The sequence below is a fragment of the Phenylobacterium sp. genome, from assembly GCF_030651185.1.
Taxonomy (GTDB): Bacteria; Pseudomonadota; Alphaproteobacteria; order Caulobacterales; family Caulobacteraceae; genus Phenylobacterium.
In genome coordinates this window covers 111,797-165,376 of record NZ_JAUSCJ010000012.1, presented here as the reverse complement: position 1 = coordinate 165,376, position 53,580 = coordinate 111,797, and the positions used below count along the sequence as shown (strand labels likewise).

The window sequence follows — 53,580 nt, the reverse complement described above, 5'->3', positions numbered from 1 at the left end:
GAACACTTCTTCACCACCAAGGATGGCGGGGTGGGCCTGGGCCTGCCGATCTCGCGCTCCATCGTCGAAGCCCATGGCGGCCGGCTCTGGGCCGGTCCGGCCTCGGCCCACGGCGCGGTGTTCCGGTTCTGCCTCCCCGTCGCGGCCTTCGCCGCCGCATGAGCGAGGCGCCGCCCACCATCATCGTCGTCGATGACGATATCTCGATCCGGGAGTCGCTGGAGGGCCTGCTGCGCTCGGTCGGCTTCCAGGTCAGGCTGTTCGGCTCGGTGGCGGAGTTCCTCGCCGGCAAGCTTCCGGAGGGGCCCTGCTGTCTGATCCTGGACGTCCGCCTGCCGGGTCAGAGCGGGCTTGATCTACAGACTGAGCTGGCGCGGGCCGACATCCGCCTGCCGATCGTCTTCATCACCGGGCACGGCGACATCCCGATGTCGGTGCGGGCCATGAAGGCCGGGGCGGTGGAGTTCCTCTCCAAGCCGTTCCGGGAACAGGACCTGCTGGACTCGCTGGCGGTCGGGGTCGCGCGGGATCGGGCGCGCCGCGAGGCCGAGGCCGCCGCCGCCGAACTGACGCGCAAGTTCGAGGCCCTGACGCCCCGCGAGCGCCAGGTTCTGGGCCTGGTGGCCACCGGACGCCTCAACAAGCAGATCGCCGGCGAGATCGGGGTCAGCGAGATCACCGTCAAGGTCCATCGCGGCCAGGTGATGCGCAAGATGGGGGCCCGCTCCGTGGCCGACCTGGTCCGTATGGCCGATCGTCTGGGCCTCGCGCCGGACGGTCCCTGACGCCGCCCGTCGGCCGCGGCCCACCTATACCATGGTATAGGCCGCCTAAGACCTGAAGAGCCCCCGCCGACCCCAGGTTCGGTTTGAAATTGGAGCCCGCCGGGTCTTCAATTGGGGCTCGCCCCTCCGGTCGGCGCCGGCCTCAGGCCCGTCGTCGCGTGTCAGTAGTCAGGAACGTCCGGATGGCGGGATCGGCCCGGTCTCTCATCGCCATCGTGGACGACGACCTCTCCTTCAGGGAGGCCCTGGCCAGCTTGATCAAGGCCTTCGGCTACCGCGTCACCGCCTTTGGATCGGCGAGCGACTTCCTCAGGTCCGACGTGACCCGTGACGTGGCCTGTCTGGTCCTCGACGTGCAGATGCCCGACCTGGGCGGTCTCGAGCTGCAGGATCGGCTCATCGCCGAGGGACGCGGTCTCCCGACCATCTTCGTCACCGCCTCTCCTGACCCCGCGTCACGCCTCCGTGCGCTTGAGGCGGGGGCCTTGGCCTATCTGGAGAAGCCCTGCGACCAGGATGTGCTGCTCAGCCATATCCGCTCGGTCCTGGCCCCGGCCTGAGGTTTACGCCGGCCGCGCAGGGCGCCGGGGACCTATACCAAGGTACAGGGGCGCCTAACCCCTTGAGAGAACGTCGTCTTCCGGAAGTTCAATTGTCGAGCTTATGGCCGGTCGACTAGCTTTTGGACTGTCTTCGCGCTCCGCGGGACCGAAGGAATACCTTGTGAGCGTCCAGCCTCTGAAGTCCGCCTCATCCGCTCGGCTGGCGCCCCTGCGCGCCCTGGTCGCCGACGACAATGAAGGAAACCGGCAGCTCCTGTGCGCGATCCTGCAATCGCAGAATCTCGAAGTGGAGGTCGCCAACTGCGGGCGCAGCGCCGTCACGGTGGCCACGGGGCGACGTTTCGACCTGATCCTTCTGGACCAGAACATGCCGCAGCTGGATGGCCTGACCGCCACCCGCCTCATTCGTGAGCACGAGACGGTCGCCCGCTGGCCGCGGGCCAGCATCTTCATCGTCACCTCGATGAACGGGCCGGCGGACGCCGGCCGCTCGCTGGCCGCCGGCGCCGACCAGCACGTGACCAAGCCGGTGGACCTCGGCGGCCTGATCGCCCTGGTGGAGCGCGCCCGGCGCACGGCCCTGACCGGCGCCCGTTGCCGCCAGTGCCTGGCGTGGGTGGGGGAGCAGCTCCAGGCGCTGCGAAGCCTCGCCTCCCGCCGGCTATAAGATGCGGCGACCTCACCCGCGTTGAGGCGCCTGCACAGCAATTCCCCTCCTGGCTCGCTTGGCTCTAAGGTCGTCCTCAACAAGAGGGGAAACGACAATGGCTGACGGTTCGGTGGGCGGCTTCACGGCTGACAAGCATTCCAAGGTGCGAGACGCCTTCCAGGCCAACCTCGCCTCCGGCGCCGACGTGGGCGCGTCCTTCTGCGCCACCTCCGAAGGCGAGACGGTGGTCGACCTCTGGGGCGGCTGGGCCGATGAGGCGAAGACCCGGCCTTGGCAGGCCGACACCATCGTCAACGTCTACTCCACCACCAAGACCATGACGGCGCTGACGGCCCTGCTGCTGGCCGACCGCGGCGAGCTCGATTTCGCGGCGCCGGTCGCCAAGTACTGGCCAGAGTTCGCGGCCAACGGGAAGGCCGACGTCAAGGTCAGCCACCTGATGAGCCATTCCGCCGGCCTCTCGGGCTGGAAGGAGCCGATCACCGTCGAGGATCTCTACGACTGGGAGAAGGCCACCTCCCTGCTGGCCGCCCAGGCGCCCTATTGGACGCCGGGATCGGCGCCCGGCTACCACGCCCTGACCCAGGGCTACCTGGTGGGCGAGGTGGTGCGCCGTATCACCGGCAAGTCGCTGGGGACTGTGTTCCGTGAGGAGATCGCCCAGCCCCTGGGCGCCGACTTCCACATCGGCCTGCCCGCCAGCGAGGACGCCCGCGTCGCCGACCTGATCCCACCCCCGGCCGGCGGCGGCATCGCCGATGGCGAGCAGTCCGAACTGGTGGCCAACATGTCCCGCAATCCCGGCATCGATCCGCTGGCGACCCGCACCAGGGCCTGGCGCGGCGCCGAGATCCCCGCCGCCGGCGGCACGGGCAATGCGCGCTCGGTGGCGCAGATCCACGTCCTGCTGGCCAATGGCGGCGTCGCCAAGGGCAAGCGCATCCTCTCCGAGGCCGGCTGCCGCAAGGCCCTGGAGCTGCAGGTGGAGGGGACCGACCTGATCCTCGGCGGCCCGGCCCGCTTTGGGATGGGCTTTGGCCTGCCCAGCGCCACCCTCCCCATGCGCAACCCCAACACCATCTATTGGGGCGGCTATGGCGGCTCGCTGATCATCATCGACATGGATGCGCGCACCACCGTCGCCTACGCCATGAACAAGATGGCGCCGACCACCACCGGCGACATGCGCGCCTTCGGGCTGATGATGGCGATGGGGTAGCCGAACCTCGTCATCCCGGCCGCAGCGAAGCGGAGAGCCGGGACCCAGGGGCCGCAATCAATCCCCCTGGGTCCCGGGTCTCCCCTGCGGGTCGCCCGGGATGACGCTGGATTAGGCCAGCATCCGCACCTTCGGCTCCCGGTCCCACTGGCGGCCGCGGGCGGGCGGGATGAAGGCCTCGGCGCCCGCCGCCAGGTCCACGATCGAAGCGTCCGGCTCCACATTGGCCTTGTCCAGCAGCGGCTGGGCCTCGGCGGTGAAGCCGATGGCCTTCAGGTGGACGAAGGCGTTGGAGACGAAGTCCGTCGCCGCGCTCTCCATCAAGAGCTGGTCGCAACCGGCCTCTGACAGCACCAGGGCCACGGCGTCGAACAGCACCGAGGGCGTGCCCGCCAGCTGGCCGTCGACCGGCAGCATCTTGCCGTCCTTCAGGGTCACGCCGCCGACCTTGGGGGCGACGATCTTGACGCTGGCGCCCTCGGCGAGCGCCGCCTTTTTCACCGCATTGATCACCGCCCCGTCCGCCCCGTCGGTCACCAGGATGGCGACGGCGCGACCGTTCAGGGTCTCGGGATACTTGCCCAGGATGCGCAGGGCGGGCGAGGCGTCCATGTCGGCGGGCTTGACCGCCGCGTCAGCCTTGGCCGGCAGGTCCATGGCCAGGCCGTCAGCCACCCGCTTGGCCAGGTCCGCGTCGACGTTCTGCAGGTTGGCCAGGATGCGCAGCCGCACATGCTCGAAGCTGCACTTGGACAGTTCGAACACCAGGGCGCTGGCCAGGTGGGCCTGCTCGACCGGGGTCTGCGAGGCGTAGAACAGCCGCGCGTGGCTATAGTGGTCGGCGAAGGTCTCCGCCCGCAGCCGCGCCTTGGGCCCGCTGTCGGTCGCGGCGGCCGTGCGGAACCCGCCCTTGGGGTCCTCGCGCGGGCCGCCGGGCTCTCCGGCCTCACCCAGGCTGTTGGGTTCGTAGTTGGCGCGGCCGACCGGAACCTCCATCTGCATGTGCCCGTCGCGCTGCAGGTTCTGGAAGGGGCAGCCCTTGGCGCGGTTGATGGGCAGCTGGTGGAAGTTCACCGAGCCCAGCCGCGACAGCTGGGTGTCCTGGTAGGAGAACAGCCGCCCCTGCAGCAGCGGGTCGTCCGAGACGTCGATACCCGGCGGCATGTTGGTGGGCAGGAAGGCCGCCTGCTCGGTCTCGGCGAAGAAGTTGTCGACGTTGCGGTCCAGCACCATACGCCCGATCACCTTGATGGGGACCAGCTCCTCGGGGATCAGCTTGGTGGCGTCCAGGATGTCGAAGGGCAGGGCGTCGGCCTGCGCCTGGCTGAGCAGTTGCACGCCGAACTCCCACTCAGGGAAGGCGCCCGAGTCGATGGACTCAAACAGGTCGCGGCGGTGGTAGTCCGGATCGGCGCCGGCGATCTTCACCGCCTCGTCCCAGCAGGTGGACTGGGTCCCCAGCTTCGGCCGCCAGTGGAACTTGACGAAGGTCACCTCGTCCTTGTCGTTCAACAGCCGGAAGGTGTTGACGCCGAAACCCTCCATCATCCGCAGGGAGCGAGGGATGGTGCGGTCCGACATCGCCCACATGATCATGTGGGTGCTCTCGGGCATCAGGCCGATGAAGTCCCAGAAGGTGTCGTGGGCGCTTGCCGCCTGCGGATAGCCGCGGTCGGCCTCCATCTTCACGGCATGGATCAGATCGGGGAACTTGATGGCGTCCTGGATGAAGAACACCGGGATGTTGTTGCCCACCAGGTCCCAGTTGCCCTCCTTGGTATAGAACTTCACCGCGAAGCCGCGCACGTCGCGCGGCGTGTCCACGCTGCCCGCCCCGCCGGCCACGGTGGAGAAGCGGGTGAACAGCTCGGTCTTCACCCCCACCTCGGTGAGGATCTTGGCGCGGGTGTATGTCTCCAGCGACTCCGTCAGCTCGAAATAGCCGTGCGCCGCCGAGCCGCGGGCATGGACGATCCGCTCGGGGATACGCTCATGGTCGAAGTGCTGGATCTTCTCCCGCAGGATGAAGTCCTCCAGCAGGCTGGGCCCGCGCGCCCCGGCCTTCAGAGAATTCTGGTCGTCGCTGACCGGCACGCCGAAATTGGTGGTCAGCCGCGCGTCGGGCGCGCTGGCGGTCTGGTGCAGTTCGCCGCCGGCCCCGATGTGCGAGGTCTCGGCGCCGGCGGGCGGGGTCTTGGGCTTGGTCATGTCTAGGGTCCTATCGAGGGTTGCTAGCCCAACGCGGGACCGCGCGATTGGTGACGGCGCCGAGCGGAAAAAACCTGCTCTGTCAGGGCTCCGACATAAGGCTGCGCAAGGGTTTGCGGCCGTCGGGCCCGATGGACGCGACGGAACAGGCGGACTTGTCGGATCGGGCGTTGTCTGTTCGTCCTAGGAGCAGCACACAACCCAGGAGGTTCCCATGTCCTATGTCGACGGCTTCATCCTCGCGGTCCCCAAGGACAAGATCGAGGACTACAAGGCCATGGCCCGGCTGGGCGCAGAGGTCTGGAAGGACCTGGGCGCGCTGGCCTATGTGGAATGTATCGGCGACGACGTGCCCTACGGCGAACGGACCTCGTTCCCGCGCGCCGTCCAGGCGACGGACGACGAGGTCGTGATCTTCTCCTGGATCGTCTACGAGAGCCGCGAGGCGCGCGACGCGATCAACGCCAATGTCATGGCCGATCCGCGCATGCGCCAGTACGACCAGACCAATACCCCCTTCGACGGCAAGCGGATGATCTATGGCGGCTTCCAGCCCTTCATCCAGGTCTAGAACCCGAACGGCGACCCGTCGGGGTTCTGCAGTCTCGGCTGCTGGAACGGGGCATAGGCCAGTCTGGCCGGGCGGGGCGATCCACCGCGGTAATAGGCCTTACCCTCGCCGTTTAGAGCCCCGACATATTCCCAGTCGCCCATATAGTAGCGGCCCTCGCCGCGCGCCTCGCCGCGATAGAAGACGACGGTGAACCGCGACTTGTCCCCATAGGTCCACTCCCCCGAGCCCTCGGCCAGGCCGTCCTTCCAGTTGACCGAGAACTGGTCGAAATTGGCGGCGTAATAGACCCCGCGCCCATGGCGCGCGCCGCCGCTCATGCCGCCGTCGTACTTGGCGGCGAAGCGGTTGTTGCGGGAATAGACGACGATCCCCTTGCCCTCGGCCATGCCGTTCACGCAGGGCCCGGTCCAGCGCACGGTGACCGCCGGGTCGGGGCGGGTATTGTAGACCGCGCACTTACTGAAGGGGTCCACGACCCAGTGCGGGTCCTTCACGTAGTCCACATAGCGGGCGTTCGCCGGCTTGGGCTGGGCCGGAGCCTGGGCCTGGGCGGCGCCCGCGGCGAGCAGGGCGGCGGCGGTGAGCAGGGCGCGGATCACGACTGTCCCTCCGTCCCGGTGCAGACCGGGAAACCCTTGGCGTCGCTGCGCCGGTGCAGGACCAGCCGCGGCAGCCGCTTGCTGGAGAGCGTCAGGGCCTTGTCCGACAGGACCCCGCGAAACGCCTCGCCGCCGGCGGTGGTGAAGCTCACCGCCGCGCCCGTCAGCTTGGCGGTGGTGGCGGCCTGAGGCGCCATCGGGGCCCCCTCGGCCACCTGTGTCACGATCAGCGGCCCCGACCCCGGCGCCTGGAGGAACACCCGCAGACCGCGCGCGTCGCCGGTCTCCTGCGACAGGCAGATGTTGGAGAAGGCCTGCGCCTTCCTCAGGTCCCAGGGCTTAGTGGGCGGCCCGCTCTGGGCCAGGGCCGGGCCCGCCAGCAGGCTCAGGGCCAAGGTTATGATGAAGGTCCGCCGCATGGCTGCTCCCCGATTTGAGGCTCGAACCTCGCAGGGACGCCCGCCGGGCGGGACTGGCGAAAAATGGGGGAGGGCGGAGGCCCTATACCTCCCGCGCGATTGGATAGAGCAGGTAGCGGTCGTCGTAGAAGGGCGTGCGCTTGTAAAACCAGGCCAGCCGCGCGCCGGGGCTGGCGGCGAACTTCGCGTCGGCGGCCAGCCTGGCCTCGAACTCCGCCTTCAGGGCCGGATCGGCCGCCAGCATGCGGTCGGCCAGGGGGGCGATGGCGTAGGCCTCGATATACTCCACCCGCGTCAGCACCTCGGGGATCATGCCCCAGGCGAAGAAGCTCTCGCTGGACTGCGGCTCCAGCAGCAGGACCACGACATCCCCCAGCGGCTGGTCGGTGGAGATCCGCACCGAGCCCGGCATGAAGGTCCAGTCGCGCCGCTCGGGCGTCACCTCCTTGACCGTGATGGCCACGTGGCCCTCGGCCGCCTGGGTGGCGATCTCCGGCTTGGCCAGCCGCAGCATCTCGACGCCGACGGTGGTCGGCGCCGTGACCGGCTCCAGCGTCACACCGTGCAGCTCCAGCCGCGCGATCAGGTCCGCCCGGTAGCCCGGCACCCAATACCCCTTGGGCCGCGCCAGCGTCAGGGTTGGTTCCGACAGGAAGTGGGGCAGGGACCACAGCTCGGGGTCCGGCTCCCCCAGCCAGCGGATCTCCCGGCGGCCCGAGGCCAGGCTCTCATAGGTGTCGTACTTGATGCCCTTGAAGCTGCGCGTCCGCGCCGGCGCCTTGCCGGGGACGAAGTTGGCCGGGATCTGCGCCGGCCGCAGCGCCTGGTCGGCCATGATGGCGCCCCGCAACGACGCCCCCTCGGTGGCCAGCAGCTTCAGCGACGTCTCCAGGAACACATAGGTGGCCAGCACCCGCTGGGCGTGGGGCTTGAGGCTATGGTTCTCGATCAGGATGGTGGGCACATGGGCCGCCGCGCCCCAGCCGTTGGAGAACCGCTCCCCCAGGCCGCCGTCCGACAGGCCCTTCTTCGGATCCTCGTCGTCCAGACCGAACACCAGCTCGCCGGGGATGTGCCCCTCGGCCTCCAGGCTTGCATAGATGGCCGGCTTGAAGGCGTCGTCCAGCCAGGCCGCGATGGCCGGCGACCGCGACCAGCTGGCCGCCTCGCCATTATAGCCGAAGGTCAGGTCGTACTGGTAATCCAGGCCATCGGTGACGTGGATGTCCACATAGAGGTCGGGCCGGTACCTGTTGATCAGCCGCCGCGCCGCCCGCATCTCCGGCTGGTCCAGCTTCATGTAATCGCGGTTGAGGTTCTGGTTGGCAGCCGTGTTGCGCCAGCCCTGGATGCGCGGCCCCCGCTGGTTGGGCCGCGAATAGCGCGAGGCCCGCTCGTGCCCGTCGACGCTGAGGATCGGCGCCAGGATCAGGTTGGCCCCGTCCAGCAGGCTGTCTTTCCCATAGAAGCAGATGTCGCGCAGCAGCATCATGCCGGCGTCCTTGCCGTCGATCTCGCCGGGATGGATGCCCGCCTGGGCCAGCAGCACCGGCTTGCCCGGATCGAACGCATCGCCGTCCTTGCTGGCGATCACCGCATAGATCGCCCGCCCCTCGGGCGAGGTCCCGAACACCTCGATGCGGATCCAGGGCGAGGCCGCCTCCAGCTGGTCGAACCAGGCCCGTGTGTCGGCATAGTCGGGGCTGAAGTCATGCTCCGCATCGGCCTCGAACGCCGTCACCCAGGGATCGGACCCATCCCGCAACAGCGCCTGGCTCGCCCCCTGCCAGGGCGGCGCGGGCGGCAGGAAGTCCTGGTCCCAGGGGGCGGTCGAAGGGGCGTTGGTCATCGGAGGGCTCACACCGGGCGCAAACGGACCTGATCGTCATGAGCGAGCCGACGGCGGCTGTCGAGAGCGCCGGTGGAACCTTCCGCCAAGGTGGAGGTTAGCGCTGCATGTCCATTCTCATCTTCATCGTCGTCGTCATCGTCCTTCTGGCCCTCGCCTTGTGGGCCGTCCAGAAGCTGCCGGTTCCCTCTCCGCTCAACTGGATCCTGCAGGTCCTGCTGATCGTGATCGCGATCTTCGTGATCGGGCAGCGCGCCGGCCTGTTCTAGGCTGATCTGATCGCGTGGCGCGGCGGGTTCCTGCGGGGTCCCGCCGGGCTGCGCGCTCGCGCCTGGGTCACAGCTTGCCGAACGCCACGCCGCGCCAGCCCCAGCCGCCGGCGTGCGCGGCCTTGATCAGCGGGTCTTTGATCTCAGCTGTGCTGAAGCTGTACTCGTAGATCTTGCCGAAGGAGAGGTCCTCCTCCCGGAAGGCGTAGACCGCCTCGTAGCTCTTCTCCCACTTGCGGCCGCGCGAGGCGCTGGCGCTGGCCGACAGCGTCGGTACGCCCGCGCGCCACTCCACCTCCCACTCTTCATCGACGGCCCGCACCTCGCCCTTGGCCTCGTCGAAGGTCATCCGCACCTTGAACACCCGCTTGATGCCGGCCTTGGCGAAGATCTCGATCCACTTGGCGTCGACGATCCGCCACTCGGCCACCAGGTCGCAGTGCTCCTTCTTGGTGGCCTCGCGGATCTTGAACGGGGCGGTGGCGCGGTTGACCGCCATCAGCCGCTTGCGCAGCTTGGCCACGGGTTCCCGCGCCACGCCGCTTGGGGCCGGCTTGTTGCCGGTCAGCCAGTCCAGGATACTCATGGTGCTTTCTCCGTCGCGCAGCGCGGGGCGCGACGCCTTGACACCATGGCATGATCCCTCGTCAGGTGGCCTCTATTCCTGGTCGGTGACCACCGTTCGAAGGACCGACGAGATGACCTACCTCAACCGCCTCGGACGCGCCTGCGCGATCCTCGCCTTGCTCGCGCCGCTGGCGGCCGGCGTCCCGGCCCAGGCGGCGCCCAAGTCGCCCGGCGAGATGCGCTGCGGGTGGCTGCAGAACCCGTCGCCGGGCAACTGGTGGATGTTCGACAATGCCGGCGAATGGACCATCGGCACGCAGGGCGGCTTCCAGGCCCGCGGCCTCGACGAGGTCCCCGACCTCACGGAGCGCGACTGGGTGGTCACCAACGGCTCATCCTACGGCTATGGCTGCGTCTGCATGAGGGTCCAGACCGACCCCAAGCAGCGGCGCATCACCCGCATCCACAGCGTCGCCCAAAAGCCCCTCAAGGTCTGCCGCACCGACAAGAAGCTGCCCAAGCCGTAAGGTCTTAGACCCCCTGCGCTCAGGCGCCGGGCTTGGGCGCCTTGCGAAGTTGCTCGGCGCGGTGATCGTGCACCTTCTGAATCTCCTCATCGGAGACCAGGCCTTCGAACGCCGCGGGATCGTGCAGGGGGCGCAGTTCAACCTCCCCGCTGGAGAACGGCACGCGTTTGGCCCATCCGACCGCGTCCTCGGCGTCCGGGCATTCCAGGATCCAGTAGCCCGACGCCAGTTCAGCCGTATTGGGGAAGGGTCCCTGGGTGACGACCGGTTTGCCCAGGCCTTCGAACCGGACGCGGGTCCCCGCGGCGCTGGGCTGCAGTCCGGCGCCGTCCACCAGTACGCCGGCGGCGATCATCTCTTCGTTGAACCGGCCCATGTCGGCCATCAGGCGCTCGACATCGACAGGCATTTCACCGCGTTCGGATTCCGGCGTGGCCTTCACGATCAGCAGGAAGCGCATGGTCAGTCTCCTCTCGGGCGGCAATCAGGTCGTACATCTATGACGAACACCGGACGCCCCCGCCGACAACGGGTGGTGAATTTCCAATCGATCTCCTGGCCCCCCAGGCTCACACCGGCGGCGTTTCCAGTGTTTCCCAGGACTCCAGCAGCTCGATCTGCCTGCTGATCCAGTCCGGGGACAGGGAGACCATCCCCCACTCGGGAACCCGGCTGGCATACTCCCCCATGAACCAGAGGTGGCGGAAACTGACGAACCCGGCGATGGCCGCGAAGTCTGCGGGCGGGATCTCCCGCGCCGTGCGGTAGCCCGTGATGAACGCCGCCCATGCCGCCAGGGACCTGGCCTGCGGGATGGCGCCGCCCGTCTGCTGCAGATGCGCCCAGAGATAGACCGCCAGGTCGAAGGCCAGCGGGCCGGGTCCCGCGTCGTCGAAGTCGAAGAACCCGGCGACCCGGACTCCGTCGGCGCCGCTGGCCATGAAGGTGTTACCGCCGTGGCAGTCGCCGTGGCAGGTCACCTGGCGCAGCTCGGAGGCCTGCGCCAGCCTCAGCTCCAGGCGCGTCATCAGGCCGGTCACCGACGACCGGGCGGCGTCATCCATCGTCGGCGCCGCCAGCAATCGGGCCAGACCTCCGCGGCGCAGAGCCTCCAGGGAATAGGCGTACCGGCTGGGCGGGCCGGCATAGGTCTCTGCGGCCTCGTGGATCAGGGCCAGGCCTCGCCCCATCAGCGCGACGTCGTCCAGGTTGGCGCGGGGTGGCGCGCCGTCGAGCCACCGAAACAGCATCAGCGTCCGCGCGCCCTCGGGCGCCGCGAAGTCCCGCCACAGGGCCCCCTCCGCATTGGGGATCGCCGCGCCCACAGCGACGCCCGCTGTCTGCAGGTGCGCGAGCAAGGCGCCCTCATAGGCGCTGTTGGCGGGACCCCGCGCCCGCAGACCGGCAAGCCTCGCCGCACAACGCTCCCCGCTCTCGAAGCGCACATCATAGACATCGTTGAAACCGCGCCGGATGAGCTCGCAAAAGGCGACCGCCCCGAGCGAATAGGTTTCCTGGATCACCCGCGCGATCTCCGTCGCGGCGACCGTCGAATAGACCGCCTTCAGGGCAGGGAGAGCCGCGGTCGTTTGGTCGGTCATCGAGGTGTCCTTCTCTCGAACTCGGGGTGGCGCCCTGGGCGTCAGGTCGCGGGCTGGGTTTCGAAGCAGGGGAGGGCGCGGTCAATCTGGTGCCAGGGCTGCGCCGAGCCGACCCACAGGTTGGCGCCGGGCCGGAAGACGCCGGGCTCATCCAGAGCGCCGACCCGGATGGGCATGATCTCGGGATGGCCCGCATTGATCGCCGACAGATGCGTCCCGCAGCTTACCGGATCGAAGTCCGCAATCCACCGATGACAACGACAGGCTCTGAGATCAGGTCACGTCGGCTCGGCGCCAGGAGCGGACTATAGCGCGCCTCCAGGTTTATGACATTCACGCGGTCTTCAGGCCGCACAGATGACGCGCCGGAGTTCGATGGTCACTGCATCAGTCGAAGGGATGGAGCGTAGGCGCCTCGCCATCACAGATCGGCCGCATCACGTCCCAGTGGCCTCGATGCGGCAAGCGCTCCATGCGCGAGCCATTCTGGTTGCCCAAGCGCCAAGCATGCGGCCCATGAAGTCGAGCTCGGCCTGACGCTCAAGCGACTTACGTTCCGTCGGGCATCGGCCAGTCCGGGTTCGCCCCCCGGCGTCCCCACCAAAAGGGGCGTCCCTACCGTGGGCGCGCGGCGCCCCGATGGTGCTCCGGGCGTAGGCGGCGTCCAAGGCCGCAAATCGGCGATAGTCAGGGGACGGGTCGCCGCAGGTCCGGCGGTTAGAGGTCTCTAAGCCAATCCCAAATGAGATCTGGCCGGCGATAGTCATTCAGTGGCTCGCCCCCCTCCGCGGCGTTGCGCAGCCGTCCGGGCGGCGCGCCAAAGCGGCGGCGGAAGGCCCGATTGAAGTTGGCGTCGGAGCGGAAGCCGTGCCGATAGCCGATCTCGCTGAGCGAAACTGCGCCAGCCTTGTCCTCCATGATCGTGCGGAAGGCGTTGTCCAAGCGGCGGACCTGCACGAAGGCGCTGACGCCACCAAGGGGCTTGAACAGCCGATAAAGCTTGGCGCGAGAGACCCCCAGTTCGGCGGCGACGCTTTCGGGCGTGAGGTCCGGGTCATCGAGCCGCGCGTCGATCAGGCTCCGCGCCCGAACCATGCTGACCTTGTCGGCTGGCCGCGCGTCCTCCCAGGCGACGCCGGCTTGGGCGAAGATCAACGCTTGAACCAGGGCGCTCGCCGCCGTGGCCATCGGCCGCGCCTCGGCGGCCGTCAGATGGGGGAGATTCTCCCACAACGCGTGCATGAACCCCGCCAGGAGCCGGGCGCTTGGGCTGTTCTCCGGCGCGACCAAACCATGGAGGTCGAAGCCTGCCGCAGGGCCAAGCAAAGCTCGCGGCAGCATCAGATTGAGCGTGCGGAACGCGTCGGCGCGGAACTGGAACGGCCGCGACCAGTCGATCAGGCGCAGGACGCCCATTGTGCTATTCACGAGCCGTCCGTCGTAGTCGCCCTCCCACCGATTGCCGGGAAGGTCGAGAACCACCTGCACATTGTCGCCGCCGTCCGCCAGCAGGTGAGCGGGAGACCGGTCGAACCGCTGCGCGACGCCCTCGCAGCGGGAGAATATCGCCGCCTCGATGTGAAAGCTGTCCATGCGATTGGAGAAGCTGGCGTCGGCCCCCGATAGCTCAACCGCGAAGATGCCTGCGCAGGCCCGCCGGTACTGCTCGGCGGCGTCGGCCTGCTCGCGGGCGTCGAGAACCCACAGGTCCCTCCGGACAGCCGACGACTTAGAGATGGCGATCCCCTTTGTTGCGCGCCTTGCGCCGAACGCCGCGAATGGGCGCTCCGCAGCCCAACATGCAAACGTTCGCCGCCTTCAACCCCCAGGTGATGCAAGTGCGACGCTGGGTCAAGATTCGTAGAACCCCAGGATAATGACTTCCCATCCTTCTAAACACAGACTGTCCAGGAAGTACGCTCAAACAAAGTGTAGGGGGATATTGCATGTCGAAGGCCGCGAGCACCACAACCAAGGCTGCGCAAAACGTGAAGGCGGGACCGCAAGCCAAGGCCGACGCGGCTTCGGGCGGCGAAAACCAAGTCATCACGATCGATGTCATGGCCAACGACGCCGGCGGCGGTGGCAAGGCGCTCTGGTCATTGAACCAGGCCGATCCCGGCGTCTACACCGCCCCGGACGTGGCGATGACCCTGGCCAGCGGCGCCACGGTGCGTTTTGAGGGCGGCAAGGTGGTCTACGACCCCGGCCAGGCCTTCGACCATCTGAACGAGGGCGAGGTCGGCGCCGACAGCTTCACCTATGCCATCCGCATGGGGAACGGGGTGGTCAGCTACGCCACCGTCACCGTGACCCTGAACGGAGAGAGTGATGGCCCCGTCGACGAGAACCTCGTCGGCACTGAGGGTAACGACACCATCCTTGGCAATGGTGGCCAGGACTACATCAGCGGCCTTGGCGGCCGCGACTATATCGATTTCGCCTACGGCAGCGCCGAGGGCGGCGACGGAAATGACACCATCGTCAGCAGCGGCCCAGCCGGGGGCTTCTTTACCCGCGCTTCGCTTGATGGCGGCGACGGCGATGACGTGCTCACCCTGGAAGGCGGCACGGGGGTCATTGTGTTCGGCGAGGTCTATGGCGGAGACGGCGATGATGTGATCAATTTTGGCGGTGTGGGTGACCTCAGTCCACGATTGGCCCCAGGTTCCGGCGCCGACACGATCAACCTTAGTGCGACCGCCGCCACGGGCTCGGCCTACGTCCAATTCGGCCCCGGCGAGTTTGGGGCGGGCGACGTCATCCAGGGGGTCGGTTCGGCGTCCGACTATCTCGACATCAGAACCGAAGGCGACGGTAATCTGACTGTCGCCGGCTCCACCTGGACCTTCAACGGCGTCGCGGTCAGCGTCGCCGGAATTGACCGCCTGGGTCTCTACACGGACCAAAATGGTGACTTCGCTATCAACTCCAGGTTCGACTTCTCCGCCGCCACCGGCCTCACTTCGATCGAGGTCCGGGGCGGCGGCGGCGTCGATCACTTCGTGGCGCCGACGTCCGGGGAGGTCGCGACCTTCTTCATGATCGCGGACACGAACGGCGACAGTTTCGTCGGCGGCGGGGGCTTCGACGTCCTCTCGATCCAGTCCGGAAGCGCCTCGCCGCAATCCTTGCAGATCAATGGGCCGGGCGGCGGTCTAGCCGGCGGGGTGCAGGTCGTCGGAGCCGACCGCACCGACGTTCTGATCTCCACCAGCGGTGGAGACGTGATGGCCGCTGGCGACCTGACCGGAGTCGTGGCGGTCACCTCCTACGCCTATACCGGCAGTCCGACGGTCGTGGATTTTGGAGCTGTGACCGGTTCGGCCACCCTCGACTACCGCCTCGGAAACTATGAGGCCTTCTTCTCAGCCCAAGCCATTGTAATCGGCACCCCAAACGGCGACGTCATCCAACCCGGACGCGGCGACGACATGGTCACAGGTGGCGCAGGCGACGACCTGATCTATCTGTCCGAGCGAGGGTATTTCAGAGGAGACTATGGCTCTGACACGGTGGTGGTGGGGCCGGGAAGCGGACACGATCAGCTCTACGGATTCCGACCCGGCGGGGGCCCTGGCCACGACGTGATCGATCTCTCCGCCTACGGCTTCAGCAGCCTGGCGCAGGTGCTGAACGCCGCTGCGGGCGATGATTCATACGGAATCCGCATCCAACTCGATGGCGACAACTCAATTACGGTCGCAGACATCAGTCTGAATGAATTCACCGCCGACAACTTCGTGTTCATCTGAATCAGCGGCGGCGCCGGCCACAGGTCCGGCGCCGGAGAGCCGGACACGACATCGGAGAAACGGGTAGAGGCAAGCCGAGGGCCTCGAGGCCCTGACGCGGCTGTTCGTCACGCGCCTATCGCAGGGTCATTTCGAGCGCATGATGACCCGCAGCGTCGCCGACAGCCCGCCGGACGCGGCCTTCATGCGCGATCCCCGCAATCTGGCCGACGACTCGCGGGGCTACATCACCCAGGCTTCGCCCTGCGGCATAAAGAGGACCTTCCGAAGGTCGCCCTAGAGCCCAACCTGGTCGTCGCGGCCGACCTGCTGGCCTCCTGTCCGAGAGCGGACGTTGGTGACGACGGCTACCAGCCCCCTGCGGTCATCGACCCCGACGAAATCCAACACCCGCAAAGCGTCGCGCTCGCCGTTGGCCTCCAGCCCCCGAACTTCCCAGACCCGTCCCCAAGTCCCCCCGGCGCCGAACCCCTCGGTCAGCTGAGGCCGCCCGGCCCTCGCGAAGCTCAGGCCGGCGCCTCCATCTTCGCCCCCTCCACCTTCAACCACCCTCGGAACTGATCCAGCGCCCGGTTGCTCACCCCCGGCGCGGCCAGCAGCGCAAACCCGCTCTGGGCCGGGATGAAGCCGAAGGGGGCGACCAGCCGGCCGCTCTTCACATAGTCGGCCACCAGCGGCCAGGGCATCACCGCCAGCCCCAGGCCGGCGATGGCGGCGTCGAGGGCGAAGTGCAGGTGGGCGAAGGGCTGTTCGGGGGAGGGCGGCAGCTCCAGCCCCGCCAGGGCCGCCCAGATGGCCCAGCCTTGCGGGTGGGTCTGGGAGACCAGGCGCGGCGCCCGCAGGGCGTCGGGGAACCGCTGCGCCAGGCCCGGCGCCATCACCGCCCCCAGGTGGCTGGGCATGAAGGCCGTGGCCAGGGGATCGGCCAGCCGGCTGTTGGGAACCAGCCGCACCACGGCGTCGGCGCCGCGCTGGGCGGTGGCCTGGGGCGCGAGTTCGGTCAGGTGCAGGCGCACGCCGGGATGGGCGTGCGTGAACCGCGACAGGCGCGGGATCAGCCACTTCACCGAGATGCTGGCATTGACCGCGATGTGCAGGTCCTCGGCCCCGCCACGCACCTGGCGAACGGCGCCGGCGATCTGGTCGAAGGCGCCGGTGAGCGCCGGCAGCAGGGCCGCCCCGGCCGGGGTCAGTTCCAGCCGGTGCTTGGGGCCGGTGAACAGGCGCACCCCCAGGCTCTGCTCCAGGGCCTTCACCTGCCGGCTGACCGCCGAGTGGGTGACGTGCAGCTCCTGGGCCGCCAGGGTCGCCCGTCCGGTCCGCGCCATGGCCTCGAAGGCGCGCAGGGCGTTCAGGGAGGGCAGGGGGTCTGATGTGAGGTTTTCGAACATCTCCTTCCCAATATGTCGATTTCCGTCATGGGGCAATCGGCGCATAGACTTGTCATGGCGCGAAGGCCCCCACAGACCATGATCATGCTGGCCCTGGGCCTGGGGCAGACGATCGCCTTCGCCTCCAGCTTCTATCTGATGGGCGTGCTGGGCGACGACATGGCCGCCGACCTGGCGCTGCCGCCCACCTTCGTCTTCAGCCTGATGTCGGTGGCGCTGGCCGCCAGCGCGGTGGCCGCGCCGGCCGCCGGCCGCTGGGTCGACCGGCATGGCGGCAGGGGGATGCTGCTGGTCTCCAACCTGGTGTTCGCCGCCGGCCTTGGCCTGGTGGGCCTGGCGCGGGGACCGGTGCTGCTGACCCTGGGCATGATCGTCCTCGGCCTGGCCATGGCGCTGGGCCTTTACGGCACGCCTTTCGCCATCCTGGTGTCGCTCTATGGCGGCCAGGCGCGGCGCGCGATCACCGGGGTGGCCCTGATCGGCGGCCTGGGCTCCAGCCTGGGCTTCCCCGCCACCCACTGGCTGGGCCAGCAGTTCGGCTGGCAGGGCGCCTGTTTCGCCTGGGCCGGCGCCCACCTGCTCATCTGCCTGCCGCTCGGGGCCCTGGTCATTCCGCGACACCTCGACGGTCACATGTCGGCCCATGACGGCCCGCCCGCGCCGGTGGTCTGGGACCGCCGGATGATCCAGCTATCGGTTCTATTTGCAGGGGCCTGGTTCATTTCCACCTGCATGAGCACGCACCTTCCGCGGCTCCTGGTGGCCTTTGGTCTCTCCACGACCGTCGCCATGTCCACCGCCGCCCTGGTGGGGGTCGCTGCCGTCGCCGTCCGGGCCCTGGAGTTCGCCGTCCTGCGCCGCTTCCCGCCGCTGCTGGCCACCCGGGCGGCCACCCTCATGCACCCCCTGGGCGCCGCGGCCCTGCTCACCTTCGGCAAGGCCGCCGCCCCGGCCATGGCGCTGGGGCAGGGGGCCGGGAACGGCATGCTGACCGTGGCCAAGGGGGTCCTGCCGCTGAGCATCTGGGGGCCGGAAGGCTACGCCTACCGCTCGGCGGTGCTGGGCCGTCCGGCCCAGATCGCCCAGATCGGCGGCCCGGCCCTCTACGGCCTGGCCATCGACCGCTCGCCGACCCTGGCCCTGATGGGCGGCGCCGCGCTTTGCCTGGTCATGTTCGCCATGACCTTCGGCCTCAACAAGGACCCCGCGACATGACCCTTCTCGACGCCACTCTTGCTCACCCCCGCCCCGACGCCTTATACGCGGCTCGCAAAATGGAGACTCCAATGGAGATTCGCGAAGGGCTCACCTTCGACGACGTTTTGCTCGAACCCGGCGCATCGGATGTGATGCCCGGACAGGTGGATACCTCCACCCGTTTCACGCGCGAAATCAGTCTGAACATACCGCTCGTGTCCTCGGCCATGGACACCGTCACCGAGAGCCGTCTGGCCATCGCCATGGCCCAGGCCGGCGGTCTGGGCGTGCTGCACCGGAACATGACGCCTGACGAACAGGCCGAGCAGGTCCGCGAGGTGAAGCGCTACGAAAGCGGCATGGTCATCAATCCGATGACCATCAACCCGGACACCCCGCTCAGCGAGGTGCTGGCCATCAAGTCGCGCCGCAAGATCTCCGGCTTCCCGGTGGTCGAGCCCGACACCGGCAAGCTGGTGGGCATCCTCACCAACCGCGACATGCGGTTCGAGGGCTCCAGCGAGGTCCCGGCCAAGGCGCTGATGACCAAGGAGAACCTGATCACGGTCCGCGAGGGCTGCACCCAGGCCGAGGCCCGCGCCCTGCTGCGCCAGCACAAGATCGAGCGGATCATCGTGGTGGACGAGGCCTACCGCGCCGTCGGCCTGATCACCGTCAAGGACATGGAGAAGGCCCAGGCCCACCCCATCGCCGCCAAGGACGCCCAAGGCCGCCTTCTGGTGGGCGCGGCCTCCACGGTTGGGGACGGGGGCTATGAGCGCTCCATGGCCCTGGTGGACGCCGGGGTCGACGTCGTGGTCATCGACACCGCCCACGGTCACAACGCCGACGTCGGCGCCGCGGTCGCCCGCCTGAAGCGCGAAACCAACCGCGTCCAGATCGTCGCCGGCAACGTCGCCACCTACGACGGCGCGCGCGCCCTGATCGACGCCGGCGCCGACGCGGTGAAGGTGGGCATCGGGCCCGGCTCCATCTGCACCACCCGCATCGTGGCGGGCGTGGGCGTGCCGCAATTGACCGCCATCGCCGACGCGGTCCGCGCCGCCACGGGCACCGATGTCCCGGTGATCGCCGACGGCGGCATCAAGTACTCGGGCGATCTCGCCAAGGCGCTCGCCATGGGCGCCCAGGTGGCCATGATGGGCTCGGCCTTCGCCGGCACCGACGAGGCGCCGGGCGAGGTGTTCCTCTACCAGGGCCGCTCCTACAAGGCCTATCGCGGCATGGGCTCGCTGGGCGCCATGTCGACGGCCAACGGCTCGGCCGACCGCTACTTCCAGAAGGAGGTCTCGGCCCTGAAGCTGGTGCCCGAGGGCATCGAGGGGCAGGTGGCCTACAAGGGCCCCATCGCCGCCATCCTGCACCAGATGGTGGGAGGCCTGAGGGCCGCCATGGGCTATACCGGCGCCGCCGACCTGCAGGCCTTCCGCGACAAGGCCCGGTTCATCCGGATCACCGGCGCCGGCCTGCGCGAGAGCCACGTCCACGACGTCATGATGACCCGTGAGGCCCCCAACTATACGAGCCCGGTCTGAGACCATGAACGCAGCCCCCGAACTCCTCCTGATCGGCGCGGCGATCCTTGTCGGGCTGGTCCAGCTGCTCTGGGCGGCCGGCGCGGCCCGGGCCCAGCAGGACCTGAAATGGGCGGCCGGCCCCCGCGACGAGCACATGCCGCTCACCGGCGTCGCCGCGCGCCTGGATCGCGCCTTCAAGAATTTCCAGGAGACCTTCCCGTTTTTCGTCGCCGCCGTCTTTGCCGCCTATCTGGTGGCCAAGACCGGGCCCCTGACCCTTTGGGGGGCCGTCCTCTACGTCGTGTGCCGAGCCCTCTATGTCCCCCTCTACGCCGCCGGGATCTCCGGTGTGCGCTCCCTGGTCTGGTTGGTCAGCCTGGTGGGCATCGGCATGATCGTGGCGGCGATCTTCCTTGCGTGACGGGGGGCGCCTCTCGGCGGCCATCGAGGTTCTCACCGACGTCGAGGAACGCCACCGCCCCGTGCGCCTGGCCCTCAAGTCGTGGGGCAATGACGCGCGCTACGCCGGGTCGAAGGACCGCGCCTGGGTGTCGGGCCTGGTGCTGGACGCCCTGCGCCGACGCCGCTCGATCGCCTGGAAGATGGGCGACGACAGTGTCCGCGCCACGATCCTGGGGGTCCTGAAGTACGAGTGGGCCTGGCCGGTCGATCGCATCGCCGCGGCCGTCATCGAGGAGCCGCACGGCCACGGCGCCCTCACCGAGGCCGAGATCGCCACCCTGGAGGCCCCGCGCGACCTGGCCGAGGCGCCGCCCTCGGTGCGCGGCGACTATCCGGCCTGGCTGGAGGCCAGCTTCGCCCGCGCCTTCGGTGACCGCGCGGCCGGGGAGGGGGAAGCCCTGTCGGAACGGGCGCCCATCGACCTGCGGGTCAATACGCTGAAATCCGATCCGGCCCGCGCGCTGAAGGCCACCCAGCCGCTGAACGCCGCCGCCGTGCCCGAACTGGCCACCGCCCTGCGCATTCCCGCGCCGGCCGCCACCGACCGGGCGGGCGCCGTCGAGACCATTCCCGCCTTCTCCAAGGGCTGGTTCGAGGTGCAGGATCTCGGCTCCCAGATCGCCGCGGCCTGCGCCGGCGAGGTCAAGGGCGCCCAGGTGCTGGACCTCTGCGCCGGGGGCGGGGGCAAGACCCTGGCCCTGGCGGCCGCCATGGGAAACACCGGCCAGATCTACGCCTATGACAGCGAGGCGAGGCGCCTGGCCGACACCATCCGCCGCGCCGACCGCGCCGGGGTGCGCAACCTGCAAATCCGCTCGCCGGTGGAGGAAGACCCCTTGCGGGGTCTCGCCGCCAAGATGGACGTGGTCTTCATCGACGCGCCTTGCTCCGGCTCCGGCGCCTGGCGCCGTCACCCCGACACCAAGTGGCGGCTCTCGGAGGAGACCTTCGCCCGCCGACAGGCCGACCAGGACGCCGTCCTCGACATGGGCGCGACCTTCGTAAAGCCCGGTGGCCGGCTGATCTATGTCACCTGTTCGGTCTTGCCCGAGGAGGACGAGGATCGGGTCGCCGCCTTCCTGGCCCGCACCGAAGGTTTCGCTGTGAAACCCGCCACTTCGGACGAGCACCTCACCGCCCGCCTGACCCCGGAAGGCTATCTCCGCCTGACCCCCGCCACCGCCGCCACCGACGGCTTCTTCGTCGCGGTGCTGGAGCGTACGAAACCCCTCGCCGACAAAGCCCCATGACCTCCGAGCCCACCCACGAACGCGTCCTGATCGTCGATTTCGGCAGCCAGGTGACCCAGCTGATCGCCAGGCGCCTGCGCGAGAGCGGCGTCTTCTGCGAGATCCATCCCTACGACAAGGTCGAGGCCATGCTGGCCGACTTCGCCCCCAAGGCTGTGATCCTGTCGGGCGGCCCGGCCAGCGTCCACGAGAGCGAGAGCCCCGCCGTCACCAAGCGGGTCTTTGAGCTGGGCGTTCCGGTCCTGGGCATCTGCTACGGCGAGATGACCATGTGCGCCGAGCTGGGCGGCAAGGTCGAGGGCGGCCATCACCGAGAGTTCGGACGTGCGGAAATCAAGATCGAGAAGGCCTCGCCCCTGCTGGCCGGCCTCGGAAACGTCGGCGACCTCGAAACCGTCTGGATGAGCCACGGCGACAAGATCACCGCCATCCCGGACGGGTTCGAGGTCGTGGCCTCGTCTGTGGGGTCGCCCTACGCGGTGATCGCCGACGAGGCGCGCCGCTTCTATGGCATCCAGTTCCACCCGGAGGTGGCCCACACCCCGCGCGGCGCCCAGATGCTGAGGAACTTCACCCACGGCATCGCGGGGCTGACCGGCGACTGGACCATGGCCTCCTTCCGCCAGGAGATGGTGGCGAAGATCCGCGACCAGGTCGGCGACGGCAAGGTGATCTGCGGCCTGTCGGGCGGCGTCGACTCCTCGGTGGCCGCCGTCCTGATCCACGAAGCCATCGGGACCCAGCTGACCTGCGTCTTCGTCGACACCGGCCTGCTGCGTCACAACGAGGCCGAGCAGGTCGTCACCCTGTTCCGCGACCACTACAACATCCCGCTGATCCACGTGGACGCTGGCGACCTGTTCCTGGGTGAACTGGCCGGCGTCAGCGACCCGGAGACCAAGCGCAAGACCATCGGGCGGCTGTTCATCGAGGTCTTCGACAAGGAGAGCGCCAAGATCGAGGGCGCGGCTTTCCTTGCCCAGGGCACCCTATATCCTGACGTCATCGAGAGCGTCTCGACGAGTGGCGGCCCCTCGGCGGTGATCAAGAGCCACCACAATGTCGGCGGCCTGCCCGACTACATGAAGCTGAAGCTGGTGGAGCCCCTGCGCGAGCTCTTCAAGGACGAGGTCCGGGCCCTCGGCGTCGAGCTTGGCCTGGCCCCGGCCTTCGTCGGCCGCCACCCGTTCCCAGGGCCCGGCCTCGCCATCCGCATCCCCGGCGAGATCACCCGGGAGAAGGTCGCCGTCCTGCAACAGGCCGACGCCATCTATCTCGACGAGATCCGCAAGGCCGGCCTCTACGACAAGATTTGGCAGGCTTTCGCCGTGCTGCTTCCCGTAAAAACGGTGGGTGTCATGGGGGATGCGCGCACGTACGAGGACGTGCTCGCCCTGCGCGCCGTCACCTCCACCGACGGCATGACCGCCGACTTCTTCGAGTTCCCCTGGGAGGTCCTCGGCCGCTGCGCCACCCGGATCATCAACGAGGTCCGGGGCGTCAACCGCGTGGTCTACGACGTGACCAGCAAGCCGCCGGGCACCATCGAGTGGGAGTAGCCGGCGCCGCGCCGCCGGCATGACCTCCTAGCGGGTCGCCAGGAAGGCGTAGCGGTTGAGGCTGAAGAAGAACGCGTCGCGGGCGATCAGGGCGTCCTGATCGAGACGCCAGGCGTCGATCTCATCGGGGCTCAGCCCAAAGCGGTCGCCATTGGCGCGAACGAAGTTGTGGATCGACCGCAACATGCCCCCCGCATAGCTGGCCGGCTGCCAGCGCGGCGACAGCATGGGCACGATCTCGACGCGCCGGACCTCGAATCCGGCCTGCCGCAGCAGGGGCCCGAGCTTGGCCGGCAGGTGAGGGTCGGCGAGGTGGGCGTCCCAGCACGCCAGCACGCGGTCCATGCGGGCGGGGTCCGATGAGTGCCAGACGATGCTGCGCCAGTCGGTGTCGAGGATCAGGGCGCGACCGCCAGGACGCAGGACCCGGTGAAGCTCCGTGAGCGCCTGCGGCATGTCGGGGACATATTCATAGACCTGGGTCGAGACAGCGGCGTCAAACTCAGCATCGGCGAAGTCGAGCCTGCCGGCGTCGCCTTGCAGGACCTGAGCCTGGGGGAGGTCGGAGAGGCGCTGAGTGGCGGCGGCGACCATGGCCGGTGCGTTGTCGAGGCCGACCATCCGGCCAGTGTCCCCCACCAGGCGGGCGATGTCGCGCGCCAGCAGACCGGGTCCGACCCCGACATCAAGGATGCACTCGCCCACCGTGGGGACGAGCAGGTCGAGCACCCGCGCCCGCTGGGCGACCACATCGGGCGACATATAGGTGGCCTCAAGCGATCGGACCGCCGCCTCGTCAAAGGTTAACTGGCTCATTCGGCGCCTCCCGAGTTGGCCCCGTCAGAATGGGGAAAGCGAAAATCGTTCGCAACGACGAACGATTTCACGAGGGTTTTCAAACCGCGTTGAGCGGGATCTTCAGGTAGCGGACGCCGTTGTCTTCCGGCTCCGGGAGGTGGCCGCCGCGCATATTGACCTGCACAGAGGGCAGGATCAGGCGCGGCATGTCCAGGGTGCGGTCGCGGGCCTGGCGCAGGGCGACGAAGTCCGCCTCGCTCACCCCGTCGTGGACGTGGACGTTCTCCCGGCGCTGCGCGCCGATCGTGGTTTCCCACACATAGTGCTCGCGCTCGGGCGCCTTGTAGTCGTGGCAAAGAAAGACCCGGGCCGCGTCCGGCAGGCAGAGCAGACGACGGACCGACCGGTAGAGGGTCGCCGCGTCGCCGCCCGGGAAATCGCAGCGGGCCGTGCCGTAGTCCGGCATGAACAGGGTGTCGCCCACGAACACCGCGTCGCCGATCACATAGGCCATACAGGCCGGGGTATGGCCGGGCACGTGAAGGGCGATGGCCTGCAGAGCGCCCAGGGCGAAGCGCTCCCCATCGCCGAACAGGTGGTCGAACTGGCGGCCGTCACGGGCGAAGTCGGAGCCGGCGTTGAACAGGGTTCCGAACGTCTCCTGCACCCGGGTGATCTGGTCGCCGATGGCCAGGCGGCCGCCCAGGGTCTGCTGCAGATAGGGCGCGGCCGACAGGTGATCGGCGTGGGCGTGGGTCTCCAGCTGCCAGACGACCTCCAGGCCCTCGGCGCGGACATAGTCGATCACCGCGCCGGCCGACCGTTCCGCCGTGCGTCCCGAGGCTGCGTCATAGTCCAGCACGCTGTCGATGATCGCGCAGGCGTTCGATCCGGGATCGCGCACCACATAGCTGACCGTGAAGGTGGCTTCGTCGAAGAAGGCCTTCACCTGCGGCCGGCCGGCGGGATTTTCCAGCGCCGCGCCGACAAGGGCCGTGGCGTCGGCCAGGGCGGTATCCGGGGAAGGGGTCTGTTGGCTCATGACGTGACACTCGAATTGCGCTTGCGTCAGGCAATATATATGCGAATATACGAAGATACAAGTGAGCTGATCTCAGACCGTCATGACCCTGATCACCATCCTGTCCGCTATGATGAGCGGCGCCGTCGTCGGCGCGCTCCTGGGCCTGTTCGGGGGCGGGGGGTCGGTTCTGGCCACGCCGTTGCTGCTCTATGTGGTGGGCATCCGCGATCCCCACATCGCCATCGGCACCTCGGCGGCGGCCGTGTCGGTCAATGCGGCCCTGAACCTGATCGGTCACGGCCGTGGCGGGCGGGTGAAGTGGCCCTGCGCCACGCTGTTCGCCGGCGCCGGCCTCCTGGGCTCCTTCATCGGGTCGAGCCTGGCCAAGGCGGTCGACGGCCAGAGGCTGCTGCTGTTCTTCGCCGTCGCGATGGCGACCATCGCGCTCTCCATGCTGCGGCGGCCGAAGTCGGAAGGTGATCCCGCTGTCCACATCAATGGCCGCCTGATGCTGAAGCTGGCTCCGCTGGGGGTCCTGACGGGCCTGGCGGCGGGCTTCTTCGGCATCGGCGGCGGCTTCCTGATCGTGCCGGGCCTGATGGCGGCCACGGGCATGACCCTGGCCCATGCGTCGGCTTCCTCCCTGGTTTCGGTGTCCCTGTTCGGCGCGGCGACCTCGCTGAACTATGCGGCCTCCGGCCTGGTGAACTGGCCGATCGCAGGGCTATTCATCGCGGGCGGTCTCGCGGGTGGCGTGGCGGGGGTTCGGGGGGCGGGCCTGCTGGCCGGCCGCGCCCTTCTGGCCCGGCGACTGTTCGCGGGCCTGGTTCTGGTGGTGGCGGCCTATGTGGCCTGGAGAGCGGTGAACGGATGAGTGGCGCGGACAATCTCTGGGACCGGCGCTATGCGCAGACGGACTACCTGTTCGGTGTTGAACCGAACGCCTTCCTGGCCGGTCAGGTGGGACGCCTGCGGCCCGGCCGGCGCGCCCTGGCGGTGGCGGACGGCGAGGGCCGAAATGGCGTGTGGCTGGCGCAGCAGGGACTATCGGTCCTCTCGGTCGACAGTTCGGCCGTCGCCCAGACCAAGGCCCGGTCGCTCGCTCAAGCCCGCGGCGTGGCGTTGGATTTCGAACAGGTCGACCTCAGCGCCTGGACCTGGCCGCGGGCCGAGTTCGATCTGGTGGTCGCCATCTTCATCCAGTTCGCAACGCCCGCGCTGCGGACGCAGCTGTTCGCCGACATGGCGCACGCGCTGAAGCCGGGAGGGTTGCTTCTGCTGCAAGGCTATCGACCCGAGCAGATCACCTATGGGACCGGCGGCCCCTCGGCGGCGGAGAACCTCTATACCGAACCCCTGCTGCGGGAGGCCTTCGCCGGCCTGGAGATCATCGAACTCCAGAGCCACGACACCGTGATCCACGAAGGCGCCGGCCACGACGGCCTCTCGGCCCTGATCGACCTGGTCGCCCGGCGCCCGGTCTGATCGGAAACACGCTCGGAGCCGCCTCGGTCAGGCTGTCCAGGCCTTCAGCCGGTCCACGCCGCTATTTCGCGCGATAGATATCGCAGAGCGTATCCAGCACCCGCACGGCCGCCGGATCGTCGAGCCGATAGTAGATGGTCTGGGCCTCGCGCCGGGTGCCCACCAGGCCCTCGGCGCGCATCTTCGCCAGGTGCTGCGAGGTGGTCGACTGGGCCATCTTGGCGTGGTCGGCGAGATCCCTCACCGAGGCCTCGCCCTCAATAAGCCGGCACAGCAGCAGCAGGCGCGGCTCGCTGGCCAGCAGCTTCAGAAGACGCGCCGCCGCCTGGGCGCTGTCGGCCAGCTCGGAGAGTTCGCCGAGGGCCGGGCGGGGGGCGACGGATGTGCTCATCTGCTTAATGTAGAAGATAAGCATGAACGATCAAGGCCGGCCCCCCTGGGCCAGCCTATGATGCGTCCGATTTCTTACTTGGCGGCAAGGGGGCGACCATCGTCGCGCAGGACGATGTAGATGGCGGGAATGACCAACACGGTCAGCAGGGTCGAGGAGGCCAGGCCAAACAGCAGCGAGATCGCCAGGCCCTGGAAGATCGGATCGGTGAGGATCACCGCCGCGCCGATCATGGCCGCCGCGGCGGTCAGCACGATGGGCTTGAAGCGGATGGCTCCGGCCTCGATCAGCACCTCGCGCAGCGGCCGGTCGCCCGTCTGGCTGTGCCGGATGAAGTCCACCAGCAGGATCGAGTTGCGCACGATGATGCCGGCGAGCGCGATGAAGCCGATCATCGAGGTGGCGGTGAACGGGGCGCGGAACAGGATGTGGCCGATGACGATCCCCACCAGGGTCAGGGGGATCGGCGTCAGGATCACCAGGGGCAGGCGGAAGCTTTTGAACTGGGCGACCACCAGGACATAGATCCCCAGGATCGCCACCCCGAAGGCGGCGCCCATGTCGCGGAAGGTCACCCAGGTGATCTCCCACTCGCCGTCCCAGAGCACGGTGGGCTTGCTCTCGTCGGTCGGCTGGCCGTGCATGCGGATGTCGGGTTTCGGAACGTCCTTCCAGTCGCCCTCTCGGATCGCCTTGTCGACCGCCATCATGCCGTAGATCGGCGCCTCGTAGGCGCCGGCCAGCTCGCCCATGACCATGTCGACGTCACGGCCGTCGCGGCGGAAAATGTGGGTCGAGCCGGGTTCGTTCGAGGCCGTGGCCACCTCGCCCAGCGACACCAGCCTGCCGCCAGGTCCCTGCGACACGGCCACCGGCATGGAGGACAAGCCCTGGCCCCAACTACGCGCCGATTGCGGCAGGCGCACCGAGATCTCCAGGGGGTCGCGGCCATCCCCCCGATGGGCGTAGCCGACCACCTGTCCGCCCAGGGCCGCGGCGATGGAATCATGGACGTCCCGGTCACTGACCTTGAGCGCCTCCAGGCGATCGCGGTCCGGAACCAGCCGGAGACCAGGCCGGGCCTGGCCGTAGCTGTCGTCGATGTCGACGATATAGGGCACGGCGTGGAACGCGGCCTTCACACGCTCGGCCACGAGCCTGCGGGTCTTGGCGTCGGGGCCATAGATCTCGGCCAACAGGGTCGCCATCACCGGCGGTCCCGGCGGCGCCTCGACGACCTTGATGGCCGCGCCGGCGGGCAGGTCGACCTTGGCCAGCTTCTGGCGCAGATCCAGCGCGATGGTGTGGCTCGAGCGGCGGCGCTCGCCCTTGGCGGCCAGCGTCACGGAGAGGTCGCCCATCTCGGGGCGGGTGCGCTGGTAGTAGTGGCGGACGAGGCCGTTGAAGTTGAAGGGCGAGGCGGTCCCGGCAAAGGCGTCGATGGCGGCCACTTCGGGCAGGGTCCTGGTGATGATGGCGGCGTCGGTCAGGGCGCGCTGGGTCGCCTCCAGGGAGGTCCCCTCGGGCATGTCGAGCACCACCTGCAGTTCGGATTTGTTGTCGAACGGCAGCAGCTTCACGGTCACGGTCTTGGTGGCGAACATGGCGCAGGCCACCAGGGTGGCGAGGCCGACGGCGATCAGGAAGGTCCAGGCCGACCGGCGGGTGGCGATCACCCGGCCCGCGACCTTGCGGTAGATCGCGCCGAGCTTGCCTTCGTCGTGGTGGGCGGGGCGATCGGCCAGGGTCTTGCGGGCGAAGCGCACCATCAGCCAGGGGGCGATGACCACCGCGACGAAGAATGAGAACACCATGGCCGCCGAGGCGTTGACCGGGATCGGCGCCATGTAGGGGCCCATCAGCCCCGAGACGAACAGCATCGGCAGCAGGGCGGTCACCACGGTCAGGGTGGCCACGACGGTGGGATTTCCCACCTCGGCCACGGCGTCGATCGCCGCATCGACCCGGCTTCGCCCATCGCCCATCGCCCAGTGCCGGGCGATGTTCTCGATCATGACGATGGCGTCGTCCACCAGGATGCCGATCGAGAAGATCAGGGCGAAAAGGCTGACCCGGTTGATCGTGTAGCCCAGCAGGTTGGAGGCGAAGAGGGTCAGCAGGATCGTGGTCGGAATGACCACGGCGGTGACGCCGGCCTCCCGCCAGCCGATGGCGAACCCGATCAACACCACGATGGAGACGGTCGCCAGCCCCAGGTGGAACAGCAGCTCGTTGGCCTTCTCATTGGCGGTCTCGCCATAGTCGCGGGTCACCGCCACATCGAGGCTGTCGGGCAGCAGCGTGCCCTTCAGCGCCTCGACCCGGGCCAGGGCGGCGTGCGAGACGACGACGGCGTTGGCGCCCTTGCGCTTGGCGATCGCCAGGCTGACGGCGGGGGCCTCGCTCCAGCCCTGCACGGTCCGTGCGTAGCGCCAGGCCCGCGCCTGGTCCTCGCGCGGCGCCTCGATCACCTTGGCGACGTCGCGGACATAGACACTTTCGCCCTTGGTCGAGGGCAGGGCCAGCAGGCCGATCTCGGTGGCGGTGGTCAGGGTGCGGCCGGCGGTGACCTCGACAGACTGGCCGCCATTGCGCACCTGGCCGGCGGGGAAGGCGCGATTGGCCTGGCGAATGGTGTCCATCAGGGCGCCCAGGGAGACGCCATGCTGGGCCAGTCTGGCGGGATCGGGCTCGACGCGGATCTCCTGCGGCCGGCCGCCGACCAGGAAGGTGAGGCCGACGTCGTCGACCTTGGCCACCTCTGTGCGCAGCTTTCCGGCCAGCTCGTAGAGCGCCTGGTCGGTCCATCGATCGGCGGCGCCCGGCTTGGGCGACAGGGTCAGGACCAGGCTGGGGACATCGTTGATGCCGCGGGTCTGGATCAGCGGCTCGGGAATGCCGGCGGGGATGCGGTCGTAATTGGCGCGGATCTTCTCGTGGATACGCACGGCCGCGGCGTCGGAGTCGACGCCGACCTTGAAACGGGCGGTGACCATCACCTGGTGGTCATCGGCGAAGGTGTAGACGTGCTCGACCTCCGAGACGCTCTTGACGATGGCCTCCAGCGGCTTGCCGACCAGTTCCACGGCGTCCGTCGCCCGCAGCCCCGGGGCGGCGACCATGATGTCGACCATGGGCACGCTGATCTGGGGTTCTTCCTCGCGCGGGATGGACGCCAGGGCCAGCAGGCCGACGGCGATGGCGGCCAGCAGGAACAGCGGCGTCAGGGGTGAGCCGATGGTCGCCTTGGTGAGGCGTCCGGAGATGCCGAGGTTCATTTGCCGGCCCCGGCCGGGGTCAAGACGTCGCCGGCCCGAAGCCCGGAGAGCACCTCGACGGTCTGTGGGGTTGGGCCGGCCGAGGTCTGGATCGGGGTCTCCGACAGACTTCCGTCGGCCTGGACCCGCCGCGCATAGTCCACCCCGAACCGGGTGACCACATAGGTGCGCGGGACGACCAGGGCCTGGCGCTCGCCGATCTTGATCTGCGCGCGGACCCGCTGGCCGATCAGGTCCTGCGGCAGGTTGGGCGCCGTGGCGTCAGCGGTGACCTGGCCGGCCGTGATGGAGGGATAGACCTCGGTGATCGTCCCTTGCGACGCGAGGCCCCGCAGGTCCTCGGCCGCCAGTTGGACGATGTCGCCAGCCTTCAGGGCCCGCGCCTGGCCTTCCGGCAGCTCAATGCGGACCACCATGGGGCCGGCGGTGAGACGGGCGATGGACTGACCCGGCATGACCACGGAGCCCACGGGGACATCGGCCACCAGGACGCGCCCGGCGGCCGGCGCCAGGATGGCGCCCTGGGCACCGAGTTCGGCGCTCGCGCCCCGCTGGGCGCGGGCCGCCGCCAAGTTGGCGTTCGCAGACTTGGCCTGGGCTTCCACCTGGTCGAGCCGCGCCTGGGCATAGACGCCATGAGAGAAGAGATAGCGGGTGCGCCCCAGGTCGGCCTGGGCCCGGCTGGCTTCGGCCGCCGCGGCATTGACCTGGGCGTCGAAGGCGCTGGTCTGCAAGGCCAGCCGATCATCCTTGATCCGGGCGATCACCTGGCCTTGCCGGACGATGTCGCCTTCCTTGACCGCCAGGGAGACCAGGGTCCCGGAAATCCGTGCGCGCGCCTCGGCCATGTCGCGGGTCGTCAGGGTCGCGGGCACGGGCTTGAGGTCGGCGACGGTCTGCACCTGGACCGTCAGGCGCCCAGCGGCCGGCGCGGTCCTGGGAACCGAGGCGGCGGGCTTGGTCTCACCGCAGGCGCCCAGCAGAAGCGCCGCGCCCAACGCCCCCAGCAAATATGGCCGTGCCCTCATGGTGCGCCCTCCCGGACCTTGTCGACTAGCTGCGACCGGTGACGGTCGGCAGGCCCGCGGCCTTCCAGGCCATCAGCCCGCCGGCCAGGTGCGTCTTGATGACCTGGTTGGCTTCCTGGCACTTGCCGACCGCCATGGCCGAGCGTTTGCCGCCGGCGCACTGCAGGACGATCGTCTTGCCCCCTGCGTCCGGCAGGGCGGCGGGGTCGAAGGTGGACAGCGGGACATTCTGCGCGCCGGCGATCCGCTCCTCGGCGAACTCCGCCGGCTCGCGGACGTCGATCAGCAGGATTTCCTGCGCATCAAGGGCGGCCTTCACCTGGCTCGCGGTGAGGTCGGTGGTCTTGGGGGCGCCGAACATGGACAGTCTCCTTAAGGATGGGCGCGGTCAGGGACCGTGCAGAAGAGTTGCGACAGGGTCTCGACCAGGGCGCGGGCCTGACCGCTCTGCAGGCCGTAATAGATCGTCTGGCCATCGCGCCGGGCGGCCACCACGCCATCGCGGCGCAGTAGGCCCAGGTGCTGGGAGGCCAGGGTTTCACGCACCCCCAGCAACTGGGCGAGCGCCCCAACCGACTGCTCACCATCGATTAGCGAGCAGACGATCATCAGGCGGTGCGGATTGGCCAGCGCCTTGAGGAGGGCGCAGGCGTCGTCCGCGGAAGCCTTCATGGCGGGCAGGTCGAAATTCATAGTTGCGTATATGCGACTATTCACATATTCAGTCAAGCGATCACGTTGGCATCCTAGGTCCGCCCTCGCAGCCCGGATGTGATCGAGGTCAAAGTCAATTGCTCAGCATAGGCGGACCCTGCCGCATGCCGTTGACGGCCTCTGGAGGAAACACGATATGGCCAAGCCAACCATTGTCATCCTGGGAGCCGGACTGGGCGGCGCGATCGCCGCCTTCGAGGTCAAGGCCGCCGTTGGCGACAAGGCCGAGGTGAGCGTGGTGTCGCAGGGCGACACCTTCCACTTTGTCCCGTCCAACCCCTGGGTCGCCGTTCACTGGCGCAAGCGCGACGCCATCGAGGTCAAGCTGCCGCCTGTGTTCAAGAAGAAGGGTGTCAGCTTCTCAGGCGCGGGCGCCAAGCGCGTCGATCCTTCCGCCAACCGGATCGAACTCAACGACGGGGCGGTGCTCGACTACGACTATCTGATCATCGCCACCGGTCCTGAGCTGGCCTTTGACGAAATCCCCGGTCTCGGACCCCATGGCGGCTTCACGCAGTCGGTCTGCCACGTTGACCATGCGGTGGTCGCGGGCGAAGCCTTCGACCGTTTCGTGGAGAACCCCGGCCCGATCATTGTGGGCGCGGCGCAGGGGGCTTCTTGCTTCGGCCCGGCCTACGAGTTCGCGATGATCCTCGACACCGAGCTGAAGCGCCGGAAGATCCGCGACCGGGTGCCGATGACCTTCGTCACCTCCGAACCCTATATCGGCCACCTGGGCCTCGACGGCGTGGGTGACACCAAGGGCCTACTGGAAAGCGAGATGCGCAACCGGCACATCAAGTGGGTCACCAACGCCAAGGTGACCTCGGTCGAGGCCGGCCTGATGCACGTCGAGGAGATCGCCGAGGACGGCTCGGTCAAGGCGACTCACGATCTGCCCTTCGCCTTCTCCATGATGCTTCCGGCCTTCCGGGGCGTGGCCGCCGTGCGCGGGATCGAGGGCCTGACCAACCCGCGCGGCTTCATCGTCGTCGACAAGCACCAGCGCAACCCGACCTTCCCCAATGTCTTCGCCCTGGGCGTCTGTGTCGCCATCCCCCCCACGGGCAAGACGCCGGTGCCGGTTGGGGTGCCCAAGACCGGGTTCATGATCGAGAGCATGGTCACGGCCATCGCCAGGAATCTCGGCCAGATCATCGACGGACAGGCCGCCACCAACGAAGCCACCTGGAACGCCTTCTGCCTGGCCGATTTCGGCGATGGCGGCGTGGCGTTCGTCGCCCAACCGCAAATCCCGCCGCGCAACGTCAACTGGGCGGCCGAGGGCAAGTGGGTGCACCTGGCCAAGGTCGCCTTCGAGAAATACTTCCTTCGAAAGATCAAGCGCGGCGAGAGCGAGCCCTTCTACGAGAAGCTGGCCCTCGACGTGATGGGCCTGCGCAAGATCAAGGGCTGAGCGCTGCGCCGGTTCGTCGTCGCCTGGACCCGCCAGGCCTTGGTCCAGGCGTAAGCCCGGGCCGCCATCAGGAACTCGATCATGACTATCGACCGTATGGTTTTCGTCTTCGCCGGCGCCGTGGTGCTGCTGAGCATCGCCCTGGCTCACTATGTGCATCCCTGGTGGATCGCCTTGGCCATCTTCGCCGGCCTCAACATGATCCAGGCCGCCTTCACCGGCTTCTGTCCGGCTGCGATGGTGTTCAAGAAGCTGGGCGCGAAGCCCGGCGCCGCCTTCCGCTAGTCTGGACCCGGGCGTCTTCGCCCCTGGTCTGGCCGTCGCCTTGGTCAGCCGGCGGCCTGGCTTGCCGGCTCCATCTCCGCGGCGATGGTCCGCAGGGCCTGCTCGAAGGCCGCGGCGGGCTGGCCGCCGGAGATCAGGTAGCGGTCATTGATCACCACGGCGGGAACCGCGCTGATCCCGGCCATCTGCCACTTCCGTTCCGCGGCGCGGACCTCTTCGGCGTAGCGGCCCGAGACCAGCACATCGCGCGCCTGCGCGCCGTCGAGGCCCGCGATCTCGGCGACAGTCACCAGAGTGTCGTGGTCCGCCGGGCTCTGACCGTTGGTGAAATAGGCGTCGAACAGGGCGCGCTTCAGCGCCGCCTGGCCGCCGACGATGTCGGCCCAGTGCAGCAGGCGGTGGGCGTCGAAGGTGTTGTAGATGCGGCTCTCGGGGCCGGTCTTCATCGTGAAGCCGACCTCCGCCGCCCGCGCATGGATCGCGGCGCGGTTGACCGCCGACTGCTCCGGGGTCGCTCCATATTTCTCGCCGACGTGCTCGACGATATTCTGGCCGCCGGCCGGCATGTTGGGATTGAGCTCGAAGGGCTGGAAATGGATGTCGGCGGTCACGAGATCCCCGACGTTGCGCAGCGCTTCTTCCAGGCCGCCCAGGCCCACCACGCACCAGGGACAGGAGACGTCGGAGACGAAATCGATCTTCAGGGTCTTGGTCATGCGGCGTCTGCCGTCTGCGCGGCCATCATGCCGTGGCGCGGACCGGCAGCTTCCAGCCCGGCCGCACGAAGTGGCAGGTGTAGCCGTTGGGAATCCGCTCGAGGTAGTCCTGGTGCTCCGGCTCGGCTTCCCAGAAGTCGCCCACCGGCTCGACCTCGGTCGTCACCTTGCCCGGCCACAGGCCCGAGGCCTCTACGTCGGCGATGGTGTCCAGCGCCACCTGCTTCTGGGCCTCGTCGGCATAGTAGATCGCCGAGCGGTAGCTCATGCCCATGTCGTTGCCCTGGCGGTTCTTGGTCGTCGGATCGTGGATCTGGAAGAAGAACTCCAGCAGGGCGCGATAGCTGATCGCGGCCGGATCGAAGATGATCTCGATGGCCTCGGCGTGGGTCCCGTGATTGCGATAGGTGGCGTTCTTCACGTCGCCGCCGGAATAGCCGACCCGGGTGGAGATCACGCCGTCATAGCGGCGGATCAGATCCTGCATGCCCCAGAAGCAGCCGCCGGCCAGCACCGCACGTTCCTGACTCATCGATCTTCTCCTTCAACTCTGGACGACCCTAGGCGCCCGGCCGCCTGAGGCCAAGCCCGGTTGATGGCTAGATGGGGTCCTTGCCCGCCGATCCAAGCCTCACCTTCGACCGGGCGGCCCGGACGGCGAATTTCGGCCACACCCGCGTGGTCTCTGCATCGCTCCACCGACGCGGAGTTTCCCATGCGCCCGAGCTTCCTGATCCTCGCGGCCGCCCTGGCCGCGGCCTCCACCGCCATGGCGGCGGAGGGCCGGTTCATCCACCCCGCCGATACCAACAAGGACGACCGGCTCAGCAAGGCCGAGTGGGACGCCTACAAGCTGCCGGCCGCGGAGTTCGCCAAGGCCGACAAGAACGCCGACGGCCTCATCGACGGCCCCGAATTCGGCGCCTGGTACATGGCCCGGCAGGCTTCCAAGTAGCGAACTACCTGGCCGCGGCGATCTCGTAGAGGAAGTCGACATAGCTCATGCTCGACCCCACCAGGCCCTGGACCTTCGGGTTGCTGGACTCGATCACGTAGTATTCGTTGGGTGCATGGGCGCCGCTGCCATGGCCCAGGCCGAACTGGCCGGCGGGCAGGCTGACCGGCGCGGAGGTGAAGGTCGCTCCCGGCCAAGACCCCGCCAGGCGCGGATAGATCGTGGTCGGCACGTTGTTGCGCTTGTAGGTGGCCAGCTCGGCCTTGATCACCCGGCTGTTCTCGTCGGTCTCGGTGGGGTCGTAGCCGCCGCTGACATTGACCTCGATGTCCTTGAAGCCGCGCTTGTCCAGGTGAGCCCGCAGCTTGGCCACCGAGTCCTCGGCGGTCATGTTGGGCACCAGGCGCAGGTCCATCTTGGCGACGGCGCGGCCGGGCAGCACGGTCTTGCCGCCGGGACCGGTATAGCCCGAGACCAGCCCCTCGATATTGACGGTCGGCTGTGAGGCCAGCCGCTCCAGGGTCTTCTCCCAGGGCAGGTCGTCGATGAAGTGTTCGACGCCGAGCGCCTTCTTGGCGTCGGCCTCGCTGAGCTGCCTGCCGGCCAGCGCGATCAGCTCCTTCTCGCGGGCGGTCAGCGGGCGGACCTTCTCGAAATAGTTGTCGATGGCCGGCGTATTGCCGTCCGGGGTCACCAGGGTGGTCAGCGCCTGCACCAGCCGCCAGGCCGGGCTGTCGACGCGGGCCTTCTCGCTGGAATGGATGTCGGTCTTGGGACCTCGGCCCCACTTGGCGCCGCTGGCCACCAGCTCCAGCTCGACGATGCCCTTGGCGCCCAGGTTGACCGTCACGCCGCCGTCGCTCGGGCTCTGCCAGCCGGCGGGGATGATCACCCCCTCGCACTTCTTCAGGGCGGCCAGGATGTGGGGCTTGGTGACGATCTGGCGGAAGTGCGGGCTGCCGATCTCCTCCTCGCCCTCGCAGATCAGCACCAGGTTGACCGGGGACTTCTTACCGGCCGCGCGGATGGCGTGCAGCCCGGCCAGGAAGGCCGCCTGCGGGCCCTTCTGGTTCACCGCGCCGCGGCCCACGATCACCTTGCCGAAGCCGGGCTTGTCGACGATGCGCGCCTCGAGCGGCGGGGAGGACCATTCGGCGGGATCATACTGCTTCACGTCGTACATGAAGTAGATGCCCATCCAGCGCTTGGCGCCGACGTCCAGGGTGGCGAACACGCCGGGCGCGCCGTCGGTGGGGACCTTCTCGACGTGCTGGAAGCCGGCGTCCTTGGCCAGGGCCGCCATGTAGTCGGCGCCCTTTTCCATATCGAGGTTTTCGGCGGCGATGGAGGGCAGGGCGATCCAGTCCTGGATGCGCTTCACCGAGGCGGCGTAGCCCGCCTCGGCGGCCTTGCGGATTGCGGGCAGGTCGCCGCTGGCGGCGAAGGCCAGGCTGGGCGTGAACAGGGCGGCGGCCGCGCCTCCGGCCAGCAGCGTGCGACGATCGGCGGCGAAGGCGCCACCGGTTTCCGGGTTCGACATCCCAATCCCTCCAAGCCTGAATGGCGGGAATAGGACCGTCATAATCCCGGTGCGGCAAGGGCGATCTGGCCGAGCAATGTTCGCTCAGATCCGGGCCTGCCATGCGCCCCAGCAAACACCCAACTCCGCTCATCCCCGCGGCGATCTGCACGGGAGCCTCCGGGACGCGGAATTGACGCCACGAACATCCTCCAGAAGGTGGGACGCCAATCCGATGGCCATGCGAAACAAATCTCTCCCGCCATGTCACGCCAGGCGCCGCTGTCCCGTCTCATTGGCGACACCCGTTTCAAGGACCTGAAGATGAACCCGCGTATCCGAAATCACTTCAAGCACATGCCCGACGGCCTCAAGGCCATGACCGCGCTTGAGGCCAGCATTGCCGCCAGCGGCCTGGAGCACAGCCTCATTGAACTGGTGAAGCTGCGCGCCTCCCAGATCAACGGCTGCGCCTTCTGCATCCACCTGCACGTCACCGACGCCCGCGCCCACGGCGAGAGCGAAATGCGCCTGCACATGCTGAACGCCTGGCGCGAGTCTCCGCTCTATACTGACCGGGAGCGGGCGGCGCTCGCCTGGGCCGAGGCCTTGACTCTGCTGGCGGCGACCGGCGCCCCTGATACGGATTTCGAGCTGGTGAAGGCCCAGTTCAATGAGGCCGAGCAGGTGAACCTCACCCTGGCCATCGGCGCCATCAACCTCTGGAACCGGCTGCAGGTGGGTCTGCGCGCCGCCCATCCGGTGGACGCGCCCAAGTGACCGACCCCGGCGCGATCTTCGAGGCGCATCGGTGCGCCTGAGCCGGCCCTACCGCTTCTGATCCACGTCCCGCACCGCGCCGCGCGCGGCGCTGGTGGTGAAGGCGGCGTAGGCGCGCAGGGCCATGGAGACCTTGCGCTCGCGCTTCACCTCGGGCGTCCAGGCCTCGGCGCCGCGAGCCAGCTGGGCGGCGCGGCGTTCGGCGATCACGGCGTCGCTCACGGCCAGGTGGATACTGCGCTCGGGGATGTTGATCTCGATCTGGTCGCCGTCCTGCACCAGGCCGATCAGCCCGCCCTCGGCGGCCTCGGGCGAGGCGTGGCCGATGGAGAGGCCCGAGGTGCCCCCGGAGAACCGGCCGTCGGTGATCAGGGCGCAGGCCTTCCCCAGGCCCTTCGATTTCAGGTAGCTGGTGGGATAGAGCATCTCCTGCATCCCCGGCCCTCCGCGCGGCCCCTCGTAGCGGATCACCACCACGTCGCCGGCCTTGATCTTGCCGGTCAGGATGGCGCTGACCGAGGCGTCCTGGCTCTCGAACACCCGCGCCGTGCCGGTGAACACCAGGATGCTGTCGTCCACGCCCGCCGTCTTCACGATGCAGCCGTCCAGGGCCAGGTTGCCCTTCAGCACCGCCAGGCCGCCGTCCTTGGAAAACGCGTTCTCGACATTGCGGATCACGCCGCCGGCCCGGTCCAGGTCCAGTTCCTCCCAGCGGCGGCTCTGGCTGAAGGCCGTCTGGGTCGGCACGCCGCCGGGCGCGGCCTTGAAGAAGGTGTGCACGCTCTCGCTGCTCGTGCGGGCGATGTCCCAACGGTCCAAGGCTTCGCCCAGGGTGGCGCTGTGGACGGTCGGGGTGTCGGTGTGCAGCAGGCCGCCGCGGTCCAGTTCCCCCAGCAGGGCCATGACCCCGCCCGCGCGGTGGACGTCCTCCATGTGCACGTCGGCCTTGGCCGGCGCCACCTTGGACAGGCAGGGCACCCGGCGCGACAGCCGGTCGATGTCGTCCATGGTGAAGTCCACCTCCGCCTCATGGGCGGCGGCCAGCAGGTGCAGAACGGTGTTGGTGGAGCCGCCCATGGCGATGTCCAGGCTCATGGCGTTCTCGAAGGCCCGGAAATTGGCCACCGAGCGCGGCAGGACGCTGGCGTCGTCCTGCTCGTAGAAGCGCCGGGTGATGTCCACCACCGTGTGACCGGCCTCCAGGAACAGCCGCTCGCGATCGGCGTGGGTGGCCAGCACCGAACCGTTGCCGGGCAGGGAGAGGCCCAGGGCCTCGGTCAGGCAGTTCATCGAGTTGGCGGTGAACATCCCCGAGCAGGAGCCGCAGGTGGGGCAGGCCGACCGCTCGATGGTCGCGACATCCTCGTCGGAGACGCTCTCGTCGGCGGCGGCGACCATGGCGTCCACCAGGTCCAGCGCCACTTCCTTGCCCTTCAGGATCACCTTGCCGGCCTCCATCGGCCCGCCGGAGACGAAGACCGTGGGGATGTTCAGCCGCAGGGAGGCCATCAGCATGCCCGGCGTGATCTTGTCGCAATTGGAGATGCAGACCATGGCGTCCACGCAGTGGGCGTTGGCCATGTACTCGACGCTGTCGGCGATCAGTTCGCGGGACGGCAGGCTGTAGAGCATGCCGTCGTGGCCCATGGCGATGCCGTCGTCGACGGCGATGGTGTTGAACTCCTTGGCCACCCCGCCGGCCCGCTCGATCTCGCGGGCCACCAGCTGGCCGAGATCCTTCAGGTGCACGTGGCCCGGCACGAACTGGGTGAAGGAGTTCACCACCGCGATGATCGGCTTGCCGAAGTCGGCGTCCTTCATCCCCGTCGCGCGCCACAGCCCGCGGGCGCCGGCCATGTTGCGGCCATGGGTGGAGGTGCGGGAACGATAGGCGGGCATGACGGTCTCGGGGCTTTGGGCGGAGATGTGCACATGGCGTGATCATCCCGGGATGTCCATGCTTCGGGGTGAGCTTTTGCCGCCTTGTGGGCCGAACGCAGCGCCCGCGGGTTGATCTCACCTTGGTCGTCTCATATTCAAGACGAATGGATACTATAGTGGACGATTCCGGAGTGCTGTTGGCCAACCGCCTGAGGCTGGAGCGCGACCAGCGTGGCTGGTCCCTGGCCGACCTCGCCGAACGCTCCGGCGTCTCCAAGGCCACCATCAGCAAGATCGAACGCGCGGAGGTCAGCCCGACGGCCGTCATCCTGGTCCGGCTGGCCAGCGCCTTCGACCTGACCCTGGCCGGCCTGCTGCTCCGCGCCGAGGGGAGCGGGGAGCGCCTGACCCGGGCCGCCGACCAGCCCACCTGGCGCGACCCCGCCACCGGCTATCGCCGCCGCCAGCTGTTCAGCCGTCCCGACCACCCTGTTGAGGCTGTCGAAGTCGAACTGCCCCCCGGCCAACGCGTGACCCTGCCGGCCTCATCCTACGCCCATATCCGCCAGGTGGTCTGGGTGCGGGCCGGCGACCTCGTCATCCACGAAGGAGGCGACCGCTACGAGCTCGCCGCCGGCGACTGCCTGGGGTTCGGTCCGCCCGGCGAGGTCACCATCGCCAACGAGACGGGCGAGCCCTGCACCTATGTCGTCGTCCTGGCCCGGAGTTGACCGTGATCCAGATCCTCGACACCTCGCACCGCGACGCTCTCAGCGACCTGCTCATCGAGGCGGTCACCAGCGGCGCCTCGGTCAGCTTCATGCATCCCATCAGCCGCGAGAAGGCCGATGGCTTCTGGGACAAGGCGCTGGCCGCCGCCGCTCGGGAAGACCGCATCCTGCTCGGCGCCTTCGACGGCGGGAGCCTTGTGGGGACCGTGACTCTGCTGCTGGACTGCCCCGACAATCAGCCGCACCGCGCCGAGATCGCCAAGCTGATCACCCGCGTCAGCCACCGGGGCCGGGGGATCGCCACCGCCCTGATGCGGGCGGCCGAGGATCTGGCCGTCGAACGGTCCCGCACCCTGCTGGTGCTCGACACCGCCACCGACGGCGGCGCAGCCGGCCTCTACGAACGCGTCGGCTACGTCCTGGCCGGCGTCATCCCCGACTACGCCTTCAAGCCCCATGGCGGCCTCAGCGGCACGGCGTTCTATTGGAAGCGGACTGGCGCTGTGGCCGAGCACCGCCCACCTTCACGGCGAGGCGGCGGGTTGGCCGCCTGATTCTGCAGGGAAGCGCCGGGATGGCTGAGACCACGATCTACGGCATCAAGGCCTGCGACACGATGAAGAAGGCCCGCGACTGGCTGGACGCCCACGGGGTGGCCTATCGCTTCCACGACTACAAGACCGCCGGGATCGACCGCGCCACGCTGCAGGGATGGGCGGCCAAGGTCGGCTGGGAAGTCCTGCTCAACCGCGCCGGGACCACCTTCCGCAAGCTGCCCGACGCCGACAAGGCCGGCCTCGACCAGGCCAAGGCCATCGACCTGATGCTGACCCAGCCGTCGATGATCAAACGGCCCGTGCTGGACGTCGGCGGCGACCTGCTGGTGGGGTTCAAGTCAGACGCCTACGCCGCGAAACTGGGGTAGTCTTCCGGCGCCAAGGCTGGGGAGGCGGACATGGCGCCCACACCGAACAAGACTCTGCAGGCCCCGGCCAGCGTCGAGGCCTTCATCGGGTCAGCGGCCAGCCTCCGAAGATGTGGGGGGCGGCCATCGTCAGCTGCGGCGCCTACCACCATCGCTATGACAGCGGCCGGTGCTGACTTGAGACTGAGATGATGACAAAGATTTCATGGCCGCGCTTGCATCTGTACGGCGCGGCGCGGGCCTCTTTCCTCACAGAAGCGGGCTGATACGCCCCAAATTTGGAGAGACCACATCATGGAAGCCGTCTTCATCGTCTTGATCGTTTTCAGCTCGATCGCCTCACTGTTCCTGGTGCCCAGCTACCTGAAGAGCCGGGAACGCTCGCGCCTGCACGACACGCTCAAGGCTTCCATCGAACACGGCCAGCCGATCCCGCCCGAGGTGATCGCGGCCATCACCAGCGACGTGAAGGTCAAGCCGCCGGCCTCGCCGATGCGGGACCTGCGCACCGGCATCATCTGGCTGGGGGTCGCGGTGGGCCTGGCCGCCTTCGGCTTCGCCATCAGCTTCGAGGAGCCGGACGCGCTCTATCCGCTGCTGGGCATGGCCGCCTTCCCGGGCTTCATCGGCCTGGCCTTCATCGCCATCTCATTCTTCGGGCGCGGTAAGTAAGCCGGTTCCAGGGGGAGCAAGCCCCATGTCGGGCTCACAACAACTCCGGTACGCAAGCCTCCACGACGTGGAGCTGGCGACCCTCGCGGCGACGGGAGAACGGCGCGCCTTTGGCGAGCTGGTTCGGCGGCACGGCTCGGCCGTGCGCGGACTTCTGCGCCGGATGGGAGCCGCCCCCGCCGAAGCCGACGACACGGCCCAGGACGCCTTCCTGGCCGCGTTCGAGAGCATCACCGAGTTCCGCGGCGAGGGAACCTTCGCCGGCTGGGTCAAGCGTATCGCCGCCCGTCAGTACCTGAAGCGCCTGCAGCGTGAACGGCGTCTGGCGAGCCTGGCCGTCGAAGCCGAGGAGGGCGCGGAGACCGCCCATCATCCGGACGCCGCCGGCCGTATCGATCTGGACGAAGCCATGAAGTGTTTAGGCGCGGCCGAACGGCTCTGCGTGACCATGTGCTACGGCGCGGGGCTTTCCCACGTCGAGGCCGCGGATGCCTTGAATCTGCCGCTTGGAACGGTCAAATCCCATGTCAAACGTGGTCTGGAGAAGCTCAGAACGCGACTGGCGCCTGAGGGCGCCGAGCTGGAGGGGAGGCGTGGCAATGGCTGAGATCGATTTCGAGCGCCGCCTTGAGCGACTGTTCTCCGATGCGCCGGCGTTCTCCGATGAGAGCGCCTTCGCCGCACGTGTGGAGCACCGCCTAAATCGCGGCTGGAACATGCGCCGCTGGTTCATCGGCGCCGCGGGCGTGGCCGGCGGCGTCGTGGGCGCCAGCCAGCTGATCATGTCGAATTTCGTCCAGCGGGTGGAGGACGCCTCGGCGGGGTCCTCTCGCATCCTGCAGGCCGGAATCGCTCAGGCCCGCCCGGGCATGGACCTGTTCGCCATGGTGCAGTCGGACTGGACTGTCGTATGGATCGCCAGCGGCCTGGCCGTCCTGGCCATGGGCTTCGTGCTCACCCGCGTGATCGAGGAGATCTGACACCATGTCGGCTCAACGTCAGGAGACGGTTCGGCGCCTCGCCGCACCGGATATCACCGCGCGCAAGGGTGGCGTGCCGATCGTCTGCCTCACTGCCTACACCGCGCCGATGGCCGAGTTGCTGGACGACCACTGTGACCTGCTGCTGGTCGGCGACAGCGTCGGCATGGTGGTCCATGGCCTGCCCAACACCGTGGGCGTGACCCTGGAGATGATGATCCTGCACGGCCAGGCGGTGATGCGGACCTCCAAGAAGGCCATGGTGGTGGTCGACATGCCCTTCGGGTCCTATGAGGGCGCGCCGGAAATCGCCTACCAGAACGCCGTGCGGATCATGAAGGAGACCGGCGCCTCGGCGGTGAAGGTCGAGAGCGGCTCCACGGTGGTCGACACCATCGAATACCTGGTGAAGCGCGGTGTGCCGGTCATGGGCCATGTGGGCCTGCGGCCCCAGGCGGTGCTGGTGGACGGCGGCTTCAAGGCCAAGGGCCGGGCCGGCGAGGAGCGCGCCCGTATCCTGGAGGAGGCCAAGGCCACCGCCGCGGCCGGCGCCTTCGCCGTGGTCGTCGAGGGTGTGGCCGAGGGCCTGGCCCGTGAGATCACCGAGACTATCGCCGTGCCCACCATCGGCATCGGCGCCTCGGCCGGCTGCGACGGCCAGATCCTGGTCACCGACGACATGCTGGGCCTGTTCGACTGGACGCCGAAGTTCGTGCGCCGCTATGCCGACCTGCGCGGCGAAATCTCCAAGGCCATCGCCGGCTATGCCGATGACGTGCGCCAGCGGAACTTCCCCGGCCCGGCGGAGATCTACTTCGCCAAGGCCGCCAACACCTAGGCGAAGACGACGGCGGATTCCGCGGCCGGTTCAAAGGCTTTGGCGAGCGCGATGGCTTCGGCCTCGACCGCCTTGCGGGTCTTCGCGCTGAACGTCTCAAAGGCCGTGACGGTCACCGTCGCGGTCTTCTTCTTGGCCTCCAGCTTCCAACTCCCCGCCACGAAGCCGTCCACCAGCAGCATCGGCGGCACCTGCAGGTTCTTGCTGGCGACCTTCGGCGCGTGCTCGGCGGGCAGGATGCGCGCGCGATCCTGGTGGCCTTGTGTGACCGCGTCGAAGTCCGGCACGAAGCGCGGCGGGGCCGGGACGTCTCCACCTGGACGAGGCGCGTCCCTGAGGTCGTAGAGCACCTTGTTTCGGTCATCGCGGAAGGTGACGAGCGCGTCCCCCAGCGCCTCGAACAACGGCGCGACACCCTTCAGCCCTGACCAGCCGCTGAAGTCGGCGGGCGTCGCCGGGCCCCAGGCGGCGAGGTAGCGCCTGAGCAGGTCGGCGGGGGCGGGCTGGGGTGCGACGCCCTTTCCCAGATAGGCCCCGGCCAGGACGAACTCGCCACCCGGTGCGAAGCCGTAGGGCGTGTCCGACGACGCCTGCACCAGGGGCAGCCGTTGGCGCGCCGCATAGGCCAGGATGCGAACGTCGGAATAGCCAGCCTTTTCCAGCACATCCCGCAAACCCTCAAACGGCTGCGGCGCGGCGAAGTGCTGGCGCGCCAGGGCCAGGACCGGCTCCAGTTCGGCCACCGTGGTCTTGCTTCCGCCGGGCAGGGCGATGGCCTCGCCGGTCCGCAGGCTGCCGCGGAAGGCCAGGAAGTCGGCGGCGGTCATCAGGTACAGCGTACCGCGCATGGCCGTGGCCCGGACGACCTCGCGCGCCTGGATGGCCGCCCGCAGCGCATCCGGCCTGAACGCCTCCAGCCGTGACCAGAGGCCCAGGAACGGCGTGCGCGGCAGCTGGGCCTGGATGGCCAGCAGCCGGCCGAGGGCGTCGATCGGATCGACCTTTCCGCGTTCGAGCAGCATCTGCCGGGCCAGCAGGGCGCGGTTCAGGTCGCGCGCGGTCAGGGTCTCGTCGGCCATCCGCGCAGCATCGCCGAGGCGCGGGCGCGTGGCCAGCCTTGCGCAAATCGGCGCCAGCGCTCATTTGCACCCGCACGGTCGGCCTCTTCGCCGCCGCGACGGGAGAGACGTGTGGCCAAGGGATTCAAGGAAGCTGGCGAGAAGCCCCGCCGCTTCTACAAGGCGGTGTCTGTGGAGGCCGTCGAGGGCGGCTTCGCGCTGAAACTGGACAGCCGCAGCCTGCGTACGCCCCGCGCCGCCCTGATGGTCCTGCCGACCCAGGCGCTGGCCGATCTCGTCGCCGAGGAGTGGGCGGCCCAGGGCGAGCACATCGAGATGGCGCTGATGCATGCCACCCGCCTGGCCAATACCGCCTTGGACGCCATTCCCCAGGCCCGGGACGGCACGGCGGCCCAGATCGCCGACTATGCCGGTTCCGACCTGCTCTGCTATTTCGCCGAGGATCCGGCGGACCTGTCCGAGCGCCAACAGCGCCATTGGGGTCCGGTGCTGGAGCGCGCCGAGCGGGAGTTCGAGGTGGCCTTCGTCCGCGCCGCCGGCATCGTCCACCGAACCCAGCCAGACGAGACCCTGGCCAGGGTGAAGGCCATGGCCCTGGCTCTCGACGACTTCGGCCTGGCCGGCGTCGCCTTCGGCACCGCCCTGTTTGGCTCGGCGGTTCTGGCCTTCGGTCTTGCGCGCGGCTGGATGGACGGTGTCCAGGCCCTGGAGCTGTCACGCCTGGACGAAATCTTCCAGGAAGAGAAGTGGGGCGTCGACGACGAAGCCGCCGAGCGCACCGCGCGCCATGTGGTGGAAGCCCAGATGCTGGAGCGCTGGTTCAAGGCCCTCTAGCTGACGTTCGGTGAACTTGCGCCGGCTTCCGGGCGCGACTAGGGCTTTGCTCCCAGGACAGAGCGTTAAGAGGGGCCGGCCTTGAAGCATATCATCGAGGAGCTTGAGAAGCGTCGTGGCGAAGCCCGCATGGGCGGCGGCGAGCGGCGGATCGAGAGCCAGCACGCCAAGGGCAAACTGACGGCGCGCGAGCGCCTGGATCTGCTGCTGGACGAAGGCTCCTTCGAGGAGTTCGACATGTTCGTCGAGCACCGCGCCACCGATTTCGGCATGGCCGACAATCGCATTCCCGGCGACGGCGTCGTCACCGGCTGGGGCAATATCAACGGCCGGCTGGTCTTTGTGTTCTCCAAGGATTTCACGGTCTTCGGCGGGTCTCTCTCCAACGCCCACGCCCAGAAGATCGTCAAGGTGCAGCAGCAGGCCCTTAAGGTCGGCGCCCCGATCATCGGCCTGTTCGACGCCGGCGGCGCGCGCATCCAGGAGGGCGTCGACGGCCTGGCCGGATATGCCGACATTTTCCTGCAGAACACCCTGGCCAGCGGCGTCATCCCGCAGATCAGCGTGATCATGGGACCCTGCGCGGGCGGGGACGTCTATTCGCCCGCCATCACCGACTTCATCTTCATGGTGAAGGACACCTCCTACATGTACGTCACCGGACCCGACGTGGTCCGCACGGTGACCCATGAAGAGGTCACCCACGAGGAACTGGGGGGCTACCGCGTCCACGCCATGAAGTCGGGCGTCGCCGACGGCGCCTTCGAGAACGACCTGGAGGCGCTCACCCAGGTCCGCCGTCTCGTCGATTTCCTGCCGCTCTCCAACCGCGAGAAGCCGCCGGTCCGCGAGAGCTTCGACAGCGTCGAGCGTGACGAGCCGAGCCTCGACACCCTGGTCCCGGCCAATCCCAACAAGCCCTACGACATGAAGGAGCTGATCCTGAAGGTGGTGGACGAGGCCGACTTCTTCGAGATCGCGCCGGACTTCGCCAAGAACATAATCTGCGGCTTCGCCCGCATGGATGGCCGCACCATCGGCATCGTCGCCAACCAGCCCCAGGTGCTGGCCGGGGTGCTGGACATCGACTCCAGCCGCAAGGGCGCCCGCTTCGTGCGCTTCTGCGACGCCTTCGAGATCCCCCTGGTCACCCTTGTGGATGTGCCGGGCTTCATGCCGGGGACCAAGCAGGAGCAGGGCGGCCTGATCCGCCATGGCGCCAAGCTGCTGTTCGCCTATGCCGAGGCCACGGTGCCCAAGGTGACCCTGATCACCCGCAAGGCCTATGGCGGCGCCTATGACGTGATGAGCTCCAAGCACATCCGCGGCGACGTGAACTATGCCTGGCCGACCGCCGAGATCGCCGTCATGGGCTCCAAGGGCGCGGTGGAGATCATTTTCCGCGCCGAGATCGGCGACCCCGAGGCCATCGCCGCCCGCGAGGCGGAGTATAAGACCCGCTTCGCCAACCCCTTCATCGCCGCCAGCCGCGGCTATATCGACGACGTCATCAAGCCCCACAACACCCGCAAGCGCATCGCCCGCTCGCTGAAGAACCTGAGGGGCAAGCAGCTGACCAACCCCTGGAAGAAGCACGACAACATCCCGCTGTAGGGGGCGATCGCGTCATGGAGTCGGCAGGGCCTTGTTCTGGATCAAGGCCAGGCGACTCTCGCGGGCGCAGAGTTGCTGCGCCCCATGAACGTCCTCGCAAACCAGCTTCTGATCTCGACGGCCGTCGTTACGGCGACCGTGCTTGTCCACCTGTTGGGACTGGACGTCCTGCAGGCGCTGCTCCGGTGGCATCTGGAGCGCTTCACCCGCTGGATCAACCTTGATCGGGTCCTGGTGCCGCTCGGTGTGGTCCTGGGGCTCTTCGTGTTGCACGGCCTCGAGATCTGGCTCTACGCGCTGATCTATTGGAAGATGCAGATGCTCCCGACCCTGGAGCAGGCCCTCTATTTCTCAACCAGCTCCTATTCGACGGTCGGGGAGACCGGCGCGATCCTTCCCGACCGTTGGCGGATCGTCGGAGTCCTGGAGGCCATCAACGGCATGCTGCTGATTGGCTGGTCCACCGCCTTCCTGTTCCAGATCCTGCATCACCTGATGTGGGATGACAGCGACGACCACCCGCTTCCCAAGGGCGCGATCGCCCGGGTGTCCAAACCGCCTCGCCTCCGCCCGAAATGACTGGCTGAAACCGGAACAAGCCCACCCGCCAAGGGGTTGTGGGACCAGTAGGTCCTCACAACACGGGAGAACGTCAGATGCCTGACAGAAGCAACGAGCGTGGCCGATGGGACCGAGGGCCTCGCCTGGGCCCAGGCCAGCGTCACGATTGGGACGAGGCCGCGGCCGACTATCAGGCCGGCGACGATGACCCTTCTGGTGAGGGGCGTAGCTTTGACAAGGGCCCCCGTCAGGGCGGAGGCGGCGCCTATACCGGCCGCGGCTACACCGGCGGCTACGGCCAGAACGGGACCGATCCCGGCGAACGGGTCTCGCCGTATGGCGACCGTATCTATCGCGGCGATGGCGGACGCCAGGAAAACCCGGGCGAGCACCGCGCCTATCACGATCCCGGCCATCGGGGCCTCGGGCCTCAGGGCTACAGGCGCAGCGATCAGCGTATCAGCGAGGATGTCCACGACCGCCTGACCGATGATGACCACCTCGACGCCTCGGCGATCTCCGTGGCGGTGCAGGACGGCGAGGTCACCCTGTCCGGAACGATCCGTGATCGCCGCGCCAAACACCATGCCGAGGCCATCATCGAGCACATCGGCGGCGTGCAGCACGTGCAGAACAACCTGAGGGTGAGCGTGTCAGCCGGGCGGGCGCCCGCGCCGCTCGGCGAGAACACCATCCTGCGCGACCAGGCCGAAGGCAAAAGCTAAGCCAGAAGACTCCTCACGCCGTCGGCCCTAGGCTGTCGGCGTGTCGGAGGAGACGTTCAAGGTCTGGATCGAACGTTGGGGGCTGACCCCCGACGGGGAGCCGTTCGCCAGCCTTGGCGGACAGCTCCTGCCCGTGCGCCGGGATGGCGTCGCCGCCATGCTCAAGGTTAGCCATGCGCCCGAGGAAATCGCGGGGGGAACCCTGATGGCCTGGTGGGACGGGAAGGGGGCCGCGCCGGTCCTGGCGCACGACGGCGAGGCCCTGCTGATGGTTCGCGCTCGGGGGGCGGGCTCGCTGGCGCAGATGGCGACGACCGGTCAGGATGATGAGGCCAGCCGCATCATCTGCGCGGGCCTTGACGGACTTCATGCGCCGCGCGCCGGGAAGCTTCCCTCAACCCTCAGGCCGCTGCCCGACTGGTTTGCGCAGCTCGGTCCAGCGGCGCAACGGCACGGGGGCGTACTGGCCAAGTCCTACGACATGTCGCGAAAGCTCCTGGCCGATCCGCGCCAGGTCTGTGTCCTGCACGGCGACGCCCACCACGGCAATTTCCTGGATTTCGGCGCCTTGGGCTGGCTGGCCATCGACCCCAAGGGGCTGATCGGAGACCGCGGCTATGACTACGCCAACCTGCTCTGCAATCCCGACCTCGCCACCGCCGTCAGGCCGGGCCGCATCGCGCGGCAGGTCAGGGTGGTTGCCGACGCCGCGCGGTTGGAACCCCTGCGGACCCTGCAATGGCTGCTGGCCTATGCGGGGCTATCGGCTTCCTGGACCCTCTCGGACGGAAACAATCCGGCAGGCGCCCTGCAGATCGCCGAGATCGCCGCGGCGGAACTGGGATTCTAGGCGGTGGCCAGATGCTGGGTGTCGCCCCGCGCCAGCGGATCACGCAGCGGCTGGCCGTTCTGCACGAACTCCAGGGAGATGGAGTTGATGCAGTATCGCAGCCGGGTCGGCGGCGGGCCGTCGGGGAAGACGTGGCCTTGGTGGCTGTCGCAGCGGGCGCAGCGGGTCTCGATGCGGATCATGCCGTAGCTGGTGTCCTTCACCGCCACGACGTGGGCCTCGTCGATTGGCGCGAAGAAGCTGGGCCAGCCGGTGCCGCTCTCGAACTTGGTCTTGGCCTGGAACAGCGGCAAGCCGCAGAGGCGGCAGCAATAGGCGCCGTCCTGCTTGTTATCCAGCAGTCCGCCGCAGAACGCCGCCTCGGTGCCATGGTGCAGCAGCACCTCGGCCTCTTCGCGGGTCAGGTCGGCCTCTAGGCGCTTGCGTTCCGCTGCGTCGGGAGGTGTCAGGTCGAAACCGGACGGGGAGAGGGTGGCTTCTGGCGTGCTCATGGGGTCCAATCTAAGGTCTCTCCCCCAAGTACGGAAGCGCTTCAGGGGAGGTTACGTTCATGCCCACGACCAGGGTCTGTCTCGCTCGCGCGATTTTGCGCTAAGACGTCAGCATGTTCTCAAAGATTCTGATCGCCAACCGCGGCGAAATCGCGGTCCGCATCATCAAGACCTGCCGCCGCATGGGGATCGCCACCGTGGTGGTCTATTCCGAGGCCGACGCCGACAGCATGGCCGTCGAGATGGCCGACGAGACGGTGTTCATTGGCGGCGCGCCCGCCTCCGAGAGCTATCTCGTCGCCGACAAGATCGTCGCCGCGGCCCGCGAGACTGGCGCCGAGGCGATCCACCCCGGCTTCGGATTCCTGTCGGAGAACGCCGCGTTCGCCCGGCGGCTGGAGAAGGAAGGCATCGTCTTCATCGGTCCCAATCCCCACGCCATCGAGGCCATGGGCGACAAGATTGAGAGCAAGAAGTTCGCCACGGCGGCCAATATTTCGGTGGTGCCCGGCCACGTCGGCGAGATCGACGACACGGCTCATGCCATCAAGATCTCTGAGGACATCGGCTACCCCGTCATGATCAAGGCCTCGGCCGGCGGCGGCGGCAAGGGAATCCGGGTCGCCTGGAACCAGAAGGACGTCGAGGAGGGCTTCCCGGCGGTGAAGGCCGAGGCCAAGTCCAGCTTCGGCGACGACCGCATCTTCATCGAGAAGTTCATCGAGAGCCCGCGCCACATCGAGATCCAGGTGCTGGGCGACAAGCACGGCAATGTCGTCCATCTGTTCGAGCGCGAGTGCTCGATCCAGCGCCGCAACCAGAAGGTCATCGAGGAAGCCCCGTCGCCTCTGCTGGATGAGGAGACCCGCGCGGCCATGGGCGCCCAGGCCGTGGCGCTGGCCAAGGCCGTGAACTACGACTCAGCCGGCACGGTCGAGTTCGTCGCCGGCCAGGACAAGAGCTTCTTCTTCCTGGAGATGAATACCCGCCTGCAGGTGGAGCACCCGGTCACCGAGCTGATCACCGGGGTCGACCTGGTGGAGCAGATGATCCGCTCGGCCTACGGCGAGAAACTGGCCTTCGAACAGAAGGACCTGGCGATCAACGGCTGGTCCATCGAGAGCCGCATCTATGCCGAGGACCCCTATCGCGGCTTCCTGCCCTCCATCGGCCGACTGGTGCGCTACTACCCGCCGGAAGAGGGCCAGGTCGGCGACCAGATCGTGCGCAACGACGCCGGCGTCCGCGAGGGCGACGAGATCTCGATGTTCTACGATCCGATGATCTCCAAGCTGTCGACCTGGGCGCCCACGCGGCTGGCCGCCATCGACGCCATGGGCCGGGCCCTCGAAGACTTCCATATCGAGGGTCTGGGGCAGAACATCCCGTTCCTGGCCGCCGTCATGGACCAGGAGCGGTTCCGGTCCGGAAAGCTCTCCACCAACTACATCAAGGACGAGTTCCCGGAGGGCTTCCAGGGGACCACGCCCACTGATTGGCAGCGCGACCTGGTCTCGGCCGTCGCCTGCGCCATGCACCGAATCGTCACGGCCCGCTCCGCGCCCCAACTGCTGCGTGACGAGTGGATCGTCATCGCCGGCCACGACAAGCGCCTGGTGCGCCTCTCCAACGGTGGGGCCGCCTATCGGGTGGAGTATCTGAACGAGCACCGCTCGCTCACCCTCACCGAGATCGACTGGCGGCCGGGCAAGCACGTCTTCCGCGGCGTGCTCGACGGCCGCGCCTTCACGGTGGCGGTGAAGCCCGCCGCCGAGGGCTTCGTGATCCGCCACAGGGCCACCACTCTGAACGTCCTGGTCCTCACCCCGCGCTCCGCCGAACTGCACGAGAAGCTGCCGCCCAAGAAGGCCGCCGACACATCGAAGATGATCCTCTCGCCCATGCCGGGCCTGGTGGTGACCCTGGACGTGATTCCGGGCCAGCTGGTGCGGGCCGGCGAGGCGGTCTGCGTGGTGGAGGCCATGAAGATGCAGAACATCATCCGCGCCGAGCGGGACGGCACCGTGAAGACCGTCGGCGCCAAGGCCGGCGATTCGGTTGCCGCCGACGAGGTGCTGGTGGAGTTCGCCTGATGACCGACTGGGGCGCGTTGTTCCTGACCGCCTCGGGCCGGCTGGGGCGCACCCCGTTCCTGATCGGGGCGTCGATCCTGCTTGTCCTGGGCGGCGTCTACGAGACGCTCGGGGCGACCATCCACTGGCTGACCGGCTGGTTCGTCTATCCGCCCCTGTTCTATGGCGCGACCTGCGTGCTGTCCAAGCGCCTGCACGACCGGGGCAAGTCCGGCTGGTGGGCGGCGGCGATCCTGTTCGCCCTGGTGGCCGTCTGGCAGCCGCCGATGAACCCCGCAGACGTGCTGCTGTCCCTCGTGCTCGTCTGGGCGGTGGTCGAGCTGGGCGTTCTGGGCGGCGAGCAGGGGACCAACCGCTACGGCGCCAATCCCCTGAAAACCGCCACGGCTTAAGATTCTCTTTTCCTCCCCCGTGAAGCGGAGCGAAACGGGGGAGGAAAGGGGTTACAGCAGCGGCGTCTCGACCCGCTCCACAGCCCCGAACACAGCCGCGAAGCTCTCCATGAGCGCGGCGTCGGCCTCATCCATGGTCACCGGCAGGCCGAGGTCCACCAGGCTCGTCACCCCGTGCTCGGTCTGGCCGCAGGGGACGATGCCGGAGAAATGGCTGAGGTCGGGCTCCACGTTCAGCGAGACGCCGTGGAAGGACACCCAGCGGCGCAGTTTCACCCCGATCGCGGCGATCTTGTCCTCGCGGGTCGGGGCGCCGGACACCCGTCGCTCCACCCAGACCCCCACGCGGCCGTCGCGAATCTCCCCGGTGACGTTGAACCGCGCCAGGGCTCCGATGATCCAGGCCTCCAGGCCAGCGACGAATGCGCGCACGTCGCGCTGCCGGGCGGTAAGATCCAGCATCACATAGGCCACCCGCTGGCCGGGGCCATGATAGGTGAACTGCCCGCCGCGCGCCGTGGGGAAGACCGGGAATCGGTCCGGCTCCAGCAAATCGGCCGATTTCGCCGAGATTCCGGCGGTGTAGAGCGGCGGATGCTCCAAAAGCCAGACAAGTTCGCCCGCCGAGCCCTCGGCGATCGCCGCGGCGCGGGCCTCCATGGCGGCCACGGCGTCCTCGTAGCCGACGTATCCGGTCGAAACCGCCCACCCGACGGGCGCGCCGTCGGCACGACCGAAATAGGGCGGGGAAGCCTCAGCATTTAACGACCGGTCAAGCATGTCAGCGCCAATGTGGGCTCAAGGAACAGAGGGTGCAAAGCCCCCTTTGATTTCCTGGTGTTTTTTGATGGGTGGGGTTTTGGGTCAGGTTAACGCCGTCAACGTCGAGATCTCGGTGGTTCTGGGTCGTTCCACCCTGCCCATGCAGCAATTGCTGCGGATGGGCCGCGGTGCGGTGATTCCGCTGGACGCCAGTGTCAACGAAGAGGTGTGGATTCTGGCCAATAACCACCCCGTGGCCCGTGGAGAAATCCAGATTAACGAGGATCGCATCTCCATCGCGGTCACCCGCGCAGCCAATGTTTACGACTATATGGCCGGCGGCTAGCCACAACGCTTCACAAACGCTCGGGGGTTTGCTACCTGCCGCGCCTCACCACGAGCGGTCGTGGCGGAATTGGTAGACGCGCAGCGTTGAGGTCGCTGTGGGGCAACCCGTGGAAGTTCGAGTCTTCTCGACCGCACCAGTGAATTAGGGTCTTTCGCAGCTGCAGAGCTAGAGCATCGTCATACGTTAGGAGGGGAGGTCCGCATGAGTCGCGACACCGAACATCCTAAGGAGGACGACGTTCTGGACCTGCGGGCTTCGCGGCAGAGCCTGACGTCCGCCGAGGTCGAGGACCTCGAGGATCTCGCCCTTGGCGAGGACTACGCGCTAAACCCCGACTTCGTGGCCATGGTCGTCGATGCGATCGACCGTGGCGACGCAGAGCGCCTGCGCGAACTGCTGGCCGCCCTGCAC

The 53,580-nt window shown here is 68.2% G+C and carries 61 protein-coding genes and 1 tRNA gene (2 of these 62 only partly in view); 38 read left to right on the top strand and 24 right to left on the bottom strand.

Features of this window, described 5'->3' with window-relative positions; all coding sequences use genetic code 11:
* The 5 genes from Q7J39_RS04880 to Q7J39_RS04860 all read left to right on the top strand — a co-directional run.
* On the top strand, positions 1-162 hold the 3' portion of the coding sequence (locus tag Q7J39_RS04880; RefSeq protein ID WP_304821015.1) for a sensor histidine kinase. Its footprint begins 1,185 nt before the window's first position; only the last 162 of its 1,347 coding nucleotides appear in the window; its start codon lies beyond the left edge, outside the window; the stop codon is at positions 160-162.
* Positions 159-785: a response regulator transcription factor gene (locus Q7J39_RS04875; RefSeq protein WP_304821013.1), complete on the top strand. Its 627-nt coding sequence runs from the start codon at positions 159-161 to the stop codon at positions 783-785. Before Q7J39_RS04880 ends, Q7J39_RS04875 begins: the two co-directional genes overlap by 4 nt.
* Before the next feature lie 182 nt (positions 786-967).
* Positions 968-1,345, top strand: a complete 378-nt coding sequence (locus Q7J39_RS04870) for a response regulator transcription factor (RefSeq protein ID WP_304821011.1) — start codon at positions 968-970, stop codon at positions 1,343-1,345.
* A 163-nt stretch (positions 1,346-1,508) separates the two neighbouring features.
* Positions 1,509-2,015: a response regulator gene (locus tag Q7J39_RS04865; protein WP_304821009.1), complete on the top strand. Its 507-nt coding sequence runs from the start codon at positions 1,509-1,511 to the stop codon at positions 2,013-2,015.
* Between the two features lie 97 nt (positions 2,016-2,112).
* On the top strand, positions 2,113-3,237 hold the full coding sequence (locus Q7J39_RS04860; RefSeq protein WP_304821006.1) for a serine hydrolase domain-containing protein: 1,125 nt from the start codon (positions 2,113-2,115) through the stop codon (positions 3,235-3,237).
* A gap of 111 nt (positions 3,238-3,348) precedes the next feature.
* On the opposite strand, the gene Q7J39_RS04855 is transcribed toward Q7J39_RS04860, so the two are convergent.
* Complete coding sequence (locus Q7J39_RS04855) at positions 3,349-5,445, bottom strand: catalase (RefSeq protein ID WP_304821004.1); 2,097 nt, start codon at positions 5,443-5,445, stop codon at positions 3,349-3,351.
* Positions 5,446-5,659: 214 nt separating this feature from the next.
* On the opposite strand from Q7J39_RS04855, the gene Q7J39_RS04850 reads away from it, so the two are divergent.
* Positions 5,660-6,016 (top strand): DUF1428 domain-containing protein, encoded by a 357-nt coding sequence (locus tag Q7J39_RS04850; RefSeq protein ID WP_304821003.1) that lies wholly within the window; start codon positions 5,660-5,662, stop codon positions 6,014-6,016.
* Here Q7J39_RS04850 and Q7J39_RS04845 read toward each other — a convergent pair.
* The 3 genes from Q7J39_RS04845 to Q7J39_RS04835 form a co-directional block, all read right to left on the bottom strand.
* Positions 6,013-6,618, bottom strand: coding sequence for a hypothetical protein (locus Q7J39_RS04845; protein ID WP_304821001.1), 606 nt, complete (start codon positions 6,616-6,618; stop codon positions 6,013-6,015). The two genes, Q7J39_RS04850 and Q7J39_RS04845, sit on opposite strands and share 4 nt — an antisense overlap.
* Complete coding sequence (locus Q7J39_RS04840) at positions 6,615-7,037, bottom strand: hypothetical protein (RefSeq protein ID WP_304820999.1); 423 nt, start codon at positions 7,035-7,037, stop codon at positions 6,615-6,617. Before Q7J39_RS04840 ends, Q7J39_RS04845 begins: the two co-directional genes overlap by 4 nt.
* A gap of 82 nt (positions 7,038-7,119) precedes the next feature.
* Entirely contained in the window at positions 7,120-8,886 is a 1,767-nt protein-coding gene (locus Q7J39_RS04835; protein WP_304820997.1) for a M14 family metallopeptidase, read from the bottom strand.
* Between the two features lie 107 nt (positions 8,887-8,993).
* Here Q7J39_RS04835 and Q7J39_RS04830 point away from each other — a divergent pair, with 107 nt between their 5' ends.
* The gene (locus tag Q7J39_RS04830; RefSeq protein ID WP_304820995.1) at positions 8,994-9,155 is read left to right on the top strand and encodes a hypothetical protein; all 162 of its coding nucleotides are present in this window, start codon (positions 8,994-8,996) and stop codon (positions 9,153-9,155) included.
* A 67-nt stretch (positions 9,156-9,222) separates the two neighbouring features.
* Here Q7J39_RS04830 and Q7J39_RS04825 read toward each other — a convergent pair whose 3' ends face one another.
* A complete protein-coding gene (locus tag Q7J39_RS04825) occupies positions 9,223-9,741 on the bottom strand; it encodes a hypothetical protein (protein ID WP_304820994.1) in 519 nt (172 codons plus the stop codon).
* A gap of 112 nt (positions 9,742-9,853) precedes the next feature.
* On the opposite strand from Q7J39_RS04825, the gene Q7J39_RS04820 reads away from it, so the two are divergent.
* Positions 9,854-10,249: a DUF4087 domain-containing protein gene (locus tag Q7J39_RS04820; RefSeq protein ID WP_304820992.1), complete on the top strand. Its 396-nt coding sequence runs from the start codon at positions 9,854-9,856 to the stop codon at positions 10,247-10,249.
* A gap of 19 nt (positions 10,250-10,268) precedes the next feature.
* Here the strand turns inward: Q7J39_RS04820 and Q7J39_RS04815 are convergent, their stop codons facing one another.
* The 4 genes from Q7J39_RS04815 to Q7J39_RS04800 all read right to left on the bottom strand — a co-directional run bounded on the left by Q7J39_RS04815 (position 10,269) and on the right by Q7J39_RS04800 (position 13,557).
* A complete protein-coding gene (locus tag Q7J39_RS04815; RefSeq protein WP_304820989.1) occupies positions 10,269-10,709 on the bottom strand; it encodes a YciI family protein in 441 nt (146 codons plus the stop codon).
* A 109-nt stretch (positions 10,710-10,818) separates the two neighbouring features.
* On the bottom strand, positions 10,819-11,850 hold the full coding sequence (locus Q7J39_RS04810; RefSeq protein WP_304820986.1) for a phosphotransferase enzyme family protein: 1,032 nt from the start codon (positions 11,848-11,850) through the stop codon (positions 10,819-10,821).
* Between the two features lie 41 nt (positions 11,851-11,891).
* Positions 11,892-12,026 (bottom strand): hypothetical protein, encoded by a 135-nt coding sequence (locus Q7J39_RS04805; protein WP_304820984.1) that lies wholly within the window; start codon positions 12,024-12,026, stop codon positions 11,892-11,894.
* A gap of 541 nt (positions 12,027-12,567) precedes the next feature.
* Positions 12,568-13,557, bottom strand: coding sequence for a helix-turn-helix domain-containing protein (locus tag Q7J39_RS04800; protein WP_304821083.1), 990 nt, complete (start codon positions 13,555-13,557; stop codon positions 12,568-12,570).
* A 239-nt stretch (positions 13,558-13,796) separates the two neighbouring features.
* On the opposite strand from Q7J39_RS04800, the gene Q7J39_RS04795 reads away from it, so the two are divergent.
* Entirely contained in the window at positions 13,797-15,605 is a 1,809-nt protein-coding gene (locus tag Q7J39_RS04795) for a hypothetical protein (protein WP_304820982.1), read from the top strand.
* A gap of 142 nt (positions 15,606-15,747) precedes the next feature.
* On the top strand, positions 15,748-15,885 hold the full coding sequence (locus Q7J39_RS04790) for a hypothetical protein (RefSeq protein ID WP_304820980.1): 138 nt from the start codon (positions 15,748-15,750) through the stop codon (positions 15,883-15,885).
* Between the two features lie 226 nt (positions 15,886-16,111).
* Here Q7J39_RS04790 and Q7J39_RS04785 read toward each other — a convergent pair whose 3' ends face one another.
* Positions 16,112-16,996, bottom strand: a complete 885-nt coding sequence (locus tag Q7J39_RS04785) for a LysR substrate-binding domain-containing protein (RefSeq protein ID WP_304820978.1) — start codon at positions 16,994-16,996, stop codon at positions 16,112-16,114.
* Between the two features lie 54 nt (positions 16,997-17,050).
* Here Q7J39_RS04785 and Q7J39_RS04780 point away from each other — a divergent pair, with 54 nt between their 5' ends.
* From Q7J39_RS04780 to guaA, 5 genes are all read left to right on the top strand, one after another.
* Positions 17,051-18,211 carry an MFS transporter gene (locus tag Q7J39_RS04780; protein WP_304820976.1) on the top strand — a complete coding sequence of 387 codons (1,161 nt, stop codon included), beginning with the start codon at positions 17,051-17,053 and terminating at the stop codon, positions 18,209-18,211.
* A 71-nt stretch (positions 18,212-18,282) separates the two neighbouring features.
* Positions 18,283-19,749, top strand: a complete 1,467-nt coding sequence (gene guaB, locus Q7J39_RS04775) for an IMP dehydrogenase (RefSeq protein WP_304820974.1) — start codon at positions 18,283-18,285, stop codon at positions 19,747-19,749.
* Positions 19,750-19,753: 4 nt separating this feature from the next.
* Positions 19,754-20,152, top strand: coding sequence for an MAPEG family protein (locus Q7J39_RS04770; RefSeq protein ID WP_304820972.1), 399 nt, complete (start codon positions 19,754-19,756; stop codon positions 20,150-20,152).
* On the top strand, positions 20,145-21,443 hold the full coding sequence (locus Q7J39_RS04765; RefSeq protein ID WP_304820970.1) for an RsmB/NOP family class I SAM-dependent RNA methyltransferase: 1,299 nt from the start codon (positions 20,145-20,147) through the stop codon (positions 21,441-21,443). The genes Q7J39_RS04770 and Q7J39_RS04765 overlap by 8 nt, the downstream gene beginning before the upstream one ends.
* Entirely contained in the window at positions 21,440-23,002 is a 1,563-nt protein-coding gene (gene guaA, locus Q7J39_RS04760) for a glutamine-hydrolyzing GMP synthase (protein ID WP_304820968.1), read from the top strand. The genes Q7J39_RS04765 and guaA overlap by 4 nt, the downstream gene beginning before the upstream one ends.
* A 27-nt stretch (positions 23,003-23,029) precedes the next feature.
* Here the strand turns inward: guaA and Q7J39_RS04755 are convergent, their stop codons facing one another.
* Both Q7J39_RS04755 and Q7J39_RS04750 read right to left on the bottom strand, forming a co-directional pair.
* Positions 23,030-23,818: a methyltransferase domain-containing protein gene (locus Q7J39_RS04755; protein ID WP_304820966.1), complete on the bottom strand. Its 789-nt coding sequence runs from the start codon at positions 23,816-23,818 to the stop codon at positions 23,030-23,032.
* A 79-nt stretch (positions 23,819-23,897) separates the two neighbouring features.
* Positions 23,898-24,842 (bottom strand): MBL fold metallo-hydrolase, encoded by a 945-nt coding sequence (locus tag Q7J39_RS04750; protein WP_304820963.1) that lies wholly within the window; start codon positions 24,840-24,842, stop codon positions 23,898-23,900.
* A gap of 82 nt (positions 24,843-24,924) precedes the next feature.
* Here Q7J39_RS04750 and Q7J39_RS04745 point away from each other — a divergent pair, with 82 nt between their 5' ends.
* Positions 24,925-25,698 (top strand): sulfite exporter TauE/SafE family protein, encoded by a 774-nt coding sequence (locus Q7J39_RS04745; protein ID WP_304820961.1) that lies wholly within the window; start codon positions 24,925-24,927, stop codon positions 25,696-25,698.
* Positions 25,695-26,309, top strand: coding sequence for a cyclopropane-fatty-acyl-phospholipid synthase family protein (locus tag Q7J39_RS04740; protein WP_304820959.1), 615 nt, complete (start codon positions 25,695-25,697; stop codon positions 26,307-26,309). Before Q7J39_RS04745 ends, Q7J39_RS04740 begins: the two co-directional genes overlap by 4 nt.
* 61 nt (positions 26,310-26,370) lie before the next feature.
* Here the strand turns inward: Q7J39_RS04740 and Q7J39_RS04735 are convergent, their stop codons facing one another.
* The 5 genes from Q7J39_RS04735 to Q7J39_RS04715 are packed head-to-tail and all read right to left on the bottom strand — an operon-like array spanning position 26,371 to position 31,678.
* A complete protein-coding gene (locus Q7J39_RS04735; protein ID WP_304820957.1) occupies positions 26,371-26,724 on the bottom strand; it encodes a helix-turn-helix transcriptional regulator in 354 nt (117 codons plus the stop codon).
* A gap of 50 nt (positions 26,725-26,774) precedes the next feature.
* Complete coding sequence (locus tag Q7J39_RS04730) at positions 26,775-29,978, bottom strand: efflux RND transporter permease subunit (protein ID WP_304820955.1); 3,204 nt, start codon at positions 29,976-29,978, stop codon at positions 26,775-26,777.
* The gene (locus tag Q7J39_RS04725) at positions 29,975-31,006 is read right to left on the bottom strand and encodes an efflux RND transporter periplasmic adaptor subunit (RefSeq protein WP_304820952.1); all 1,032 of its coding nucleotides are present in this window, start codon (positions 31,004-31,006) and stop codon (positions 29,975-29,977) included. Before Q7J39_RS04725 ends, Q7J39_RS04730 begins: the two co-directional genes overlap by 4 nt.
* A 25-nt stretch (positions 31,007-31,031) precedes the next feature.
* A complete protein-coding gene (locus Q7J39_RS04720; protein ID WP_304820949.1) occupies positions 31,032-31,367 on the bottom strand; it encodes a rhodanese-like domain-containing protein in 336 nt (111 codons plus the stop codon).
* Between the two features lie 11 nt (positions 31,368-31,378).
* Positions 31,379-31,678, bottom strand: coding sequence for a helix-turn-helix transcriptional regulator (locus Q7J39_RS04715; RefSeq protein ID WP_304820947.1), 300 nt, complete (start codon positions 31,676-31,678; stop codon positions 31,379-31,381).
* A gap of 178 nt (positions 31,679-31,856) precedes the next feature.
* Here Q7J39_RS04715 and Q7J39_RS04710 point away from each other — a divergent pair, with 178 nt between their 5' ends.
* On the top strand, positions 31,857-33,137 hold the full coding sequence (locus Q7J39_RS04710) for an NAD(P)/FAD-dependent oxidoreductase (RefSeq protein ID WP_304820944.1): 1,281 nt from the start codon (positions 31,857-31,859) through the stop codon (positions 33,135-33,137).
* An 81-nt stretch (positions 33,138-33,218) separates the two neighbouring features.
* The gene (locus Q7J39_RS04705) at positions 33,219-33,422 is read left to right on the top strand and encodes a DUF2892 domain-containing protein (RefSeq protein ID WP_304820941.1); all 204 of its coding nucleotides are present in this window, start codon (positions 33,219-33,221) and stop codon (positions 33,420-33,422) included.
* A 44-nt stretch (positions 33,423-33,466) separates the two neighbouring features.
* Here the strand turns inward: Q7J39_RS04705 and Q7J39_RS04700 are convergent, their stop codons facing one another.
* Positions 33,467-34,138, bottom strand: coding sequence for a DsbA family oxidoreductase (locus tag Q7J39_RS04700; protein ID WP_304820940.1), 672 nt, complete (start codon positions 34,136-34,138; stop codon positions 33,467-33,469).
* Between the two features lie 25 nt (positions 34,139-34,163).
* Positions 34,164-34,670: a peptide-methionine (S)-S-oxide reductase MsrA gene (gene msrA / locus Q7J39_RS04695; protein ID WP_304820938.1), complete on the bottom strand. Its 507-nt coding sequence runs from the start codon at positions 34,668-34,670 to the stop codon at positions 34,164-34,166.
* A gap of 183 nt (positions 34,671-34,853) precedes the next feature.
* Here msrA and Q7J39_RS04690 point away from each other — a divergent pair, with 183 nt between their 5' ends.
* Entirely contained in the window at positions 34,854-35,093 is a 240-nt protein-coding gene (locus tag Q7J39_RS04690; protein ID WP_304820936.1) for a hypothetical protein, read from the top strand.
* 4 nt (positions 35,094-35,097) lie between these two features.
* Here the strand turns inward: Q7J39_RS04690 and Q7J39_RS04685 are convergent, their stop codons facing one another.
* Positions 35,098-36,633, bottom strand: coding sequence for a M20/M25/M40 family metallo-hydrolase (locus Q7J39_RS04685; protein WP_304820934.1), 1,536 nt, complete (start codon positions 36,631-36,633; stop codon positions 35,098-35,100).
* Positions 36,634-36,936: 303 nt separating this feature from the next.
* Between Q7J39_RS04685 and Q7J39_RS04680 the strand changes: the two genes are divergently transcribed.
* Positions 36,937-37,392, top strand: a complete 456-nt coding sequence (locus Q7J39_RS04680; RefSeq protein WP_304820932.1) for a carboxymuconolactone decarboxylase family protein — start codon at positions 36,937-36,939, stop codon at positions 37,390-37,392.
* Positions 37,393-37,440: 48 nt separating this feature from the next.
* Here Q7J39_RS04680 and ilvD read toward each other — a convergent pair whose 3' ends face one another.
* A complete protein-coding gene (ilvD, locus tag Q7J39_RS04675; RefSeq protein ID WP_304820930.1) occupies positions 37,441-39,291 on the bottom strand; it encodes a dihydroxy-acid dehydratase in 1,851 nt (616 codons plus the stop codon).
* 158 nt (positions 39,292-39,449) lie between these two features.
* Between ilvD and Q7J39_RS04670 the strand changes: the two genes are divergently transcribed.
* The 7 genes from Q7J39_RS04670 to panB all read left to right on the top strand — a co-directional run bounded on the left by Q7J39_RS04670 (position 39,450) and on the right by panB (position 43,419).
* Positions 39,450-40,004 carry an XRE family transcriptional regulator gene (locus Q7J39_RS04670; protein WP_304820928.1) on the top strand — a complete coding sequence of 185 codons (555 nt, stop codon included), beginning with the start codon at positions 39,450-39,452 and terminating at the stop codon, positions 40,002-40,004.
* A 2-nt stretch (positions 40,005-40,006) separates the two neighbouring features.
* Positions 40,007-40,558, top strand: a complete 552-nt coding sequence (locus Q7J39_RS04665) for a GNAT family N-acetyltransferase (RefSeq protein WP_304820926.1) — start codon at positions 40,007-40,009, stop codon at positions 40,556-40,558.
* Positions 40,559-40,578: 20 nt separating this feature from the next.
* Positions 40,579-40,929 carry an ArsC family reductase gene (locus tag Q7J39_RS04660; RefSeq protein ID WP_304820924.1) on the top strand — a complete coding sequence of 117 codons (351 nt, stop codon included), beginning with the start codon at positions 40,579-40,581 and terminating at the stop codon, positions 40,927-40,929.
* Between the two features lie 294 nt (positions 40,930-41,223).
* The gene (locus tag Q7J39_RS04655) at positions 41,224-41,601 is read left to right on the top strand and encodes a DUF6249 domain-containing protein (protein WP_304820922.1); all 378 of its coding nucleotides are present in this window, start codon (positions 41,224-41,226) and stop codon (positions 41,599-41,601) included.
* 25 nt (positions 41,602-41,626) lie between these two features.
* Positions 41,627-42,208, top strand: coding sequence for an RNA polymerase sigma factor (locus Q7J39_RS04650; protein WP_304820920.1), 582 nt, complete (start codon positions 41,627-41,629; stop codon positions 42,206-42,208).
* Positions 42,201-42,581: a hypothetical protein gene (locus Q7J39_RS04645; protein WP_304820918.1), complete on the top strand. Its 381-nt coding sequence runs from the start codon at positions 42,201-42,203 to the stop codon at positions 42,579-42,581. Before Q7J39_RS04650 ends, Q7J39_RS04645 begins: the two co-directional genes overlap by 8 nt.
* Before the next feature lie 4 nt (positions 42,582-42,585).
* Positions 42,586-43,419, top strand: a complete 834-nt coding sequence (gene panB / locus Q7J39_RS04640) for a 3-methyl-2-oxobutanoate hydroxymethyltransferase (protein WP_304820916.1) — start codon at positions 42,586-42,588, stop codon at positions 43,417-43,419.
* On the opposite strand, the gene Q7J39_RS04635 is transcribed toward panB, so the two are convergent.
* A complete protein-coding gene (locus Q7J39_RS04635; RefSeq protein ID WP_304820914.1) occupies positions 43,416-44,498 on the bottom strand; it encodes a winged helix DNA-binding domain-containing protein in 1,083 nt (360 codons plus the stop codon). The two genes, panB and Q7J39_RS04635, sit on opposite strands and share 4 nt — an antisense overlap.
* A gap of 111 nt (positions 44,499-44,609) precedes the next feature.
* Here Q7J39_RS04635 and Q7J39_RS04630 point away from each other — a divergent pair, with 111 nt between their 5' ends.
* The 5 genes from Q7J39_RS04630 (at position 44,610) to Q7J39_RS04610 (ending at position 49,082) form a co-directional block, all read left to right on the top strand.
* Positions 44,610-45,332 carry an ATP12 family chaperone protein gene (locus Q7J39_RS04630; RefSeq protein ID WP_304820912.1) on the top strand — a complete coding sequence of 241 codons (723 nt, stop codon included), beginning with the start codon at positions 44,610-44,612 and terminating at the stop codon, positions 45,330-45,332.
* Between the two features lie 81 nt (positions 45,333-45,413).
* Positions 45,414-46,946 carry an acyl-CoA carboxylase subunit beta gene (locus Q7J39_RS04625; protein ID WP_304820910.1) on the top strand — a complete coding sequence of 511 codons (1,533 nt, stop codon included), beginning with the start codon at positions 45,414-45,416 and terminating at the stop codon, positions 46,944-46,946.
* 84 nt (positions 46,947-47,030) lie between these two features.
* Complete coding sequence (locus Q7J39_RS04620) at positions 47,031-47,525, top strand: ion channel (protein ID WP_304820908.1); 495 nt, start codon at positions 47,031-47,033, stop codon at positions 47,523-47,525.
* Between the two features lie 77 nt (positions 47,526-47,602).
* The gene (locus Q7J39_RS04615; protein WP_304820906.1) at positions 47,603-48,232 is read left to right on the top strand and encodes a BON domain-containing protein; all 630 of its coding nucleotides are present in this window, start codon (positions 47,603-47,605) and stop codon (positions 48,230-48,232) included.
* Positions 48,233-48,272: 40 nt separating this feature from the next.
* Positions 48,273-49,082: an aminoglycoside phosphotransferase family protein gene (locus Q7J39_RS04610; RefSeq protein WP_304820904.1), complete on the top strand. Its 810-nt coding sequence runs from the start codon at positions 48,273-48,275 to the stop codon at positions 49,080-49,082.
* On the opposite strand, the gene msrB is transcribed toward Q7J39_RS04610, so the two are convergent.
* On the bottom strand, positions 49,079-49,573 hold the full coding sequence (gene msrB / locus Q7J39_RS04605; RefSeq protein ID WP_304820902.1) for a peptide-methionine (R)-S-oxide reductase MsrB: 495 nt from the start codon (positions 49,571-49,573) through the stop codon (positions 49,079-49,081). The two genes, Q7J39_RS04610 and msrB, sit on opposite strands and share 4 nt — an antisense overlap.
* A 113-nt stretch (positions 49,574-49,686) precedes the next feature.
* On the opposite strand from msrB, the gene Q7J39_RS04600 reads away from it, so the two are divergent.
* Together Q7J39_RS04600 and Q7J39_RS04595 are read left to right on the top strand one after the other, a co-directional pair.
* Complete coding sequence (locus Q7J39_RS04600) at positions 49,687-51,666, top strand: acetyl/propionyl/methylcrotonyl-CoA carboxylase subunit alpha (RefSeq protein WP_304820900.1); 1,980 nt, start codon at positions 49,687-49,689, stop codon at positions 51,664-51,666.
* Positions 51,666-52,058 (top strand): DUF805 domain-containing protein, encoded by a 393-nt coding sequence (locus Q7J39_RS04595; RefSeq protein WP_304820898.1) that lies wholly within the window; start codon positions 51,666-51,668, stop codon positions 52,056-52,058. Before Q7J39_RS04600 ends, Q7J39_RS04595 begins: the two co-directional genes overlap by 1 nt.
* A gap of 51 nt (positions 52,059-52,109) precedes the next feature.
* On the opposite strand, the gene lipB is transcribed toward Q7J39_RS04595, so the two are convergent.
* Complete coding sequence (gene lipB / locus Q7J39_RS04590; protein WP_304820896.1) at positions 52,110-52,838, bottom strand: lipoyl(octanoyl) transferase LipB; 729 nt, start codon at positions 52,836-52,838, stop codon at positions 52,110-52,112.
* A gap of 67 nt (positions 52,839-52,905) precedes the next feature.
* Between lipB and Q7J39_RS04585 the strand changes: the two genes are divergently transcribed.
* From Q7J39_RS04585 to mgtE, 3 genes are all read left to right on the top strand, one after another.
* Positions 52,906-53,166, top strand: a complete 261-nt coding sequence (locus tag Q7J39_RS04585) for a FliM/FliN family flagellar motor switch protein (RefSeq protein ID WP_304820894.1) — start codon at positions 52,906-52,908, stop codon at positions 53,164-53,166.
* Between the two features lie 54 nt (positions 53,167-53,220).
* Positions 53,221-53,305, top strand: a tRNA-Leu gene (locus Q7J39_RS04580).
* A 65-nt stretch (positions 53,306-53,370) separates the two neighbouring features.
* A protein-coding gene (gene mgtE, locus Q7J39_RS04575; RefSeq protein WP_304820892.1) for a magnesium transporter crosses the window boundary here: on the top strand, positions 53,371-53,580 show its start. Its footprint extends 1,245 nt past the window's final position; 210 of the gene's 1,455 nt are visible here — the first part of the coding sequence; it begins with the start codon at positions 53,371-53,373; its stop codon lies off the right edge, out of view.

Bases quoted from the DNA above. Each gene is read 5' to 3' on its own strand.
- Q7J39_RS04745 (WP_304820961.1), top strand. From the start codon at position 24,925: ATGACCCTGATCACCATCCTGTCCGCTATGATGAGCGGCGCCGTCGTC.
- Q7J39_RS04620 (WP_304820908.1), top strand. From the start codon at position 47,031: ATGAACGTCCTCGCAAACCAGCTTCTGATCTCGACGGCCGTCGTTACG.
- Q7J39_RS04855 (WP_304821004.1), bottom strand. From the start codon at position 5,445: ATGACCAAGCCCAAGACCCCGCCCGCCGGCGCCGAGACCTCGCACATC.
- Q7J39_RS04820 (WP_304820992.1), top strand. From the start codon at position 9,854: ATGACCTACCTCAACCGCCTCGGACGCGCCTGCGCGATCCTCGCCTTG.
- Q7J39_RS04750 (WP_304820963.1), bottom strand. From the start codon at position 24,842: ATGAGCCAACAGACCCCTTCCCCGGATACCGCCCTGGCCGACGCCACG.
- Q7J39_RS04825 (WP_304820994.1), bottom strand. From the start codon at position 9,741: ATGAGTATCCTGGACTGGCTGACCGGCAACAAGCCGGCCCCAAGCGGC.
- Q7J39_RS04705 (WP_304820941.1), top strand. From the start codon at position 33,219: ATGACTATCGACCGTATGGTTTTCGTCTTCGCCGGCGCCGTGGTGCTG.
- Q7J39_RS04720 (WP_304820949.1), bottom strand. From the start codon at position 31,367: ATGTTCGGCGCCCCCAAGACCACCGACCTCACCGCGAGCCAGGTGAAG.
- Q7J39_RS04585 (WP_304820894.1), top strand. From the start codon at position 52,906: ATGGGTGGGGTTTTGGGTCAGGTTAACGCCGTCAACGTCGAGATCTCG.
- Q7J39_RS04730 (WP_304820955.1), bottom strand. From the start codon at position 29,978: ATGAACCTCGGCATCTCCGGACGCCTCACCAAGGCGACCATCGGCTCA.
- Q7J39_RS04780 (WP_304820976.1), top strand. From the start codon at position 17,051: ATGGCGCGAAGGCCCCCACAGACCATGATCATGCTGGCCCTGGGCCTG.
- Q7J39_RS04870 (WP_304821011.1), top strand. From the start codon at position 968: ATGGCGGGATCGGCCCGGTCTCTCATCGCCATCGTGGACGACGACCTC.
- Q7J39_RS04615 (WP_304820906.1), top strand. From the start codon at position 47,603: ATGCCTGACAGAAGCAACGAGCGTGGCCGATGGGACCGAGGGCCTCGC.
- Q7J39_RS04875 (WP_304821013.1), top strand. From the start codon at position 159: ATGAGCGAGGCGCCGCCCACCATCATCGTCGTCGATGACGATATCTCG.
- Q7J39_RS04715 (WP_304820947.1), bottom strand. From the start codon at position 31,678: ATGAAGGCTTCCGCGGACGACGCCTGCGCCCTCCTCAAGGCGCTGGCC.
- Q7J39_RS04690 (WP_304820936.1), top strand. From the start codon at position 34,854: ATGCGCCCGAGCTTCCTGATCCTCGCGGCCGCCCTGGCCGCGGCCTCC.
- Q7J39_RS04645 (WP_304820918.1), top strand. From the start codon at position 42,201: ATGGCTGAGATCGATTTCGAGCGCCGCCTTGAGCGACTGTTCTCCGAT.
- Q7J39_RS04835 (WP_304820997.1), bottom strand. From the start codon at position 8,886: ATGACCAACGCCCCTTCGACCGCCCCCTGGGACCAGGACTTCCTGCCG.
- Q7J39_RS04860 (WP_304821006.1), top strand. From the start codon at position 2,113: ATGGCTGACGGTTCGGTGGGCGGCTTCACGGCTGACAAGCATTCCAAG.
- Q7J39_RS04595 (WP_304820898.1), top strand. From the start codon at position 51,666: ATGACCGACTGGGGCGCGTTGTTCCTGACCGCCTCGGGCCGGCTGGGG.
- msrB (WP_304820902.1), bottom strand. From the start codon at position 49,573: ATGAGCACGCCAGAAGCCACCCTCTCCCCGTCCGGTTTCGACCTGACA.
- Q7J39_RS04650 (WP_304820920.1), top strand. From the start codon at position 41,627: ATGTCGGGCTCACAACAACTCCGGTACGCAAGCCTCCACGACGTGGAG.
- Q7J39_RS04810 (WP_304820986.1), bottom strand. From the start codon at position 11,850: ATGACCGACCAAACGACCGCGGCTCTCCCTGCCCTGAAGGCGGTCTAT.
- Q7J39_RS04660 (WP_304820924.1), top strand. From the start codon at position 40,579: ATGGCTGAGACCACGATCTACGGCATCAAGGCCTGCGACACGATGAAG.
- lipB (WP_304820896.1), bottom strand. From the start codon at position 52,838: ATGCTTGACCGGTCGTTAAATGCTGAGGCTTCCCCGCCCTATTTCGGT.
- Q7J39_RS04725 (WP_304820952.1), bottom strand. From the start codon at position 31,006: ATGAGGGCACGGCCATATTTGCTGGGGGCGTTGGGCGCGGCGCTTCTG.
- Q7J39_RS04785 (WP_304820978.1), bottom strand. From the start codon at position 16,996: ATGTTCGAAAACCTCACATCAGACCCCCTGCCCTCCCTGAACGCCCTG.
- Q7J39_RS04755 (WP_304820966.1), bottom strand. From the start codon at position 23,818: ATGAGCCAGTTAACCTTTGACGAGGCGGCGGTCCGATCGCTTGAGGCC.
- Q7J39_RS04655 (WP_304820922.1), top strand. From the start codon at position 41,224: ATGGAAGCCGTCTTCATCGTCTTGATCGTTTTCAGCTCGATCGCCTCA.
- guaB (WP_304820974.1), top strand. From the start codon at position 18,283: ATGGAGATTCGCGAAGGGCTCACCTTCGACGACGTTTTGCTCGAACCC.
- panB (WP_304820916.1), top strand. From the start codon at position 42,586: ATGTCGGCTCAACGTCAGGAGACGGTTCGGCGCCTCGCCGCACCGGAT.
- Q7J39_RS04685 (WP_304820934.1), bottom strand. From the start codon at position 36,633: ATGTCGAACCCGGAAACCGGTGGCGCCTTCGCCGCCGATCGTCGCACG.
- Q7J39_RS04770 (WP_304820972.1), top strand. From the start codon at position 19,754: ATGAACGCAGCCCCCGAACTCCTCCTGATCGGCGCGGCGATCCTTGTC.
- Q7J39_RS04795 (WP_304820982.1), top strand. From the start codon at position 13,797: ATGTCGAAGGCCGCGAGCACCACAACCAAGGCTGCGCAAAACGTGAAG.
- Q7J39_RS04830 (WP_304820995.1), top strand. From the start codon at position 8,994: ATGTCCATTCTCATCTTCATCGTCGTCGTCATCGTCCTTCTGGCCCTC.
- Q7J39_RS04840 (WP_304820999.1), bottom strand. From the start codon at position 7,037: ATGCGGCGGACCTTCATCATAACCTTGGCCCTGAGCCTGCTGGCGGGC.
- Q7J39_RS04735 (WP_304820957.1), bottom strand. From the start codon at position 26,724: ATGCTTATCTTCTACATTAAGCAGATGAGCACATCCGTCGCCCCCCGC.
- Q7J39_RS04600 (WP_304820900.1), top strand. From the start codon at position 49,687: ATGTTCTCAAAGATTCTGATCGCCAACCGCGGCGAAATCGCGGTCCGC.
- Q7J39_RS04815 (WP_304820989.1), bottom strand. From the start codon at position 10,709: ATGCGCTTCCTGCTGATCGTGAAGGCCACGCCGGAATCCGAACGCGGT.
- Q7J39_RS04850 (WP_304821003.1), top strand. From the start codon at position 5,660: ATGTCCTATGTCGACGGCTTCATCCTCGCGGTCCCCAAGGACAAGATC.
- Q7J39_RS04790 (WP_304820980.1), top strand. From the start codon at position 15,748: ATGACCCGCAGCGTCGCCGACAGCCCGCCGGACGCGGCCTTCATGCGC.
- Q7J39_RS04740 (WP_304820959.1), top strand. From the start codon at position 25,695: ATGAGTGGCGCGGACAATCTCTGGGACCGGCGCTATGCGCAGACGGAC.
- Q7J39_RS04635 (WP_304820914.1), bottom strand. From the start codon at position 44,498: ATGGCCGACGAGACCCTGACCGCGCGCGACCTGAACCGCGCCCTGCTG.
- Q7J39_RS04680 (WP_304820932.1), top strand. From the start codon at position 36,937: ATGAACCCGCGTATCCGAAATCACTTCAAGCACATGCCCGACGGCCTC.
- ilvD (WP_304820930.1), bottom strand. From the start codon at position 39,291: ATGCCCGCCTATCGTTCCCGCACCTCCACCCATGGCCGCAACATGGCC.
- msrA (WP_304820938.1), bottom strand. From the start codon at position 34,670: ATGAGTCAGGAACGTGCGGTGCTGGCCGGCGGCTGCTTCTGGGGCATG.
- Q7J39_RS04700 (WP_304820940.1), bottom strand. From the start codon at position 34,138: ATGACCAAGACCCTGAAGATCGATTTCGTCTCCGACGTCTCCTGTCCC.
- guaA (WP_304820968.1), top strand. From the start codon at position 21,440: ATGACCTCCGAGCCCACCCACGAACGCGTCCTGATCGTCGATTTCGGC.
- Q7J39_RS04710 (WP_304820944.1), top strand. From the start codon at position 31,857: ATGGCCAAGCCAACCATTGTCATCCTGGGAGCCGGACTGGGCGGCGCG.
- Q7J39_RS04805 (WP_304820984.1), bottom strand. From the start codon at position 12,026: ATGCCCATCCGGGTCGGCGCTCTGGATGAGCCCGGCGTCTTCCGGCCC.